The organism is Thalassotalea sp. SU-HH00458 (assembly GCF_040362795.1).
GTDB classification, from domain to species: Bacteria; Pseudomonadota; Gammaproteobacteria; order Enterobacterales; family Alteromonadaceae; genus Thalassotalea_H; species Thalassotalea_H castellviae.
The window spans coordinates 115,343-173,013 of record NZ_BAABWW010000008.1; the positions used below are offsets into that span (position 1 = coordinate 115,343).

General features: G+C 37.7%; 50 protein-coding genes (2 of these 50 running past the window's edge). 15 read left to right on the forward strand and 35 right to left on the reverse strand.

The window, feature by feature from the left end; genetic code table 11:
• From ABXH06_RS13400 to seqA, 6 genes are all read right to left on the reverse strand, one after another.
• Positions 1–330, reverse strand: the beginning of a protein-coding gene (locus ABXH06_RS13400; protein ID WP_353518548.1) for an alpha-ketoacid dehydrogenase subunit beta. The gene continues 648 nt to the left of window position 1, outside the view; only the first 330 of its 978 coding nucleotides appear in the window; it begins with the start codon at positions 328–330; its stop codon lies off the left edge, out of view.
• Positions 330–1,514, reverse strand: coding sequence for a thiamine pyrophosphate-dependent dehydrogenase E1 component subunit alpha (locus tag ABXH06_RS13405; RefSeq protein WP_353518549.1), 1,185 nt, complete (start codon positions 1,512–1,514; stop codon positions 330–332). Before ABXH06_RS13405 ends, ABXH06_RS13400 begins: the two co-directional genes overlap by 1 nt.
• 279 nt (positions 1,515–1,793) lie before the next feature.
• Entirely contained in the window at positions 1,794–2,867 is a 1,074-nt protein-coding gene (astE, locus tag ABXH06_RS13410; protein WP_353518550.1) for a succinylglutamate desuccinylase, read from the reverse strand.
• A gap of 182 nt (positions 2,868–3,049) precedes the next feature.
• Complete coding sequence (locus ABXH06_RS13415; RefSeq protein WP_311582678.1) at positions 3,050–3,784, reverse strand: GGDEF domain-containing protein; 735 nt, start codon at positions 3,782–3,784, stop codon at positions 3,050–3,052.
• A gap of 88 nt (positions 3,785–3,872) precedes the next feature.
• Positions 3,873–5,519 carry a phosphoglucomutase (alpha-D-glucose-1,6-bisphosphate-dependent) gene (pgm, locus tag ABXH06_RS13420; protein ID WP_311582676.1) on the reverse strand — a complete coding sequence of 549 codons (1,647 nt, stop codon included), beginning with the start codon at positions 5,517–5,519 and terminating at the stop codon, positions 3,873–3,875.
• Between the two features lie 35 nt (positions 5,520–5,554).
• Positions 5,555–6,124, reverse strand: a complete 570-nt coding sequence (gene seqA, locus ABXH06_RS13425; RefSeq protein ID WP_353518551.1) for a replication initiation negative regulator SeqA — start codon at positions 6,122–6,124, stop codon at positions 5,555–5,557.
• A 145-nt stretch (positions 6,125–6,269) separates the two neighbouring features.
• Here seqA and ABXH06_RS13430 point away from each other — a divergent pair, with 145 nt between their 5' ends.
• From ABXH06_RS13430 to ABXH06_RS13460, 7 genes are all read left to right on the forward strand, one after another.
• Positions 6,270–7,040, forward strand: a complete 771-nt coding sequence (locus ABXH06_RS13430) for an alpha/beta fold hydrolase (protein WP_311582671.1) — start codon at positions 6,270–6,272, stop codon at positions 7,038–7,040.
• Between the two features lie 157 nt (positions 7,041–7,197).
• Positions 7,198–7,419, forward strand: a complete 222-nt coding sequence (locus tag ABXH06_RS13435) for a DUF2788 domain-containing protein (RefSeq protein ID WP_311582668.1) — start codon at positions 7,198–7,200, stop codon at positions 7,417–7,419.
• A 2-nt stretch (positions 7,420–7,421) separates the two neighbouring features.
• Positions 7,422–7,703, forward strand: a complete 282-nt coding sequence (gene ybfE / locus ABXH06_RS13440) for a LexA regulated protein (RefSeq protein WP_311582666.1) — start codon at positions 7,422–7,424, stop codon at positions 7,701–7,703.
• A 23-nt stretch (positions 7,704–7,726) separates the two neighbouring features.
• Complete coding sequence (gene fldA, locus ABXH06_RS13445; RefSeq protein ID WP_303451701.1) at positions 7,727–8,254, forward strand: flavodoxin FldA; 528 nt, start codon at positions 7,727–7,729, stop codon at positions 8,252–8,254.
• A 227-nt stretch (positions 8,255–8,481) separates the two neighbouring features.
• Positions 8,482–8,925, forward strand: a complete 444-nt coding sequence (fur, locus tag ABXH06_RS13450) for a ferric iron uptake transcriptional regulator (protein ID WP_303451699.1) — start codon at positions 8,482–8,484, stop codon at positions 8,923–8,925.
• A 483-nt stretch (positions 8,926–9,408) separates the two neighbouring features.
• A complete protein-coding gene (locus ABXH06_RS13455) occupies positions 9,409–12,522 on the forward strand; it encodes a glycosyl hydrolase family 18 protein (RefSeq protein WP_353518597.1) in 3,114 nt (1,037 codons plus the stop codon).
• Between the two features lie 89 nt (positions 12,523–12,611).
• A complete protein-coding gene (locus ABXH06_RS13460; protein ID WP_353518552.1) occupies positions 12,612–15,233 on the forward strand; it encodes a glycosyl hydrolase family 18 protein in 2,622 nt (873 codons plus the stop codon).
• A gap of 453 nt (positions 15,234–15,686) precedes the next feature.
• Here the strand turns inward: ABXH06_RS13460 and ABXH06_RS13465 are convergent, their stop codons facing one another.
• The 22 genes from ABXH06_RS13465 to rpsB form a co-directional block, all read right to left on the reverse strand.
• Positions 15,687–16,142, reverse strand: a complete 456-nt coding sequence (locus ABXH06_RS13465; protein ID WP_311582659.1) for a GNAT family N-acetyltransferase — start codon at positions 16,140–16,142, stop codon at positions 15,687–15,689.
• Between the two features lie 58 nt (positions 16,143–16,200).
• Positions 16,201–17,118 (reverse strand): DMT family transporter, encoded by a 918-nt coding sequence (locus ABXH06_RS13470; RefSeq protein ID WP_353518553.1) that lies wholly within the window; start codon positions 17,116–17,118, stop codon positions 16,201–16,203.
• 381 nt (positions 17,119–17,499) lie between these two features.
• Positions 17,500–18,069: a PhnA domain-containing protein gene (locus tag ABXH06_RS13475; protein WP_353518554.1), complete on the reverse strand. Its 570-nt coding sequence runs from the start codon at positions 18,067–18,069 to the stop codon at positions 17,500–17,502.
• Between the two features lie 177 nt (positions 18,070–18,246).
• Positions 18,247–19,431: a dicarboxylate/amino acid:cation symporter gene (locus ABXH06_RS13480; RefSeq protein WP_353518555.1), complete on the reverse strand. Its 1,185-nt coding sequence runs from the start codon at positions 19,429–19,431 to the stop codon at positions 18,247–18,249.
• 63 nt (positions 19,432–19,494) lie between these two features.
• Positions 19,495–20,871 (reverse strand): tRNA lysidine(34) synthetase TilS, encoded by a 1,377-nt coding sequence (gene tilS, locus ABXH06_RS13485; protein ID WP_311582649.1) that lies wholly within the window; start codon positions 20,869–20,871, stop codon positions 19,495–19,497.
• 72 nt (positions 20,872–20,943) lie between these two features.
• Positions 20,944–21,900, reverse strand: coding sequence for an acetyl-CoA carboxylase carboxyl transferase subunit alpha (accA, locus tag ABXH06_RS13490; RefSeq protein WP_353518556.1), 957 nt, complete (start codon positions 21,898–21,900; stop codon positions 20,944–20,946).
• A 75-nt stretch (positions 21,901–21,975) separates the two neighbouring features.
• Complete coding sequence (gene dnaE, locus ABXH06_RS13495) at positions 21,976–25,536, reverse strand: DNA polymerase III subunit alpha (protein WP_311582644.1); 3,561 nt, start codon at positions 25,534–25,536, stop codon at positions 21,976–21,978.
• Between the two features lie 27 nt (positions 25,537–25,563).
• A complete protein-coding gene (rnhB, locus tag ABXH06_RS13500; protein WP_353518557.1) occupies positions 25,564–26,196 on the reverse strand; it encodes a ribonuclease HII in 633 nt (210 codons plus the stop codon).
• Between the two features lie 7 nt (positions 26,197–26,203).
• Positions 26,204–27,409 carry a lipid-A-disaccharide synthase gene (gene lpxB / locus ABXH06_RS13505; protein ID WP_353518558.1) on the reverse strand — a complete coding sequence of 402 codons (1,206 nt, stop codon included), beginning with the start codon at positions 27,407–27,409 and terminating at the stop codon, positions 26,204–26,206.
• Positions 27,410–27,417: 8 nt separating this feature from the next.
• Entirely contained in the window at positions 27,418–28,188 is a 771-nt protein-coding gene (gene lpxA, locus ABXH06_RS13510; RefSeq protein WP_353518559.1) for an acyl-ACP--UDP-N-acetylglucosamine O-acyltransferase, read from the reverse strand.
• Between the two features lie 23 nt (positions 28,189–28,211).
• On the reverse strand, positions 28,212–28,664 hold the full coding sequence (gene fabZ, locus ABXH06_RS13515) for a 3-hydroxyacyl-ACP dehydratase FabZ (protein ID WP_311582632.1): 453 nt from the start codon (positions 28,662–28,664) through the stop codon (positions 28,212–28,214).
• Between the two features lie 54 nt (positions 28,665–28,718).
• Positions 28,719–29,756, reverse strand: coding sequence for a UDP-3-O-(3-hydroxymyristoyl)glucosamine N-acyltransferase (gene lpxD / locus ABXH06_RS13520; protein ID WP_353518560.1), 1,038 nt, complete (start codon positions 29,754–29,756; stop codon positions 28,719–28,721).
• 167 nt (positions 29,757–29,923) lie between these two features.
• Positions 29,924–30,442, reverse strand: coding sequence for an OmpH/Skp family outer membrane protein (locus ABXH06_RS13525; RefSeq protein WP_353518561.1), 519 nt, complete (start codon positions 30,440–30,442; stop codon positions 29,924–29,926).
• 64 nt (positions 30,443–30,506) lie between these two features.
• Positions 30,507–32,975, reverse strand: coding sequence for an outer membrane protein assembly factor BamA (gene bamA / locus ABXH06_RS13530; RefSeq protein WP_311582623.1), 2,469 nt, complete (start codon positions 32,973–32,975; stop codon positions 30,507–30,509).
• 29 nt (positions 32,976–33,004) lie between these two features.
• Positions 33,005–34,360: a sigma E protease regulator RseP gene (gene rseP / locus ABXH06_RS13535; RefSeq protein WP_353518562.1), complete on the reverse strand. Its 1,356-nt coding sequence runs from the start codon at positions 34,358–34,360 to the stop codon at positions 33,005–33,007.
• A 4-nt stretch (positions 34,361–34,364) separates the two neighbouring features.
• Complete coding sequence (gene ispC / locus ABXH06_RS13540; RefSeq protein ID WP_353518563.1) at positions 34,365–35,600, reverse strand: 1-deoxy-D-xylulose-5-phosphate reductoisomerase; 1,236 nt, start codon at positions 35,598–35,600, stop codon at positions 34,365–34,367.
• A gap of 12 nt (positions 35,601–35,612) precedes the next feature.
• Positions 35,613–36,479, reverse strand: coding sequence for a phosphatidate cytidylyltransferase (locus tag ABXH06_RS13545; RefSeq protein WP_353518564.1), 867 nt, complete (start codon positions 36,477–36,479; stop codon positions 35,613–35,615).
• A 42-nt stretch (positions 36,480–36,521) separates the two neighbouring features.
• Entirely contained in the window at positions 36,522–37,289 is a 768-nt protein-coding gene (uppS, locus tag ABXH06_RS13550) for an undecaprenyl pyrophosphate synthase (RefSeq protein ID WP_311582611.1), read from the reverse strand.
• Between the two features lie 75 nt (positions 37,290–37,364).
• Entirely contained in the window at positions 37,365–37,886 is a 522-nt protein-coding gene (gene frr, locus ABXH06_RS13555; protein ID WP_432280243.1) for a ribosome recycling factor, read from the reverse strand.
• A gap of 70 nt (positions 37,887–37,956) precedes the next feature.
• A complete protein-coding gene (gene pyrH / locus ABXH06_RS13560; RefSeq protein WP_303452880.1) occupies positions 37,957–38,697 on the reverse strand; it encodes a UMP kinase in 741 nt (246 codons plus the stop codon).
• 221 nt (positions 38,698–38,918) lie between these two features.
• The gene (gene tsf / locus ABXH06_RS13565; protein ID WP_353518565.1) at positions 38,919–39,755 is read right to left on the reverse strand and encodes a translation elongation factor Ts; all 837 of its coding nucleotides are present in this window, start codon (positions 39,753–39,755) and stop codon (positions 38,919–38,921) included.
• A 148-nt stretch (positions 39,756–39,903) separates the two neighbouring features.
• Entirely contained in the window at positions 39,904–40,632 is a 729-nt protein-coding gene (rpsB, locus tag ABXH06_RS13570; RefSeq protein WP_303452882.1) for a 30S ribosomal protein S2, read from the reverse strand.
• A gap of 346 nt (positions 40,633–40,978) precedes the next feature.
• Between rpsB and ABXH06_RS13575 the strand changes: the two genes are divergently transcribed.
• Complete coding sequence (locus ABXH06_RS13575; RefSeq protein WP_353518566.1) at positions 40,979–41,587, forward strand: hypothetical protein; 609 nt, start codon at positions 40,979–40,981, stop codon at positions 41,585–41,587.
• 59 nt (positions 41,588–41,646) lie between these two features.
• On the opposite strand, the gene clpB is transcribed toward ABXH06_RS13575, so the two are convergent.
• The 3 genes from clpB to rluD all read right to left on the reverse strand — a co-directional run bounded on the left by clpB (position 41,647) and on the right by rluD (position 46,145).
• Entirely contained in the window at positions 41,647–44,217 is a 2,571-nt protein-coding gene (gene clpB / locus ABXH06_RS13580; protein ID WP_353518567.1) for an ATP-dependent chaperone ClpB, read from the reverse strand.
• Between the two features lie 154 nt (positions 44,218–44,371).
• On the reverse strand, positions 44,372–45,190 hold the full coding sequence (gene pgeF / locus ABXH06_RS13585; RefSeq protein ID WP_353518568.1) for a peptidoglycan editing factor PgeF: 819 nt from the start codon (positions 45,188–45,190) through the stop codon (positions 44,372–44,374).
• Complete coding sequence (gene rluD / locus ABXH06_RS13590; RefSeq protein ID WP_353518569.1) at positions 45,171–46,145, reverse strand: 23S rRNA pseudouridine(1911/1915/1917) synthase RluD; 975 nt, start codon at positions 46,143–46,145, stop codon at positions 45,171–45,173. The genes pgeF and rluD overlap by 20 nt, the downstream gene beginning before the upstream one ends.
• Before the next feature lie 193 nt (positions 46,146–46,338).
• Between rluD and ABXH06_RS13595 the strand changes: the two genes are divergently transcribed.
• A complete protein-coding gene (locus ABXH06_RS13595; RefSeq protein WP_353518570.1) occupies positions 46,339–47,112 on the forward strand; it encodes an outer membrane protein assembly factor BamD in 774 nt (257 codons plus the stop codon).
• Between the two features lie 102 nt (positions 47,113–47,214).
• Here ABXH06_RS13595 and glnB read toward each other — a convergent pair whose 3' ends face one another.
• Entirely contained in the window at positions 47,215–47,553 is a 339-nt protein-coding gene (gene glnB / locus ABXH06_RS13600) for a nitrogen regulatory protein P-II (RefSeq protein ID WP_303452888.1), read from the reverse strand.
• A 168-nt stretch (positions 47,554–47,721) separates the two neighbouring features.
• Here glnB and nadE point away from each other — a divergent pair, with 168 nt between their 5' ends.
• The 3 genes from nadE to ABXH06_RS13615 all read left to right on the forward strand — a co-directional run bounded on the left by nadE (position 47,722) and on the right by ABXH06_RS13615 (position 49,939).
• Positions 47,722–48,567: an NAD(+) synthase gene (nadE, locus tag ABXH06_RS13605; RefSeq protein WP_353518571.1), complete on the forward strand. Its 846-nt coding sequence runs from the start codon at positions 47,722–47,724 to the stop codon at positions 48,565–48,567.
• Positions 48,568–48,656: 89 nt separating this feature from the next.
• Positions 48,657–49,229, forward strand: coding sequence for a GspH/FimT family pseudopilin (locus tag ABXH06_RS13610; RefSeq protein WP_353518572.1), 573 nt, complete (start codon positions 48,657–48,659; stop codon positions 49,227–49,229).
• 128 nt (positions 49,230–49,357) lie between these two features.
• Entirely contained in the window at positions 49,358–49,939 is a 582-nt protein-coding gene (locus tag ABXH06_RS13615; protein ID WP_353518573.1) for a GspH/FimT family pseudopilin, read from the forward strand.
• Positions 49,940–50,068: 129 nt separating this feature from the next.
• Here ABXH06_RS13615 and rimO read toward each other — a convergent pair whose 3' ends face one another.
• Positions 50,069–51,505 (reverse strand): 30S ribosomal protein S12 methylthiotransferase RimO, encoded by a 1,437-nt coding sequence (rimO, locus tag ABXH06_RS13620; protein WP_353518574.1) that lies wholly within the window; start codon positions 51,503–51,505, stop codon positions 50,069–50,071.
• A 316-nt stretch (positions 51,506–51,821) separates the two neighbouring features.
• Here rimO and ABXH06_RS13625 point away from each other — a divergent pair, with 316 nt between their 5' ends.
• A complete protein-coding gene (locus tag ABXH06_RS13625; protein ID WP_353518575.1) occupies positions 51,822–52,430 on the forward strand; it encodes a PEP-CTERM sorting domain-containing protein in 609 nt (202 codons plus the stop codon).
• Positions 52,431–52,626: 196 nt separating this feature from the next.
• Here ABXH06_RS13625 and ABXH06_RS13630 read toward each other — a convergent pair whose 3' ends face one another.
• Positions 52,627–54,027, reverse strand: coding sequence for a DUF92 domain-containing protein (locus ABXH06_RS13630; RefSeq protein WP_353518576.1), 1,401 nt, complete (start codon positions 54,025–54,027; stop codon positions 52,627–52,629).
• A gap of 613 nt (positions 54,028–54,640) precedes the next feature.
• Here ABXH06_RS13630 and ABXH06_RS13635 point away from each other — a divergent pair.
• Together ABXH06_RS13635 and ABXH06_RS13640 are read left to right on the forward strand one after the other, a co-directional pair.
• Positions 54,641–55,135 carry a PEP-CTERM sorting domain-containing protein gene (locus tag ABXH06_RS13635; RefSeq protein WP_353518577.1) on the forward strand — a complete coding sequence of 165 codons (495 nt, stop codon included), beginning with the start codon at positions 54,641–54,643 and terminating at the stop codon, positions 55,133–55,135.
• A 375-nt stretch (positions 55,136–55,510) separates the two neighbouring features.
• Positions 55,511–56,422, forward strand: coding sequence for a PEP-CTERM sorting domain-containing protein (locus tag ABXH06_RS13640; protein WP_353518578.1), 912 nt, complete (start codon positions 55,511–55,513; stop codon positions 56,420–56,422).
• Positions 56,423–56,673: 251 nt separating this feature from the next.
• Here the strand turns inward: ABXH06_RS13640 and ABXH06_RS13645 are convergent, their stop codons facing one another.
• Positions 56,674–57,671, reverse strand: the 3' end of a protein-coding gene (locus tag ABXH06_RS13645; RefSeq protein ID WP_353518579.1) for a response regulator. Its footprint extends 3,223 nt past the window's final position; 998 of the gene's 4,221 nt are visible here — the last part of the coding sequence; its start codon lies beyond the right edge, outside the window — the gene reads right to left on this strand; its stop codon occupies positions 56,674–56,676.

Consider the following 57,671-nt stretch of genomic DNA (forward strand, 5'->3'; position numbering starts at 1 on the left):
ATCAAACTCATTACCACTACGGTAGCGAAATTTTGCCGCTTCATTAACAATTTGATCGAAGGCAGGAAAAATATAATCAGCAAATTGGATCTCGGCAATCGGTGTACTACCTTGGGCTGCTAAGCCGTTGGCAAAACCGATAATACCTTGCTCAACTAATGGAGTATTAAAACAGCGAGATTTACCGTACTTTTCTTGTAAACCACTGGTTGCACGAAAAACACCACCAAAGTGACCAACATCTTCACCAAAACATAAAGCGCTGTCGTTTTCTGCCATGGCAATATCTAATGCATTATTAATCGCTTGTAATAAATTCATTTGCGCCATTACTTAATTCTCCCTGCAGTAAACGGGTATGACTCTGGATACTTTTTAATATGTTGTTTTAATTCATTTAATTGCTTGTTAAGGTGCTCAGGAACTTGATCATAAATATCAGTAACTAAGTCTTCTACTGGCGGTTTATCGATTTTTTCAGCCACTTTTACTGCCGCTAAAACCTCTTCACGCAAGCTTTCAAATAAAGCAGTTTCTTGTTCTTCATCCCACCATTTATTCGCTAGCATCCAATTTTTCATTCTTAAGATAGGATCGTGTGCTTGCCATTTTGCTTCTTCCTCACGTGTACGATAGCCAGAAGGATCGTCTGAGGTAGAATGTGCACCAAGGCGATAAGACATCGCTTCAATAATGACAGGTTTGTTCTCTGCTAAAGCATATTCACGCGCAAGTTGTGTTGCTTTTAAAACCGCTAGAATATCGTTGCCGTCAATGCGAATAGTTTTAATGCCATAGCCAACACCACGCGAGGCAATACCATTACCAACAAATTGCTCATCTGCCGGCGTAGAAATAGCATATCCATTATTGCGACAGAAAAAAATCACTGGCGCTTGATGAACTGCAGCCATATTAAGACCAGCATGAAAGTCTCCTTCAGATGCAGCACCTTCACCGAAATAACACATAGTGACCGCTTCTTTACCTTGCAGTTTTTGTCCGTAAGCATATCCAGCTGCTTGCGGGATTTGTGTGCCTAACGGAGAAGATATCGTCATATAATTTAACGCGTTACTACCATAATGAATCGGCATTTGACGACCTTTACCTAAGTCTTTCTCATTAGAAAACATTTGATTCATAAAGTCTTCAAGTGAGAAACCGCGGTACATTAGAGCACCTTGTTCGCGGTATTGCGCCATGATCATGTCTTGATCTTCAAGTCCTGCAGCACCACCAACACTTGCGGCTTCTTCGCCTAATGCCGCCATATAAAAACTAATACGACCTTGACGCTGAGCACCCACCATTCTTTCGTCTAAGACACGATGAAAAGCCAATGCTTTGTATATTCTGGTTGCTAATGCTTGGTCAATTTTTGGTAATTCTGCACCTTGATAAACATTACCGTCTTGTTGCAAAATTTTGAGGATAGGGATTTCTACAGAGTGACCATCAATAAAAGCAGGTTGATGGACAACCGGGCTTTCTTTATAAACTTCAGCGTTCATAGCATTCTCTTTATTATCAGCCTTGCGAGCAAGGGGGAACGAATAACCATCTTGAATCAAGTATAGGATCACTTTACTTGCCAAGCATTGATACCAAGTAGAATTATTAATTCTGTGTTTTGGTAATATTATTGTCTGGGTCTTTGCCCATAAGTTTAGTACGTTGTTGTAACAACGCACGCACTTTACCTTTACGTCAACTGAAAGGCAAGCCTTGTAATTTTATTACAAAATTGCCCACTAAAAATTGACTACTTTTGTTTACACAATCGAGTAAAATCAAGCCAAAGTTGTCGGCACAACCGTTAATAATGCTCGCTGTCCGATAGCAACTTGCGCATTAGGAAAAATGATTGCCTCACCCTGTTTTTTTACTTTTATTTCATTATCGCCATCTTGTGCGAGTACATAATCAATTGGGAAATCGGTGAAATTTTCAACATCGTCACTAAAGTTCAAACGAAAATTATCTGCTGTTCGGTTAATAATTTGAGAAATGACAAAGATATTAAAGTCGTTTTCATCGTATGCCGAATAATGCAGAGGTTGGCCACTGATAAACTTTTCTAACGTGCTTTTCACTTGAGCAAATTCACTCATATCATTTTCACCGAATGGCTTAACCTTTCCTAATTCTACAGTGAAGGCATCGGCGCCAAATTGATGAGCAGAATAATAACTGAAAGTGGTTGTCGGAGAATTTGACAGTAAGATAGTATTAACACCGCAAGCTTTCAAAAATTGTAATTGTTCTGTTTTTCTAGCTTTACCATGCGTATGCGGATAGACCGCAAATTTATCGTATTTCGCACCTCGAATGGCAGTGTGAAGATCATAATGAAATCGTTGTCTTGACGCGGATAATTTCGCGCCTTCAAGATAAAAGTTACTGACAGTATTTTCAAGCAATAATGCACGATGGCGCTCTTTATTGATCAACCCCGGACCTGCACCTTGATCAATTGAATGCCCACCAGAGAATAACCGGTTCATATTTTCTTCGACAAATCGCTCAGCAATATTCATCGCAGCAGGATTGCCAAAAATAAATAACACTCGTTCTGCTAATTCGAGTTTTCCTAAAATCAGTTGTTGAACAAGCTTTGCACATATTTCAATAGGGGCAGTTTCATTGCCATGTACACCACTGGATAAAATAATATCTTTGCTTGTTGAACGTTCTATAGGCTCAAAGGTTATCAATCCCGTATCTAAAACGGTTACTTTGCTTTTTGTTTGGCTGCTTTGATGTTTAACGGTAAATGAAAAACCATTGGGTAAAGACCACTCGTATTGACGAGTTAAAGATAAAAAGTCGCCAGTTTCTTGTAATTGCTGCTGAATGTTATCCACAAATATTTCTTAAAATGCTAAATACGTGGTTATATTGTACGTAAATTTATCGATGATTGTATTATTTAACGAAAAATAGTAATGGAAAAAAACTTAGTTTTTGTCAACTTGATAAAACATTTCATCGACACTTCCATTTAGTATCACTTGCAGTAATCACAAGAACCCGGACAAAATAGAATTTAAACCGCTTGAATAGTGCCTGCACCTTTATGTTTAGCTTGGATCAAAGCATCTTCAATATTATGTAATAAGTGGTCTACAGAATCTGTTTTTTGCCAAACAGCGTATGCAATACTACAAGTCAGCGATAAAGTAGCAGGCATGATTTTACCATTCACACACTCTTGTAATTGCAAGGCGAACTCATTGGGACTAATGATATCTTTTGAGGGAACTACGACTAAAAAATTATCATCAAGCCAACGGAATATTTGTGCAGAGTAAGGGATAACATTGTTCAGTCGTTGAGCAACATGTTGGATCACGGCATCACCGACAATTTGTCCATAACTGTCATTAATTTTTTTAAATTTATCTAAATCTACTTGATAAACCGTAAACAATTGATCTTTTTTTTGCGCCAATTCACACCACGTAATTAAACTAATTTGCCCAGCACGTCGGTTAGGCAATCCAGATAAGGGGTCAACTAACGACATTTTTTCTAACGTACTTGCGACTAAACCTAATTCTTTAATACGGCGATAAGCGAAAATCAAAAAGCTTACACTGACACTTAAAGCAAGCAATAACAAAGTGCCTACCGGCAAAGATTGATGTTCTTGGGAGAAAAAATATAAGTGTGCTAAAAAGTCCACTTGAGTATAGAGGATTAACAAAAAAAGATTTACCGCTGCAATAATCGATAAATCTTTTTTAACGGTTGGACGATGTATATATGTTCTATGAGGCATTCATTTAACTTCATGATAGTTGCTCTACACAAACTATTGCACAAATAAATAATTTCGCCATTATTTTGTCACATTAATCGAATTTACGTTATAAACCCGCTTGTGAAAAAGCGTTATTGACTAATTTTTGAGCATCGGTAAATATTTCGTTTAAATGCGCTTGACTAATAAAGCTTTCTGCATAAATTTTATAAATATCTTCTGTTCCCGAAGGACGTGCCGCAAACCAGCCATTTTCAGTGGTCACTTTGATACCGCCAATCGCAGCGTTATTTCCTGGTGCATGAGAAAGGACTTGAAGAATTTTTTCTCCCGCCAAAGTATCGCTGGTAATATTGTCAGCAGACAATGAAGTTAATACTTTTTTCTGTGCTGGCGATGCCACGGCTTCAATGCGTCCATAACACGGCTCGCCAAGCTCTTTTGCTAATTCTAGATAATATTGGTACGGGTCTTTACCCGTTACCGCTAAAATCTCCGCTGCTAATAATGCCATGACAAAACCGTCTTTGTCGGTTGTCCAACAACTGCCATCTTTTGCGATAAAGGAAGCGCCTGCACTTTCTTCCCCACCAAAGGCATATTCAGCACTATGAAGCCCATCGACAAACCATTTAAAGCCAACAGGTACCTCAGAAAGTGGTCGGTCGATAAGTTTAGCAACTCGATCTATCAACGAACTTGACACTAACGTTTTACCAATTTTACAGCTTTTCGGCCATTGACGATGTGTCATTAAATAATGAATTGAAACGGCAAGATAATGATTAGGGTTCATTAAACCGCCCGACTTCGTCACTATTCCGTGGCGATCAAAATCTGGATCATTAGCAACCGCCACATCATATTTATCTTTTAATGAAATTAACCCCGACATAGCATAAGGAGAAGAACAATCCATTCGAATTTTGCCATCTTTATCTAATGGCATAAAAGAAAAGCTCGCATCAACAACAGGATTAACCACGTCTAATTTCAATTGGTATTTGTTGGCAATTACCGACCAATAATCAATACCAGAGCCACCTAAAGGATCAGCGCCAATATGAACCCCTGCCTTAGCAATAGCCTCCATATCAATTACTTGACTCAACTCATCAACATAAAAAGCAATAAAATCTTGTTTTGTAAGTAACGTAGAATTAAGAACTTGCTGATTAGAGAATTGTTTTGCTTCTGACATCTCATTCGCAATAATATCGTTAGCCCGCTTTTCAATGAGCTTAGTAATTTCACCTTCTGCAGGACCACCATGAGGTGGGTTATATTTTATGCCACCATCACAAGGAGGATTATGTGATGGGGTTATGATCAAACCATCGGCTTGGTCATCATGGTTTTTATTATGGACAATGATTAAGCGTGAAATCACTGGCGTTGGAGTAAAACCCTCATCAGATTGAATTACCACAGGAACGTTATTTGCGATCAGGACAGAAAGTGCGGTTGCAAAAGCTGGCTCCGATAACGCATGGGTATCTTTCCCTAAAAATAACGGGCCTTGATATCCTTGTGCTGTTCGGTATTCTGCCACCGCTTGGCAAATCGCAATAATATGCTGCTCATTAAAACTAATTTTCTTCGCATTACCACGATGTCCAGACGTACCAAAACTAACACGCTGTGCCTCAATAGAAACATCCGGTTGCTTGATATAATAATCTGTCACTATTTGAGCAATATTCTCTCTATCTTCTGGTAAAGAGGTTTGCCCTGCACGCGGATGAATTGACATATTAGTTCCTTTTATTTTGTGATTTTAAAAAGTGTTTACAATAAATCTCGTATTTTTTCAATTTCAACTGATTGATAACCCAGCGCTTTTGCGACTTCAGTGATCATCATTTTTTTACGAGTCGTATTTGAATTGGTCATGACCCAAAATGAACTATCAGGGATTTGACGCGGTTTAGTACTGCTGCCACTTTCAGCTAATTCTTGCTCACTACGCGCAAAATATAATCTGTCGCGACCACGTATTTCGATCACAGCAGAAAACTGCTCACCATGGACACGATGCAATGCTGAAAGAATAAGTAGAAAGCGACCGACAACGCCTCGTTGAGTGGCTAACTCTTCTTTATTTATATAATTAAAGACGCTCTCTGCAGTACGCGGTAAAGTAGCAACCGTTTTTTGATGAATCAACGGAGTATTGTCAGACGACGATGATTGCACAAGAACCGATTCTATTTTTTTGGGTGTTGCTGTTTTTTGCTCAGATAAATCAGCAGGTAAAGATAATAAACGACGAAGAATTGAAGAAGCGCTTTCCCCGATATATTGTGTCTTGGAAGCTAAATATTGATAAAGTTCTTCATCTATTTCTATATGTTTCATTGAAAACCTAAGGGACGTTAATAGAATAATTAATACAAGATGATTATACTGAGCTTGCTGCTAAGTCTCTATAGGCAAAATACAATATTCCAAATTATTTTCATCCATTCAATCGCTTAATTTTAAAAAACGGTAAAATATTTCAATGGCATTACTTAATTATCAACAATCAGGAGAAGGTGAAAACCTCGTTTTGATACATGGGCTTTTTGGCAGTTTAGAAAACCTTAACATGGTGGCGAAAACGCTAAATCAAGATTTCTGTGTCACTAACCTTGATGTGCGAAATCATGGTTTATCATTTCATGAAAATAATATGGAATACCCTACTTTAGCACTGGACATTATCGATACTTTAGATCATTTAAATATTGAATCAACGCATTTATTAGGTCACTCAATGGGTGGAAAAATAGCGATGCAAGTAGCGTTAGATTTTCCTGAACGAGTGAATAAACTGATTGTTGCTGATATTTCGCCAGTTCAATATCCACAGCACCATGATCATATTATTACGGGTCTTCAATCGATTGATTTAAGTAAAATAACCAATAGAAAACAAGCGGATGAACAGCTTGCTCAATACGTTGATGATAAAGGCGTAAGACAGTTTTTGTTGAGGAATTTACATAAAGTGGCAGATAAGTTGGCATTTAAATGTAACCTGTCGTTCATTGCTCAATGTTATCCGCAAATTATTAAAGGCTATCAAGGGAGTCATGTTTTTCAAAAGCCTACCTTATTTATTAAAGGTGGCGATTCTGATTATATCACCGAACAACATCGGCCCATCATCCGTCAGTTATTCCCTCACAGTAAAGCGAAAATTATTCAAGGTACGGGACATTGGCTTCATGCTGAAAAAACGGCGGCTTTTAATAACTCGGTTAAAAGCTTTCTATCACAGGAAGCTTGACAAACAATCATCCATTTTTATGAAAATATAGCTATTTTAACTTTTCATGATCTAAATTAACTATTTCTGCTGCAGATCCAGTATAAACACAGGTAAAAATAATGTGTTTAGTCATCGCATTATGCTATAGTCCTGCGTGAAATTTTTAGGGTGGAATATGCTTGCAGAACACTTTGTACTAATTGAAACGATTGGACTAAACTTATTTTTTGCTTTTATCTTTATTTTCATAGGGTTATCAATTCACGATATTATGAAAAAAAATGATGTACCTAAAATGGGCCGTTATACGGTTTATTTTGTATTATTCCTAGGTTGTGCAGGATTTATTGCAAAAGGTATTATTCAGTTTATCTGGGAAAGCCAAGGCGTAGGTTAACAATGGCAAAAGAAGCAACAGATTTAACAACAATCGATTTATTTAGTGACGATAAAAGGCCTGGGCGTCCTAAAACAAACCCGCACTCTCGGAGTGTTCAGGTAAGAATTAATAAAAGAAATCAAGTAAAACGCGATAAAACGAATGGTTTGAAACGCGTTGAATTTAAAATTCATGAAAACTTGATAAACCAATTGGATCAATTAGCGAAAAATACGGGCAGTAACCGTAGTGAGTTAATTGAATCACTGCTAGTAAAAGCACTAGCGTTAGATGAAAATTAAAGATTTAAAAAGGTTATAACTCAATGGCAATTGTAGGTTTATTTTTCGGTAGTGATACTGGCAACACCGAAGCTGTAAGTAAAATGATCCAAAAGAAATTGGGCAAGAAATTAGTTGATGTAAAAGATATCGCTAAAAGTACAAAAGAAGAGATCGCTGAATTTGATCTGATAATTTTAGGTATCCCAACTTGGTATTATGGTGAAAACCAATGTGATTGGGATGATTTTTTACCTGAGCTTGAAGAAATTGATTTTACTGATAAATTAGTCGCTATTTTTGGTTTAGGTGATCAAGAAGATTATGCCGAATATTTTTGTGATGCGATGGAGCCATTACGTGATATTTGTGAATCAAAAGGCGCTATTATGGTGGGTAGTTGGCCTAATGAAGGTTATGAATTTGAAGCATCAAAAGCCTTAATTGATGAAAATACTTTCATTGGTCTGTGTGTGGATGAAGACAGACAACCCGAATTAACCGAGCAACGCGTTGATAAATGGGTAAATCAAATTCATGATGAAATGTGTTTAGCAGAATTAGCTGATTAATCCTCATCAAGTGTTTCGATGCATAGAAAAAGCCCGCGTAAACGTGGGCTTTTTCTCATTCAAAGTTCGTTAATCCTTATGAATTTTAAGGATATTTAGAATGAATTTTCGCAGTTAACAATCAATAATAATTGGTAAAAAACATCAATTTTCACAATTAAGTCTTTTAACCCACTTCAATACCTCCTATAATTTTATCCATATTTATAAAGTTGAGAATGAACTGCATGCCAGATCAAAATGAAGAGCTAAAAAGAGCAGGATTAAAAATTACACTGCCGAGAATAAAAATTTTAGCCATTTTGCAAGATCCTCAAAACCAGCATATTAGTGCTGAAGATGTTTACAAAATTTTACTCGATCATAACGAAGAAATTGGTTTAGCGACTGTGTATCGCGTTCTTAACCAATTTGATGATGCAGGTATAGTTTCGCGTCACCACTTTGAAGGTGGGAAATCAGTATTCGAATTAAGTCATAAAAAACATCATGACCATTTAGTGTGTTTAAAATGCGGTAAAGTGGTAGAATTTGAAGATGACGTTATTGAACAACGTCAAATTGATATTGCAAAACACCATAAAATAAAACTCACCAATCATAGTTTATATTTATACGGTGAGTGTGAAGACGAACAAGCTTGTGAAGCTTATCGACAAGCGAACAACTAACCTTTGTTCACTTGATAAAAGCACTCTTTAGAGTGCTTTTTTTTCTCTATTTATAAGCCCCTTAAATCAGTTTTTCATAGCCTTTGTTAAAATTTTTAAACTTAGTCTCTCCCTTATAAAGCATCAACCAACAACACAAAAACAGTTATAACATATAACCAAAAAGAATATAAGTTTTTTTTCATACCCTTTTTTTACCCAACTCTTATCGACAAGTGACAGCAATTTCATTGCTTGTATTTTCCAAGCTGGCAGCTATTTACATTGAATAATGCAGTTCTACTTTGCACGGTATTCCTATTTAATGAAATAAAAAATGTAAAGGCTTACATTATTACAAAATTGTTACATTTTAAGTTTTGATGAAAAAAACATCATTGAAATCTTGGGAATTTGTATGCTAGTTTAATTTTTGAACAACTAAAAATAACAACACAACCCACGAAGGGGGTTCAAGTGAAAACAAGTCAAATAAAACCTCAAATGACTGCTATCAGCACGTTATTCTTTCTATTAGTTTCACCTACATTACTGGCTGCTGACTGTACCGGCATAGCGACATGGCAGACAGGTCAAACGCATAACGGTGGCAGCCAAGTCGTTGCCGATAATGCTCTATATGAAGCCAATTGGTGGACACAAACTAACCCTGTGGAGAATTCTGGTCAATGGCAAGATTGGTCTCTTTTGGGCGACTGTGACAGCGCTGTCAGCAATCAAGCGCCCCAAGTTACTCATTTAATTCCGAATTCTGGATTTACTGCGACCGAAAATGACAGCGTTGTCATCTCTGCAAATGCAACCGATGATCAATCAGTCGCACAGGTTGCATTTTATATTGATGGTCAACTATTGATAACAGACACTAGCGAACCTTATGAAACACAGTGGCAAGCAATGGTTGGCGATCATGTTATTTCCGCCATAGCGACCGATAATCAAGGAGTGGAATCATCAAGTGTTTCGTCCAACGTGGTCATTTCATCATCAACCACTCCTAGTAATCAATCTCCAGTAGCTAATATCACCGCTGCACATTCAGATCCTTTGCAGCCGGGGGATTCAATTCAATTCACATTAACAGCTACAGATGAAGACGGTACTATTAACGAACTAAAATTTGTACAAGCGCAACATTCTCTTATTACGGTAAACGCCGCTCAAGCCACTTATAGCTGGCAAGCTACAGCTGTGGGGACATATTCATTTACTTTACAGGCAACCGATAACGAGGGAGCAAGTCATTCGGTTAACTATTCGGTGACGGTTACAGCAACCAGCACTAGCGAAGATCCAGACGAATGCCGCCCTGCAGGCTTATATCAAACACCAAATGTTAATACTCCGTATTGTACTGTCTATGACGTTAATGGCCGGGAGATCATGGGGGCAGATCATCCTCGTCGCATTATTGGGTATTTCACCAGTTGGCGTAATGGCGCTAACGGTCAACCAAGTTATTTAGTTAATGATATTCCTTGGGATAAAATCACACATATTAATTATGCTTTTGCTCATGTAGATGATAATAACAAGGTATCAATTGGCGATCCGCTGGCTGAAAATAATCCCGCGACTAATATGGAATGGCCCGGTGTTGTGGGTGCAGAAATGGATCCTGAGTTTTCTTACAAAGGCCATTTTAATCTTCTAAACAAATACAAAAAACAATACCCAGATGTTAAAACTTTAGTCTCAGTTGGCGGTTGGGCTGAAACTGGCGGCTACTTTGGAGAAAACGGACGTGTCGCCAGCGGCGGTTTTTATACCATGACCACCAATGCTGATGGCAGTGTAAACTATCAAGGCATTCAAGATTTTAGTGACAGTGTCGTAAACTTTATTGAAACCTATGGTTTTGATGGTGTCGACATTGACTACGAATACCCATCATCTATGAATGATGCTGGTCATCCGGATGATTTTGATATTTCAAATGCAAGACGTGCCGGATTAAATGCTTCATACCAAGTATTAATGAAAACCCTTCGAGAAACCTTAGATATTGCAGGTCAATCTGCAGGGAAACATTATTTACTCACTATCGCCTCCCCTTCTTCGGGTTATTTATTACGTGGCATGGAAACATTCCAAGCGGCACAATATTTAGATTACGTAAATATCATGTCTTATGATCTACACGGTGCTTGGAATGCACATGTCGGTCATAATGCTTCATTATTTGACACGGGTAAAGACTCTGAATTAGCAACCTGGGGGGTATATGAAACCGCAGAATTTGAAGGTATAGGTTATCTAAATACCGACTGGGCGGTGCGATACTTTAGAGGGGCACTGAGTGCGGGTCGTATTAATATCGGTATTCCTTATTATACACGAGGTTTTAAAGATGTATCCGGCGGAGAGAATGGTTTATGGGGACAAGCGCCGTTACCAGATCAAAACGAATGTCCAAAAGGTACCGGTAGTGGTGATAAAAACCAATGTGGAAATGGTGCGATTGGAATCGATAATTTATGGCACGATGTTGAAAATGACCGTGAAATCCCGGCAGGAAGTAATCCATTATGGCATGTAAAAAACCTCCAAAATGGCGTAATACCTAGTTACCTTAATATTTATGGACTTGATCCTCAAAATGATCCACAAGATCAGCTAGTTGGAACTTACCAACGATTTTATGACGAAATAGCCGTTGCACCTTGGTTATGGAATGAACAGAAGAAAGTGTTTATTTCCATCGAAGATGAAGAGTCTATGACCACAAAAGTAGAATATGTCATTAATAATGGTCTAGGTGGCATCATGTTCTGGGAGTTGGCGGGTGATTTTGATTATGACGCTGACCAAGATGAATACTTTATGGGCTCGTCGTTAACTCGCTTGGCTTATAATCAATTTCAACAAAGTGGTGTTCAATATGACATCCATACCGGCAATCCAAACTTTGTCGTGCCAAGTAAGGCCGTCGATATTGAATTTACCGTAAAAGACTTTCCAATCGGTGATAACAATTACCCAATTAGCCCAACCTTTAGTTTTACCAACCGTTCTGAACTTGATTTAAGCGGAGCCAAAGTTAGCTTTGATGTACCTGTAGCAACATCGGCAATATTTAAGTCCAACTGGGATGCACAAGAGAAACTTGGTATGGCTGTAGAAGTGAATGCCTCAAACGCGGCCGGTAATAACATTGGTGGCTTTGAAAACGAATTTCATCGTTTTTCAATCACTTTTATTAATGAGTGGGGAGGAGAAGCAAAATCATTTACTCCAAATGAAACCATAGATGCTCAAGTCATGTACTACATGCCAATCACAGGTCCGGTTAATTTTTCAATTGAAAAAGACGGTCAAGTTTATGCGTTCAGTGCTCAATATCCAACCTTGCCTATTGCTGAAGTAAATGATCCATCGGATCCAAGCGATCCTGTTGATCCGAATGGAGAGTGCGAAGGCACTGCAATTAGCGATATTCCGATTTATCCAGATTGGCCACAAACCGATTGGGCTGGTAATCCAAGTCACGCTACTGGTGGTGACTTAATGTCGCACAATAATGCCATTTTCAAAGCGAAATGGTGGACAAACACTGAACCAGGGACCACAGCAGATTGGCAGCAAGTCTGTAATTAATAATGCCCAACCACAACTTAAATAGTTTGTGGTTGCATTACAAAGCGTTAAATAAATTTCAATACAAATAATAACTAAAAGGTGAAGTCATGAATAAACGATTATTAACTATGATGGCGATTAGCACTGCCGTAATGTCTTGGCAGTCCATTGCTGCTCCATCCACACCAAGTATAAATTGGGAACCTCAAGAATACTCCTTTGTAGAAGTGGACCTTGAAGGAAATGGCTCCTATAAAGATATTGTTACCGTACACGATGAAGTTAACATTAACATCGAATGGAATGCATGGAGTGGCGATGGTGGCGATAACTATAAAGTGTATTTTGACCAGCAATTAGTTAACTCAGGCACTTTACCAACAGGCACTAAAAGTGGCGTCATTAATTTTCCTTATCAACAGTCTGGTCGCCACACTTTATATGTTGAGTTATGTGAAGGTACATCCTGTGCCCGAAGTGATGGAAAACCAATTGTTATTGCCGATACCGATGGTGGACATTTAGCGCCGTTACCCATGGATTATGATCCTAATAACGGCGATTATGGAACAAAACAAGATTTGGTAACTGGAGCATATTTTGTCGAGTGGGGCATTTATGGTCGCGACTTTGACGTAACCAATATTCCAGCCCATAACCTAAGCCATATTCTTTACGGCTTTATTCCAATTTGTGGCCCAAATGAATCACTAAAGGAAATTGAAAATGGTGGCAGTCACAATGCTTTAGTGAAAGCTTGTGGAGGCTCAAACGATTTTGAAGTAGTCATTCATGACCCATGGGCAGCCATTCAAAAAACGTTACCGGGTGTAGATTCTAGCGATCCTATTCGTGGTACTTATGCACAGATGATGGCTTTAAAGCAACGTTATCCAGATTTGAAAATATTACCTTCAATTGGTGGTTGGACGTTATCAGACCCTTTTTTCTATTTCACTGACAAAGCTAATCGCGATACTTTTGTCGCTTCCGTTAAAACCTTTTTAACGACTTGGAAGTTTTACGACGGGGTTGATATTGATTGGGAATATCCTGGGGGCGATGGCGCAAGTACTACCTTAGGTGATCCAGCCCAGGATGGAGCCGCCTATGTAGCTTTAATGGCTGAATTAAGAGCCATGTTAGATGAACTTGAATCGGATACTGGCCGTGAATATCAACTGACTTCCGCTATAGGTGTCGGTTATGACAAGATTGAAGATGTTGACTATGGTAATGCGGCACAACACATGGATTATATCTTTGCCATGTCATATGATTTTTATGGGGCTTGGAACAATGTTACTGGTCATCAAACAGGTATTTATTGTGGTTCCCATTTATCAGCTGATGAATGTAATGGTACTGGCTTAGATGATGAAGGCGAACCTCGCAAAGGACCGTCGTATACCATAGACAATGCGTTAAATTTGTTATTAGCGCAAGGCGTTCCGTCGAAACAAATCGTCGTTGGCACCGCTATGTATGGTCGTGGCTGGGAAGGTGTCTTAGATAGCAACGCTGACATTTCTGGTAATCCGATGACCGCGCCCGGTAATGGTAAATTGACCGGTACTTCTGCAGAAGGTGTATGGGAAGCTGGTGTAATAGATTACAAAGGGATCAAAGCCAATATGATTGGCACGGCGGAAACTGGTATCAATGGCTTTGAAATTGGTTATGACGAAGCTGCAGAGGCTGCGTATGTTTGGAATCGTGCAAATGGTAAATTAATCACTTATGATAGTCCTCGTTCTGTTATCGCTAAAGGTCAGTATGTTAAAACACATGATTTGGGCGGATTATTTGCTTGGGAAATTGACGCTGATAATGGTGATATCTTAAATGCCATGCACCAAGGTTTAGATGACGGTACGCCACCGACGAATAAAAAACCGGTCGTGTCTGTCACCAATTTAGTCTCGGTAAATTCGGGTGAATCGACATCTATTACAGCAACGGCAACCGATGCCGATAATGACCCCTTAAGTTATAGTTGGACAGCTGATAGTGCATTAACACTTTCAGGCAGTAATACTGAAACCGTAAGCATTACCGCACCAAATGTCAGTCAAGATACCGACTACACTGCAATCATTAACGTCAGTGATGGTACCGACACGGTCAGTAAAAGTGTTGTGGTACGTGTTATCGCGCCATCGTCGAGTAATAACGCCCCCGTAGTTGACCCTATTGACGACCTAACGGTTGATGAAGGCGTATCGGTTAATATTACCGTAACGGCTTCCGATGCAGATAATGATCCACTTAGCTATCAGTGGACGGTTCCTGCAGGAATAACATTAACAGGATCTGGTGAAAGCATCACATTACAAGCCGGTGAAGTTTCAACTACCACCACATATATAATTACCGTTTCGGTGAGTGATGGTACAGAACAATCAAGCACCAGTTTTAATCTCACGGTAAATGATACTAATGTAACAAACCCGAGCGATACATGGGATCCATCCGCTGTGTATACCGCCGACGATATCGTGATTTATCAAGGTATTGAATATCGAGCTAAATGGTGGACTCAAGGTGATCAACCAGACTTAGGTGGACCGTGGGAAGCGGTTAATCCTGACACCTCAACAGGTGATTGGAACCCCAACGCTATTTATCATGGTGGAGATCAAGTCATCCATAATGGCGATACCTACACAGCACAGTGGTGGACTCAAGGAGAAGAACCTGGTGTCAGTGCGGTATGGGTAAAACAATAATCTTAAAAGTATTATTGAATACTAAATAAAACCAGTCATTTAAATTAATGCCGATCACATAAGTTGATCGGCATTTTTCTTTGTAGTGATTGCGTTAAATACTATTTAGCCCTTAACAAAATCTAAATGAGCAACACACTAGGACGTTCTTGATAAATTAAAGTTAATAAACGCCAACATAAATTAATATGAATATAAAAGAATTGATATTTTGTTACCGTTAACCATTGGAAGATAAACAAAAGATAAAGATATCAGACTTTCATAAATCAGTGAGGCGATTAAATTATCTAAGACCACTGAGTAGTGTAACAGCAAATACTTTTATAAATATTTTAATCAATCCAATCAATTAACTATCTTAAGTTTTATATTGAAAAATCGTCCATCGGATCACTAAAATATTTTTATATTTGTTCACCTATATTCGATTTTGTGCTTTTTAAAAAGGGCTCAGTAGCTTTTGTCTGCGCTAGGCTGCCAGCGCATTTGATACTCTAACTGCGTCTCGTTTTCTATTATAAACCCTTGTCTCTTATACAGTTTTAACGCAGGATTCGCCAATAGCACATTTAAAGTAATCGCCAAATTTCTCTCTTGCGCTTTTTTCTTTAATAACGATAAAACCCGCGTACCAATACCGCAATTATGAAACGCGGGTAGAATCTGAAATTGCCGAATATGTAACCTATCTTCTAACAAGGCAAATTTTACTAATCCTATTTGCTCGTTATCTTTACAGATGATATGTGAATCAGTAAAAAATTCATCAATACGTTGAAAGTGCTGTTGATCATTCATAACCAGACCAGCTTTTTCCAAGTGTGCTGTCATTGATGTTTTTCTTAGAACAAGCAAAAACGGTTTATCAAGTTGACTCGCTTTTTTAAAACTAATGGTTGATTTCATAACAACTATTTTTCAAAAAGTGAAAGAAAATTTAATCCTGATTATAACGAGCTTTAAACTAAAAACGAGTTTTCGTGTGCGAATTTCTAAGCCGTTTTTTCATCGATGCACTGACCTTAGTGCTCCATTGAAAACACGTTAAACCTGTCACGACAAAAACAGCACCGATCATTAAATTGAAAGACACATGTTCGTTGTTTAATAACGCACCTAACGACAACGCCAACACTGGGGTGATCATGGTAATTAGCGCAACCGTGCTCGCCGTTAACTTTTGTAACACGTAAAAATACGCAATAAAACCGATCAAAGAGCCAAATACCCCTAAATAAACAATGGCCAGAATTGAGCGTAGTTGCCATTGTTGATAATTTAATGAACCATCAAAAATTAACCAAACGAGTAAAAATAAAGGAGTACATAATAATAACGCCCCTATAGTCGTTGATAATGGATGAATTGTAATGGTTATACTTTTAACTAATACGCCGCTTAAGCTAAAAAATAATACAGCAAATAGTACCAATATTATCCCTATATAGCCGTTTTGCGATAGCAACAAATTATCTAAGCAAACAATGAATAACCCTATTAACGCGACCACTAGCGCTATTTTTTTTGTTAACGTAAATTTGGGCTCATGGATCAGTTTTTGTGCAATCACCCCTGATAAAATTGGCGCTAAACCAAAAATAAGTGAGATCAAGCCTGAAGAAATATACTGGGCAGCATAATACGAAAGTAACATGCCACCAAAAATACCTAATGCCGAAAATAAATAAAGCTTAACTGCATCACGATGCCATGGAAGCGAGATACGATTAACTTTGATTAATAACAGTCCTAATATTAACGCGATTAACATACGCAAAAGTACCGCTAAAGTAGGATGTACAGATTCACTACTCCATACAATACCTAGCGGCGTTGTAGACCAAATAAGGACCACAGCAATATAGGCTGTAGAAACATTCATTGCATTTCTCCTTGTTCTCATTCCTGAGTTAACGTAATTCCAAGGTTAAATCCTTGGTAAAAGTGCAATTGACACTGAAGTATTCGGCTAAAAAACAAAAAACCGCAGTGGACAAACTGCGGTTTTTAAAATGTTAAAGGTTTGTTTTACATTTTAATCCACAGTAGATTCCCACCAGCGCACGACGATATTCGTCATACTCTTCTGGTGACAATTGACTAAAAGGAGGATTAAAAGGTATTTCATTAAAATAAATTCTATTTAATTGTTTTATAGTGATATTGAGCAATTAAGTTATGCCAATATGCGGTAAATTGATAATGACTGCCACCAACTTTTATGTCAATCATTTATAAAGTCCGTTTTCACATTTTATGTAATTTAAGCTTTTTTCAAATAAGAAGCGACTAGTACGATACGGGTACCATTCACTTTACCTTCAATATGCTCAGGATTGTTAGTTAAGGTAATACCACGCACTAAGGTGCCTTGTTTTGCAGTAAAATTCGCCCCTTTAACTTTCAAATCTTTAATCAGAGTTACATCATCACCGTCATTAAGCTCAGCGCCATTACTATCGCGTGTTGGTCCTTCACGCTCTGCGGCTGCAATACCCTGCTCTGCCCAAGTTTTAACGTCATCTTCCATATAAATCATAGCTAAAGCATCTTGTGCCCAACTTTCAGTGGAAAGTTTATGTAACATACGATATGACATAACTTGTACCGCAGGCTCTTGATTCCACATACTATCGTTTAAACAACGCCAATGGTTAATATCTACTTCGCTTTTGCCATCAAGCTGACTAATACAGGTTTCACAAAGATATACACTTTGTTGAGCGCTTAAATCACTCGTTGGGGGTACAGGATACACAGCTAAGTTATTTGTTGATGTACAAAACTCACAACTATTATTACTACGATTTTTTAATGCTTGCTCAGTAGGCATATTAAGGCTCCTATAAAATTTGCCGCTATTATGCCTCTTATCAGGATTTTCTGCGATCACTTTATTGCGTATATGGTAATTAAATATGCAAAATGCAAAATGCAATTATCTTTAAATTGAAAGTAATAAAAAGGCCGCAATTAGCGACCTTTAAATATAATAAATAGAGCAATGAATTTAGTTGTTTATTTCATTCGCTTGTTCTTTGACATCAAGTCCTTCTTCACCTGCAAATTTATCAACCCATAATGCAATCGCACCATCGCCGGTGACATTACACGCAGTACCAAAGCTATCTTGTGCTAAATAAAGTGCAATCATTAACGCTAATGCCGCATCAGTGAAACCTAACATACTCGCCAATAGCCCTAATGCTGCCATTACTGCGCCACCTGGTGCGCCGGGCGCTGCTATCATAGTTACGCCAAGCATTAAAATAAAGCCCATCATAGTAGCAATACTAGGCACAGATAATTCAGGAGTCATTAACATCACAGCGGTGGCACAGGTGATAATAGTGATAGTTGAACCACTTAAATGAATAGAGGCACATAAAGGTACAGTGAAATTAGCGACACCATCACTCACATTATTTGATTTATTCGCTTTTAAAGAAACAGGAATAGTTGCGGCACTCGACATAGTTCCTAGAGCAGTAAAGTACGCCGGCATCATATTTTTTAACAATTTAGCAGGAGACTTTCCTGTCGCTGTGCCAGTAACCACATATAAAACAGTGATCCAAACCCAATGCATAATGAGCGCTAAGACTAGTACAACACCAAACGTTTTAAGTGTACTGAACACAGTACCATCTACCGTCATTTCAGCAAAAACACCGGCAATGTAAAACGGTAATGCAGGGATAATAACTTTGCTTAATAGCATTTCGATAATATCTTTTGCTTCATTTAAAGTCGTACGCAACGAGTTTGCATTGGTTGCACTAATACCGATACCAAAAATAAAGGCGATGGCAAGTGCTGTCATAACATCAAATAAAGGAGTAATTGAAATATCAATAAAACCTTTAAGTTTTTCACCTTCTACAGCTTCTACAAGATGACCAGCAGTTAAGCCAGGTAATACATTACTCGCCACAATAAAGGCGAGTAAGCCCGCAATAATAGTAGAACCATAAGCAAGACCGACAGTTTTTCCTAACAAGGATCCGGAGCCTTGTGGTAATGAGGCAATACCGCTTGCGATATAGAATAAGATGATCAAAGGAATGGTAAATTTAATTAATTGACCAATTAGGTTTTGAATCGTAAAAGTCAATTGAACGAGCACATCTGGCGCGTATAAACCAATTAACATGCCAGCAACAATACCAGCAATTAACTTTAAAACTAAATTCATAAAATCTCCGATTATTATAATAATTGTACGGTTATAGAGCAGGAACACTCTGATAGTTTTATTCTAACCTGACTCTTTCTGCCAGTGAACCATAATTTTCTGTTGATGTTTATTTTCACTAAATGGCTGGCAAACGAAATAACCAATAACGGCAGCTAATTCATCATTTATAAATAACAAAGGAAGACGCTTGCGTTGCCATGGTGGGATTGATAACTCTTGTAACACTTTTTTCAATGGTCGACTTTGTTGTCGATACTCAGGTAAGCACTTTGGATTATCATGTGCAAAGACAATTGACATAGACTGAAGCGAATCAGGCAAAGAGAGTGTGAATGACTTTTCATGGACATTTAATTCATCATAAGTCACAGTGACATCCCCCAAACCGTCTGGCAATTCTATTGAATATTCGCCATGCGTTTGGGCGAGATCGTAATCATACCGCCAATTTATAACAGATTGATAATCTTCAGTTAAATAAAGTTTATCTTGGAAACGTCTTAACCAAATCTCGCCCAACTTCACGGCTGGGTTTTTATCTTTTCCTGCTTCAGTTAATTGTTGATAAAGTTGTTGTAATTGTTGCTGACTCGGCATTAAGCCTTGATGTTGTTCAATAAAATATCGAATGACAAGATTAAACCTTGCTTGCGATAACAACAATAATGGCGCAATAGATAATACGCGTTGTGCTTGGATACACTGAGCTAAATCTTGGGCGGCAACTTCATCTAAAATACTTTGCGCTTCTTGGCAATGTTGAGTACTTCGCATCACAGTATCGTTAAAGTTAAGCCAACGAGCTTTTAACTGCGGTAAAATCTCTTTACGTAAAAAATTGCGATCGAATCGAATATCATCATTTGATTCATCTTCTAGCCACGTTAACTGATTTTCTTGAGCGTAACAGACAATATTTTCTCGTGAAATTTGTAATAGAGGCCTAAGTAATTTTTGCTTTGCGTTGGCAAATGATGAAACCATGGCCATCGCTGATAATCCTTTTAACCCAGAGCCACGTTTTAAAGATAAAAAAAATGTTTCCACTTGATCATCCTGATGGTGTCCAGTCAAAATCACCGCATTGCTTGGGCTCAAATCGGCTAATGCTTGATATCGTGCATCTCGTGCTTGAGCTTCTAAACTTGTCCGAGGTTTATCAATCACATTGACGTTAATGGTTTTGAAATCAATGTTTAATAATTGACATTGTTGTTTTGCAAATTGTTGCCATTGACCTGCCGATTGGCTTAAGCCATGGTTAACATGAATCGCCATCACCGCTTGGTTAACCATATTATTTTTTTTTAATTGAGCAATAGCGTGCAGTAATACTTGCGAGTCGACACCACCACTATAGGCGATAACTATAGGAGCATGAGGATAATGATTAAGAAAGTTTGTAAGTGTTGGTAAAATCATAATAGTGTAGGTCAAAGAGCTATTCGACAAGATTTGAATAATCGAATGTCTACTTGACCTACATTTAAACGGTTAATGGTAAAAATATTAACAATAACCAAAAGACATTAAACGTTCATAACGTTTTTCAATCAATTCGTCTTTTGATAAACCTTCAAGCTCTGAAAGATCTTTTTTGATCGCTTGCTTTAAAAAGGCTGCCATTTCATCCATATCACGATGAGCGCCACCTAATGGCTCCTCAACAATGCTATTTATCAGATCTAGTTCTTTAATACGTGTTGCCGTAATTCCCATCGCTTCAGCAGCTGTCGAGGCTTTTTCTGCGGTTTTCCATAAAATGGATGCGCAACCTTCTGGAGAAATAACCGAATACGTGGAATATTGTAACATGTTAACGCGATCACCCACGCCAATGGCTAGCGCACCACCAGAGCCACCTTCACCAATAACCGTACAAATAATAGGAACATTCAAACGCGCCATCACTTTTAAGTTAGTCGCGATAGCCTCACTTTGTCCACGCTCTTCGGCACCAATACCTGGATATGCGCCTGGGGTATCAATAAAAGTAATAATAGGCATATTAAAACGTTCTGCCATTTCCATTAAACGAAGCGCTTTACGATAGCCTTCAGGGCGAGGCATACCAAAATTACGTTTTACTTTTTCAGCGGTAGAGCGTCCTTTTTGATGACCTATAACCATCACAGGTTTGCCATCTAATCGCGCTGTACCACCAATAATAGCATTATCATTTGCATAAGCTCGATCACCACATAGTTCGTCAAAATCAGTAAAAATTCGTGGTAAATAATCCAGCGTATAAGGACGCTGAGGATGGCGAGCGACACGTGCAGTTTGCCAAGGGTCTAAACCCGCAAAGATTTTTTGTGTTTGAATTTTATTTTTTTCACGTAATTGCGTAATTTGTTCTTCAAGATCAAGGTTTAACTCCTGACCATTGTTCACTAATTGCAATTCTTCAATTTTGGCTTCAAGTTCCGCGATTGGTTGCTCAAAGTCTAAAAAATTTAATGACATATGTTTTACTTACCTATGTTCTGTTGTACTTATATTTTACGCTAACAATGCTTAGTGTTTAACACTTAGCACTATCTATTTAAATTTTAAGGCAATGTTATCTTCACCCAACAAAATATTTAATTGATGCAATAATGCATCTGCTGGAGTAACTCGCCATTGTACGCCCAATTCTAGCATAGCTTGTGCTTCATCTCTTTGATAAAAAACACGTATCGGACAAGTGCCATCTTTATACGGTGTCAGCACTTGCGTTAATTCTTCAATAAAGGTCTGTGAAATAGCATTTCGATCCACCTGTAAATCCAACGAGGTTACATAATTTTCACGGGCATCAGCAATTGTCATGATATCTCGGCCGGTCATTGTAAGGCCTCCGGAGTAATCATCAAAGCTGACCTGTCCACTACAGACTAAAATTGCGTCGGTAACCAGTAAATCGGCAAAGGTATCATAGTCATCAGGAAATAACCTTACATCCATTCTGGCACTTTTATCATCTAGGGTTACCAATGCCCAGCGACGACCTCGTTTGTTTACTAATACTCGAACGCCAAGTACTAATCCTACGGCAGTAGCGGTTCTATCTTTGCCCGTGGGTTGCATACCAACCAATCTGGCTGAAGCATATTTTTTAATCTCAGATAAATAACGATTGATCGGATGCCCTGTGAGATATAAACCTAAGGTTTCTTTTTCGCCATCAAGCCACACTTCTTCTTGCCACATAGGCACATCTTTAAAGGCTTGACGAGTATCTTCTGGCTCTTCATTGATCAAACCAAACAAATCGTCTTGCCCTAACGATTGTGCTTTAGCGTGCTGTTCTGCTGCTTTAATAGCGTCAGGTAATGTTTCGAATAACGCCGCACGATGCGGACCTTCTTTACCATTAGGATTGACTTTAGGACCAAGCGCATCCATCGCACCTGATTTTATCAACCTTTCTAAGACACGTTTATTGGTTTTCTTTAAATCAAGTCGCGCACAAAAATCAAATAAATCGACAAAGTCACCGCCTTCTTCTCTAGCAGCAATTATGGCTTCAATAGGCCCCTCTCCAACACCTTTAACGGCACCAATACCATAAACGATTTGATTGTCATCATTAACGGTAAATTTGTACTGACCGCTATTGACATCAGGCGGCAGTAAATCAATGCCCATGTTTTTACATTCATCAACTAAGGTGACGATTTTATCCGTGTTATCCATATCAGCAGACATCACGGCAGCCATAAATGGTGCTGGATAATGCGCTTTCATCCATAATGTTTGATATGACACTAACGCATATGCGGCGGAGTGAGACTTGTTAAAACCATAACCCGCGAACTTTTCTACTAAATCGAAAATTTTCATCGCAAGTTCGCCATCAACACCACGATTGATCGCACCTTGTTCAAAACCTGCACGTTGTTTGGCCATTTCTTCAGGCTTTTTCTTACCCATAGCACGACGTAGCATATCAGCACCGCCGAGTGTATAACCGGCAAGTACTTGAGCAATTTGCATGACTTGCTCTTGATATAAAATAATACCGTAAGTCGGTTCTAATATTGGTTTCAGATCTTCGTGCTGCCAAGTAGCGTCAGGATAGCTAACCTCTTCTCGACCGTGTTTACGTTCAATAAAGTTATCTACCATCCCTGATTGTAAAGGGCCGGGTCTAAACAGTGCTACTAAGGCGATAATATCTTCAAAACAGTCAGGCTTTAGTTTATCGATAAGTGACTTCATGCCACTTGATTCAAGCTGGAAGACCGCTGTAGTTTCCGATTTCAATAACAATGAAAACGACTTTTTATCATCGAGTGGAATTGAAGCAATATCAATGGGTTCTTTACCCGCTTTTAACAGTTTGCTATCAGCCATTTCTATGGCCCATTGCAAAATAGTTAAGGTTCTTAAACCTAAGAAATCGAATTTTACTAAGCCAGCATCTTCAACGTCATTTTTATCAAATTGGGTAACCGGATTTTTACCTTCATCATCACAATATAATGGTGCGAAATCAGTTATGGTAGTGGGTGAAATCACCACACCACCTGCATGTTTACCTGCATTTCTTGTTGTGCCTTCCAGTATACGGCACATATCAATTAAATCTTTTACTTCGTTATCTTGAGCATATGCTTCAGGCAGTTTTGGCTCGGCTTCAAAAGCTTTAGCCAAAGTCATGCCCGGATCAGGCGGCACCAATTTTGAAATACGATCAACAAAACCGTATGGATGGCCTAATACACGGCCTACATCACGAATAACCGCTTTTGCCGCCATCGTTCCAAAAGTGATGATTTGCGATACCGCATCTCGGCCATAAAGCTCTGCGGTATGATCGATGACTTCATCTCGCCGGTCCATACAAAAATCCACATCGAAATCAGGCATAGATACCCGTTCAGGGTTCAAGAAACGCTCGAATAGTAAATCATATTCAAGTGGATCTAAGTCGGTGATTTTTTGTGCATATGCCACCAACGAACCCGCCCCCGAACCACGACCTGGACCTACAGGGATATTGTTATCTTTACTCCACTGGATAAACTCCATAACGATCAAGAAATACCCCGGAAACCCCATATTATTAATAACATCGAGTTCGGTTTTTAAGCGTTCATCATATGGTTTTCTTTTCTCGGCAAAGTCGGGGGCGTCTTTATCAAATAAAAATTCAAGACGCTCTTGTAAACCGTCTTCAGAAACTTTCACGAGGTAATCTTCTATCGATAACCCTTCGGTTGGAAAGTCTGGTAATACATATTCACCAAGTGTGACAGTAACATTACAACGCTTGGCAATTTCTATCGTATTTTCAATGGCTTCTGGAATGTCTTGAAATTGCTCAATCATTTCCTCTTCTGTGCGAAGGTATTGTTCTGGACTATATTTTTTAGGTCGACGTTTATCATCTAAAGTAAAGCCATCGTGGATGGCGACTCGGATCTCATGAGCATCGAATAAATCAGCAGAGAGAAACACCACTTCATTGGTGGCCACCACTGGCAAATGTGTATTCCGAGCGAGTTCAACCGCTAAGTGCAGGTAGTTTTCTTCATTTTCACGACCCGTTCTAATTAATTCTAAATAAAAATGATCTGGAAAATATTGTTGATAAAACGCGACCATCCCATTAACGAGATCATGATTACCTTTAACGAGTGCGAGACCAATATCCCCTTCTCTACCGCCAGATAATAAAATTAATCCTTCGGCATATTCAATTAACCAGTTTTTGTCGATTACCGCTTTACCTTGAATGTGACCTCGTAAATACGCTTTCGACATTATTTCTGTTAAATTTTTATAGCCTTTGTTATTTTTAGCGAGGATCACTAAACGAGATAATTCATCGCCAAGTTCGTCACTTTTTACCCAAAAGTCACTACCGATGATTGGTTTTAAACCTGCGCCATGCGCCGCGTGATAAAACTTAACCAGACCACACATATTCGTTTGGTCTGTTAACGCTATGGCAGGCATTTTATGCTCTGCCGCTTTAGCAACAATGGGTTTGACTTTATTTAGGCCATCACACATCGAAAAATCACTATGCACACGAAGATGAACAAACTTAGGCGCTTGTTCGTTGGTGGTTTCTTCGGACTCTACAGACTGATGTTCTAATTCGGACATTTTTGATTCTACAACGCTATATTTTTATTAGATATGATTAGCGATAACAGCAGCTACGGGTTTAAAACTTTTTCGATAACAGTCTAACACACCGTATTCAATTATCTTCTCTAAATGTGCTTTTGTTGGATAACCTTTGTGTTGTGCAAAACCATACTGGGGATAACATTTATCTAACGCTATCATTTCGTCATCTCGAGCGACTTTGGCGATAATTGATGCAGCACTTATCTCTGCCACTCTCGCATCCCCTTTGACGACAGACTGACTCGTAATTTGGCCACTTTCATGATGAAAACTCGGTGAACGGTTGCCATCCACTAGCACATAATCAGGTTCAATCGTTAACCCTTGTACGGCACGTTGCATCGCTAACATGGTGGCATGTAAAATATTTAAGGTATCAATTTCTTCAGGTGTCGCACGGCCAATCGACCACGCCAGCGCTTTTTCTTTAATTTCTTCGGATAACGTTTGGCGTTTTTTCTCCGATAACTTTTTAGAATCCATTAAACCCTCAATAGGATTATCGGGATCTAAAATCACGGCAGCGGTAACCACATCTCCAACTAACGGTCCTCTGCCAACTTCGTCGACACCAGCAATACAATAAGCAATGGGATATTCAAAAGGCGCCATTTCAGCTTTCACTTTAGTCATGTACGTTTTACTCGTTAACGGTTGAAATAACGTGAGAAAAATTATCTGGCAATAAATTTATGACCGCTTCGGCAGATTTTTCACTAGCATTTTGCTGTAAGCTTTGATGAATAGTCATATATGCTTGATTGAGCTCAGATTGATCTTTGTATAACCTTTCCTTCACTAACGGTAATATGTTTTCAACACATACATCTTGTTGTAATAATTCAGGCACTAAGGTTTTATTCGCTAATAAATTTGGTAATGAAAACCACTGTAGCTTAACCATTAATTTCGCAATGATAAAAGTAACAAAGTTAAATTTATAACAAATAATCATCGGACGTTTTATCAAGGCGGCTTCAAGGGTAACCGTACCTGATGCGGTTAAAAGGCAATCACTTGCGGCCATCACTTGTTGAGTGTTATTGATAATCACTTGTACCGGCAAATCAGGCGCAATGTCATTTTTAAGTTGGTTAAACTGCGCAGCTCTTTTTTCACTGATCATAGGGGCCACAAAAATCAACGAATCGTCTTGAGTTAATAACTGCTGTGCTGTTTGTAAAAAAGGTGCCACTAAACGTGATAATTCACCGCCACGACTTCCCGGCATCAATGCGAGTATTTTACTTTTCTCGGGAAGTGACAGTTCACTTCTTGCTAAAGCTTTATCGGACGTTAATGGAATATCATCGGCTAAAGGGTGCCCAACAAAAGTACAAGGCACATTGTGTTGATCATAAAAGGTTTTTTCAAACGGTAATAAAGACAACACCATATTCGTGGCTTTAGCTATCTTAAAAATACGTTTTTGTCGCCAAGCCCAAACGCTGGGGCTGACATAATGAACCGTTTTGATCCCTTGCTCTTTTAATTGTTGTTCTAAACGTAAATTAAAATCGGGTGCATCAATGCCAATAAAGACATCGGGGTGATTAGCAGAAAAATATTCTACAAGATTATCTTTGACATGAAATAGACGTTTCAACCGTCCTAATACTTCGAAGATCCCCATCACGGAAAGCTCTTCCATATCAAACAAACTTTCAAAACCAAGCGCCAACATTTTGGGGCCACCAATGCCAATAAACTTGGCATTCGGGAATCGTTTTAAAAGCGCGGTCATAAGACCTGCGCCTAAGGTATCACCCGAGTGTTCGCCTACAACGATGGCAAACACAGGAGATTGAGCAGCTGGTGTTTTAATGTCAGTATCTGAATTCATCATTCAGACGTTTAACGGATAATTCCGCGTTGTGAAGATTCAATAAAATCAGTAAATAGTTGTAGTTCTCGACTATTTTCACTGCCTTCTTTTATCTCTTTCATTGCCACTTCAACCGTCAAACCTTGACGATAAACTTTACGATAAGCTTGTTTGATACTGCGAATGGTTTCAGCCGTAAAGCCTCTTCGTTTTAAACCTTCTGCATTTAAGCCATAAGGTTTCGCTGCATTACCTGAAGCCATCACATAAGGAGGAATATCTTTTAGTACTAATGAAGTAGCAGCGACAAAACTATGCGCACCAATATGACAAAATTGATGTACACCAGACATACCGCCTAATATAGCATGATCACCAACATGAACATGCCCGGCAATTGACGCATTATTCGCTAAAATACAGTTATTACCCACCATACAATCATGAGCAACATGTGTGTATGCCATAAATAAATTATTATTGCCTATCTGCGTGATGCCTTGATCTTGGATCGTGCCACGGTGAATCGTACATGATTCACGAAAAACATTATTATCACCAATAATTAATTCCGTTGGTTCTCCAGCATATTTCAAGTCTTGACAATCTTCACCAATAGAAGCGAATTGAAAGATACGGTTACCTTTACCCATTCGAGTCGGGCCGTTAATCACCACATTAGCACTAATGTGACAATCATCCCCTATCACGACATTTTTACTGATATATGTCCAAGGTCCGATAGTGACATTGTTGCCAATGACCGCACCTTCTTCAATGATTGCTTGTTCATGAATCAAATGAATTTGCTCCTATTAAGCGATTACAACTTACGACGTGCACACATTAAATCGGCAGAGCAGACAACTTTGCCATCAACTTTTGCTTCGCCGTAAAATTTCCACATGCCTCGACGTTCTTTGACAAATTCCACATGTAAATGCATGGTATCCCCTGGGACTACTGGCTTTTTAAACTTGGCATTATCAATTGATGCGAATAAATACATTTCATCATCTTCACGCCCTTGTGTAGTTTTAAAACCTAGTACGCCGGTTGCTTGTGCTAACGCTTCAAGAATGAGTACGCCTGGAAAAATAGCTAACTCAGGAAAATGCCCTGTAAAAACAGGCTCATTAAAGGTGACATTTTTAATAGCGTGTAACCATTTACCTGCTTCGTAATCTAACACACGATCGACAAGTAACATCGGGTAACGATGTGGGATTAATGTTTGAATTTCTTGAACATCAATAACGTTTTTTTGCGATTCCAAATCACTGTCCTTCTTATTGACTGAGTAGCAGCGAAAGTTAAATGCGTAATAAATTTACGACGAACTTTCGCCTTTTAATAAAGATATTTCTTTTTCTAATGCTTTTATTTTTTTATTGGTCGACTCAAGTTTACGTATTCTTGCATTGGTTTTCTGCCATTCTTTATTCGATTGAACAGGTAAACCAGATGAGTATACCCCACTTTCTGTGATGTTTTTAGTCACCATTGCAAAGCCTGTAAAGACACAACCATCAGCAACAGTAATATGCCCATTGATGCCAACCATTCCTGCAATTGTACAATTTTTACCTATCACTGTACTGCCAGCAATCACACTACATGCCGCCATGGCAGTATTTTCGCCAATAACCACGTTATGCGCAATTTGTATTTGATTATCTAAGATCACACCATCATGAATAATCGTATCGTCTAACGCCCCGCGATCAATGGTAGTGCTTGCACCTATTTCAACATTATTACCAACAATCACTGAGCCTAATTGAGGTATTTTAAGCCAATTTCCCTGATGATTTGCATAACCAAAGCCATCAGAGCCGATAACCGTATTCGCCTGAATTAAACAGTTCTCGCCAATCTCAACCCGATGATAAATAGATACATTGGCCCAAAGGGAGGTTTGTTTACCTATTTTAGCCTGCTTGCCAATAAAGCAACCGGCACCAATCGATACCCCCTCAGCTAATTCAACACCGGACTCAATAACGGCATTTGCACCGATGGAAACATTCGCCCCAATAATTGCACTTGCATCGACTACTGCAGACGGATGAACGGTATTTGCAGTTCTTGGCGTTGTATCTAATAGTTGAGCAAGTAGTGCATATCCCATATAAGGATTAGCCATCACTAATGCATTGGTATGACAATCAGCGAGGCAATCTTCAGTGATAATAACGGCACTTGCTTTGGTTTCACTTAATTGCTGACGATATTTCACATTCGACAAAAAAGCAATTTGACCAGCTTTTGCATTTAATAAAGTGGCAATACTATTAATTAAACAAGTGTCATCTCCGTGAACACTCGCGCCTATTTTATCGGCAAGTTCTTTAAGTGTATAACTCATCTATCGCGTTTTCTTCATTAAAGGGATTTAAGTGTTCAATAACTAGTTTAAGCTATTAATTATTGAAAAAGAAATAAAAAGATACGTTACTTTGACAAAGTAACGTATCTTTAAAAGTTTAGCTTTTTAATTAAAATAAATAACCTGACATTAAGTAGGTGAGTTTATTATTTAATTTTGCTCACTTGCTCAACGACTTGATCAGTAATACTAGTTTCTGGTTTAGCAAATACTACCGCTTTTTGTTCTAGCACTAAGTCATAATTACCTTTTGCCGCAATACCATCAATCGCTTGACGAACTAAAGCAACAATTTTATTTGTTTCTTCATTTTGGCGAGCACCAGCTTTTTGCTGTAAGTCTTTACCTTTAAGTTGGTAGTCTTGGTAAAAAGTCGCAATTTTCGTATCTAGTTCTTCAATTTCTTTTTTACTCATTAAAGAAGAGTCACGTTGTTTCTTTTCTTGGTAATACTTAATATCTTTTTCAAGTTGAGTAAGTTCTGCTTTAGCGTCTTTAAATTCAGCTTCTAAGCTTTGCATAACAGCAGCAGTTTGTGGAATTTTACCCATAACTTCTTGGAAATTAACCACGGCAATTTTTTGCTCAGCAGCCATTGCTGCACTTGATAATAACGCCCCTGATGCAACTGTTGCTAGCGCAATTGATTTAAATAGTTTTTTCAATTTCTTCTCCTAACTTAAAGATATTCTTTACACATTTTTAATTATATTGGGATCGATTAGCCGTTTAAAAGGTTTGACCGATATTAAAGTTGAAGAATTTGGTGTCATCACCCTCTTCTTCTTTTAGCGTCTTAGCAAAACTAAAGATCATTGGCCCCATTGGCGACAACCACTGAACAGACAAACCTGCTGAAGCACGATATCTTCCGACATCAGAATAGTCATCAATTTTAGCAAATTCTTTTGGTGCTAGATCTCGATAATCATTCATATCAAATTCTGTATCCCAAACATTACCAGCATCAACGAAGAAACTTGTCCGCACACTATTCGTAAAACCTTCGTCTAAGAATGGTGTTGGTACAATCAATTCTATACCTGCCAATGCAATAGCATTACCACCGACGGAACGTTGAGAACCATTCACAACATCGTGATCTGGTCCTAAACAACAACCGCCACCGCCAAGGGCATCAGGTGTGCCGGGGATAGATGTTGGGTAACGGAAGATAGCACGAGGACCGACAATATTGGTTTCAAAACCACGTAAGGTATCCGAACCACCACCTGCTCTAAAGTTTTCCCAAAATGGTAATACTTGGTCATTACCATTGATACTATCATACCCATTACCATAACCTAATTGTAAGCTTGTTTTAAAGCTCCAACCTCTGGCAATAGGGAAATACCATTTAGTATCTAAATTGATCTTAAAGTAATTGGTATCTGAATTTGGTGTCGTCATTTTATAAGATAAACTTTGCTGCGAACCTGCGGTTGGGAAAGTACCACGGTTTAAAGTACTACGTGAGATAGCAGCGGTTATATCAAAGTTATCAAATTTTAAACCTGCGTCAGGATCATTTGGATCTGAATATAATTCATAAAAGCTTTGAATTTGTTCATAAGTTTGTAAACGAGTAATACCATTACTCTTGTAGCCAACACCAAAATTCAAACGTACATATTCGTTGATTGGAAAACCAAAATTTAAACCAACGCCATATGTTTTATTATTATATTCAACTAAGTTTGCACTACCCGCATCAAACTCATTGTAGAAAATAGAACCACCTAACGAAATCGCATCAACCGTAAAGTATGGGTCAGTGTAGGACATATTAATACTGCGTGAATAACTAACGGTATTAATATTGACCGCTAAACGATTACCAGTTCCTAAAAAGTTATTTTGTTGGATACCCGCGTTCAAACTTAATTTAGTGGTTGAACCATAACCAATACCCGCAGTAAAAGAGCCGGATGGTTGTTCTTTAACGGTATATTCTATATCAACAAGATCATCTTCTTCTGGTAGTTGAATAGTTTCAAATTCAACTTCTTCCATATAAGGTAAACGTTGTAACCAGGCTTTAGAGCCTTCAACTAAACTATTGGATAACCACGCACCTTCCATTTGACGCATCTCACGACGAAGTACGCGATCTGCGGTAACATGATTACCTTTGAAATTAATACGATTAACATAAATTCGCTTACCAGGATCGACTGAGATACTTAGTTTGACGGTTTTATCTTCTTCATTGATTTCAGGAATGGTCGTTACTTTAGGATACGCATAGCCAAAACGACCTAAAAATTTACTGATCGTTTCTTCGGTATAAGTTACTTCAGCGCCGTTATATAATTTATCAGCACGCAACGGATTGATCGCTCGAATGGTGCCTTCAAAGCCTGCCATATCACCAACAAAATCAACTTCACTCACGGTATATTGTTCACCTTCAGTTACGTTGAGCGTAATATACACCGCTTTTTTATCAGGAGTCATGGAGACTTGTGTTGAATCAACTTTATACTGTAGGTAACCGCGATCTAAGTAGTAACTTTCTATGGTTTCCATATCGCCTTGCAGGGTTTGCTTTTGATAGCGATCTTGCGCCATAAAATCCCACCAAGGAGAGTCAAAGGTTAGCTCTGCCTTATCTAACAATGTTTCATCAGAAAATATTTCGTTACCAACAATATTTATTTGTTGGATAGAAGCAGCATCACCTTCAGTAAAAACAAACTTCAAATTCACACGGTTACGAGGCAAATGAGTTATTTCAGCTTTAACATCAGCATTGTATTTACCCACACTGTGATAAAAATCTTCTAAACCAACTTCTAGACCCGTAATAACAGTTTTATCTAACGTTTCACCAACGCGAATATCCGAGCCATCAAGACTTTCAATTAACTGCTCATCTTTAAGATCACTGTTACCTTCAAAGGTGATTTCACTGATAGTTTCACGTTCTCTCACTTTAAAAATAACGCGTTGACCATCTCTAAAAACAGCAATATCGTTAAAGTGACCTGATTTATATAAGGCTTTAATTGATTGTGAAATGCGGAAATCATTGAGTGTATCACCGACATTAAAAGGTATATGAGTTAACGCTGCACCTAATGCAACACGCTGTAGACCTTTAACTTGAATATCTTCTACTTGAAATTCTTCTGCAGCTTGAGCTGTTGTACCTAAAGTACCTAACAGAACCGCTAGGGCAATTTTTTTAATCATCATAAAATATAAACTTAACTACTTCTTCTTATTTATAATCGCGATAAATCGTTAAACAATGCGATACTCATTAACCCTAATAACGCTAGTGTACCAAATTTAAATCCAATTTCTTGAATTTTTTCTGGCACTGGTCTACCGGTAAAAAGCTCTATAACGTAATAAACTAAATGCCCGCCATCAAGTACTGGCACAGGTAAAAGGTTTATTATCCCTAAATTAATACTTATTAAGGCTAAAAAGCCTAAAAAATATACCAATCCATAACCCGCATGATCACCAGCACCTTGTGCGATTGAAATCGGGCCACTTAAATTTTTAACTGAAACATCGCCAGTGATTAATTTACCAATCATCTTAAAACTCAAGACAATCAGCTGCCATGTTTTATCTAAACTCTGACTGATGGCATCAATAGGCCCATAAGATAATTCAAATTGATATTCTTTTGGGTATGGATCAGACTTTGACGCTAAGCCTAAATAACCTATCAACTGCTCATTTCTTTCAATGCTATCTGGAATCGCAGTCAATTGTTCAATACGACCTTCACGTTCAACTTCAATCACAATTTCTTGATTAGGGAATTGTTTAATTTGTTCAGAAAAAATTTGCCATTGGTTATTTACCGCAATTCCATTAACCGATATTGGCTGATCACCGATTTTTAATCCCGCCCGTTCTGCTGGACTATCTTTAGCAATAACCACAATTTCATTATGAACTTTTGGTCTAAATGGCATTAAACCAATACTTTCAATGGCGGAAGTTTTTTCTGGTGAAAACTGCCAATCACGGGTATCTAGTTGGTGACTTACCGCTGATGCGCTGTCTTTGTTTACCGTTTTAATCACTAAACGAGGTTCGCCAATATTCGCTACTAAGGCTAAATTCACATCTTGCCAATCTCGTGTGGCTTGTCCTGCTATCTCGACAATTTCACTTTGACTCGTGATTTGTCCTTTCGCAGCGATCGATTGTGGTGTCACTTCTCCAACAATGGGCTTTACGCTAGGCATACCTAATAGAAACATTAAGTAAAAAGCAAAAATTGCAAAAACAAAGTTTGCTAAAGGGCCCGCAGCCACTATCGCAATACGCTGATAAACTGTTTTACTGTTAAAAGTTTTATCTTTATCTTGGGGAGCAACTTCATCAACTCGCTCATCAAGCATTTTAACGTAGCCACCTAAGGGAATCAGCGCTACCACATATTCTGTCCCTTGTTTATCTGTTTTGCGCCAAATAGCTTTACCAAAACCGATAGAGAAACGTTCAACTTTAACTTTATTTCTTCTAGCCACCCAAAAATGGCCGTACTCATGCACGGTTATTAAAATACCTAATGCAATAACAAATGAAGATAAATTCCAAATAAAATCAATCACTAAACTATATTACCTTATCTTCATTCAAACGATTTTTACCCGTTAATTGTTTGACAATTTCTTGAGCATATTCTCTGGCTGACATATCTAAAGAAAGTACTTCATCAATATTTACTATCCTTTCTGAGACAAATTTTTTCACAGAAGTTTCATTTATTTTATAAATATCAGTAAATTTTATCTGATTGTTCAAAAAGGCATCAACGGCTATTTCATTTGCAGCATTTAAAGCCGTACAAGCACCTTGTCCTTGCTTACACGCTTCTATAGCAAGTTTTAAATTAGGGTAGCGTTCAAAATCAGGTTGTTCAAAATCAAAGGAAGGTGTATTAAAAAAGTCTAATGGCTCAACTCCTGCTTCAATACGCTCAGGAAATGCTAATGCATGCGCTATGGGTGTTCGCATATCAGGATTGCCCATTTGTGCGATAACCGAACCATCTTTATATTGAACCATTGAATGGATAGTACTTTGGGGATGAAGCACAACTTGAATATCGTCAGCTTCAACATTAAAAAGCCATTTGGCTTCAATAAACTCCAACCCTTTATTCATCATGGTGGCTGAATCTACCGAAATTTTTCTACCCATTTCCCAATTGGGATGCGCACAAGCTTGATCAGGCGTAACGGCTGTTAACTCATCAATAGCTTTCGTTCTAAAAGGTCCACCTGAGCCGGTCAGTAAAATTTTACTGACGCCATTTTCACTTAATTGACAAGTCCCGACATTTTGCTGCGCCATACTTGGCAAACTTTGAAAAATTGCATTGTGTTCACTGTCGATAGGTAATAACTCGGCGCCAGAGACTTTAACGGCATCAATAAATATTTGCCCAGATGTCACTAAAGCTTCTTTATTAGCCAATAAAACCCGTTTACCTTTTTTCACAGCGGCTAATGTTGGCATTAATCCCGAAGCTCCAACAATAGCGGCCATGACCGTATCTATCTGATCTGATTGAGCAATCGAAGTTAAAGCATCGATACCTGAGAGTACTTGAATTTTGTCGAGCCCTAAGGCGGATAACTTTTGAGTAAGTAGTTTTGCGGATTCTTGACAAACCATCACCACAACGCTTGGACTAAATTCACGGCATTGAGCTAATAACTGCTCAACATTTTTATTGGCGGACAAAGAATAAATGGAAAATTTTTCAGGGTGAAGCCTGACAACTTCTAAGGTATTAACACCAATAGAGCCCGTTGAGCCTAATATGCAGAGTTTACGCTTTGTCATGAATAAAATAACCTACCAACCAAGGTATGCATAACATAACGCATAAATAGGAGCGGTAGCGGTTAAACTGTCAATTCGGTCTAATATCCCACCATGACCGGGTAAGATGGTACCACTGTCTTTTATACCCGCTTGACGTTTAAACATACTTTCATTTAAATCCCCTAAAACAGAAATAGTAGTGATGATAACCGTGACGCCAAGTACTAAAATAAATTGTTGCTGTGTCCAACCCAAATTAGCGCCAGCAATGGCTACTAAAATACACGCAAAGATTACCCCGCCAATAAAACCTTCCATTGTTTTACCTGGACTAACATTAGGCATTAACTTATGTTTGCCAATAGATTTACCGACAAAATAAGCGCCAACATCAGCACTCCATACCATTAGGAATAAAAACATGATCAGTTGTGCGCCTTGATAAGGATCTACTTCATAATCATTCGCTCTTAAAACGACAAACGCTAACCAAGTTGGAACAAGCGTTAACCAACCAAAGACTCCGCGAATAGAACGATGACTTGACCAAAAAGCACTATAGCGAGGATATAAGAATGTTAAAGCCGCTGATAATAACCACCATGCGACGGCAACCCATAAAATTGCCTGAATAGTTGAATTTAGTTCCGCTTGCGCATCCCATAAACTCATTAAGGGGAAATAATACCAAATGGCTTTAATTAGAATAATCGTTGTAATCACAAAGGCGATACGACGACGTTTATTTTCAAAGCCCATTAAAGGACCCCATTCCCATGCACCAATAGCCATCACGGCGGCAATGAAAATAGAAAAGTATTCTAGCGACATATAAAATATAGCTGCAATAGCCAATGGCGCTAATAATAATGCTGTTATAATACGTTGTTTTAACAAACGAAACCCTTTTATAAATTTTAGTTTTTAGATTTTATTTTTTTATTCACTACGTTTAACTTGTTCGCCTGTTTGACCAAAACGTCTTTCTCGCTGATCAAAACACGCCATAGCGTTAAGTAACTCTTTTTCCTGGAAATCAGGCCATAATACTTCGGTAAAATAAAACTCTGCATAGGCAGCTTGCCAAAGTAAAAAGTTACTAATGCGATAATCGCCCCCAGTTCTGATCAATAAATCAAGTTCAGGTAAACCCGCTAAACTTGTTTGTTGATCAAATGATTGCTCAGTAATATCGTCAACGGACAACTCGCCATCGCTTACTTTTTGAGCGAGTTGCTTAGCCGCATGGGTAATATCCCAACGGCCGCCATAGTTAGCAGCGATAGACAGTACCATATCATTGTTGTTTTTTGTTAATTTTTCTGCTTCGTTGATTTTATTAATCAACTTATCTGAAAATCGACTAACATCGCCTATCACTTGAAATCGTATATTGTTTTTATGTAGTTTCTTAACTTCACGCGTTAAAACATACATAAAAAGATCCATTAATACACTGACTTCTTTTTCTGGTCTTTGCCAGTTTTCACTACTAAATGCAAAAAGAGTTAATGCTTTCACACCTTGCTTTCGTGCCGTAGATACCACAGCTCTAACCGACTCAACCCCGTTTTTATGTCCAACTACCCGTGTTTTGCCACGCTGTTGTGCCCAGCGCCCATTACCATCCATTATAATGGCAATATGTTTTGGAATAGCTGGATTATTTTCTGCTCGTTGTTGTTCGATCACACAAACTCCACTCATCAAACTTTTCTATCGCTAAATAAAAACGCCGTATTAATGTACATTAAATACGACGTTTTCAACTGATGTGATGAATTAAATTTCCATCAATTCAGCTTCTTTATCCGCTAAAATAGCATCAACTTGTTTAATATAAGTATCAGTAATTTTTTGTATTTCATCTTCCACTTGATGCATTTCATCATCACTGATTTCTTTTTCTTTGTTTAATGATTTTACATCTGAATTCGCATCACGGCGAATGTTACGGATGGCAATCTTACTGTTTTCACCTTCCCCTTTAACGACTTTAACTAAATCACGACGACGCTCTTCAGTTAACGGAGGTAACGGAATACGAATTAGTGTGCCTTGTGACATAGGGTTCAATCCTAAATCAGATGACATAATGGCTTTTTCTACCGCACTGATCATTGATTTATCAAACACTGTCACAGCAATAGTGCGTGCATCAGGAATAGAAATATTGCCCACTTGGTTCAACGGAGTATCAGAGCCGTAATATTCAATGGTAATATTATCAAGTAATGACGCATGCGCTCGACCCGTTCTTACTTTATTTAAATTGGTTTTAAACGCTTCAATACTTTTGCCCATTCTTTCTTGAGCATCTTGTTTTATTTCATTTAACACTTTGATAATCCTTAAAACTAATTACTTAAAAATACTAATCTAAATTTTTAGCGTGGTCGATGATTGTGCCTTCATCTTCGCCCATAATAACGGCTTTTAATGCACCAGGTTTATTCATATTAAATACACGGATCGGCATATTATGATCACGTGCTAGAGTAAAGGCAGCTAAGTCCATTACTTTTAATTCTTTTTCTAATACTTCTTGATAAGTTAAGTGACTGTATAATTCAGCGCTAGGGTCTTTAACAGGGTCTGCTGAATAAATACCGTCAACTTTCGTTGCTTTTAAAACAACGTCAGCTTCAATTTCTATGCCGCGTAAACATGCGGCTGAATCGGTTGTAAAAAACGGGTTACCCGTACCCGCACTGAAAATAACAACGCGACCTGATTTTAATAAACTTATCCCTTCAGCCCAATTATATCTATCACAAACACCGGCTAAATCAATGGCTGACATTAAACGAGCATTCACAAAAGCACGATGAAGTGCATCACGCATCGCTAAACCATTCATCACGGTAGCTAACATGCCCATTTGATCACCAACCACTCGGTTCATTCCTGCTTCAGCAAGCCCTGCACCTCTAAATAAATTACCACCGCCAATGACTAAACCAACTTGAATCCCCATTTCAATTAGCTCTTTAATTTCTTGAGCCATACGGTCTAAGATTTTCGGATCGATACCGAAACCTTCATCCCCCATCAGGGCTTCACCACTAAGTTTTAAAAGAATTCGACGATATGTAGGTTTTGGGTTGATGCTCATAGAGTATACATTCCTGATCTGAATTATAGATATAAAAAAGCCGCGGTCGAAATTAACCGCGGCTATTTTAATACGTTTATCGCACTATCGAAAGTCAAAAGTGCAAAAACTCACTTTTATTATGCTTTACCTACAAAAAACGCCTACTATGTAGACGTTTTTATATTCAAGATTAGCGATCCAATACCTTTGATATTACTCGCAAATCAAGTCAGAAGAACTTAAGCTTTAGCCGCTGCAATTTGCGCTTCAACTTCAGCCGCAAAATCTTCTTCTTTTTTCTCGATACCTTCACCAACTTCTAAACGAACGAAGCTAGAAACAGTTACGCCTTTCTCTTTTAATACATCACCAACAGTACGCTTAGGTTCCATAATGAAAGCTTGACCCGTTAAAGAAACTTCACCTGTAAATTTCTTCATACGACCAGTAACCATTTTTTCAGCGATTTCAGCAGGTTTCCCTTCATTCATCGCCATTTCAATTTGGATACGCTTTTCATTAGCAACTACATCAGCAGGAACGTCATCTGGTGTTAAGAATTCTGGCTTGCTTGCAGCAACGTGCATTGCAATGTGCTTAAGAGACTCAGCATCACCTTCACCAGCAACAACAACACCAATAGTAGCACCGTGCTTATATGAAGCTAAAGTAGTACCTTCAACATAAGCTACGCGACGAACATTGATGTTTTCACCAATTTTAGTCACTAAAGCAATACGCTCTTCTTCGAACTGTGCTTGAAGCTCTTCAATAGTCGCTTTAGACGCAGCTGCAGCATCAGCAACTTTGTTAGCAAATGCTAAGAAGTTGTCATCTTTTGCTACGAAGTCAGTTTGACAGTTAACTTCTACTAAAGCGCCATCTTTAATGATGATTTGACCTTCAGCAGCGATGTTACCTGCTTTTTTAGCTGCTTTTGCTTGACCAGACTTACGCATATTTTCAATCGCAAGTTCCATATCGCCGTCAGCTTCTTGTAATGCTTTTTTACAATCCATCATGCCCGCAGCTGTGCGTTCACGAAGTTCTTTAACCATTGCAGCAGTAATTGCCATGAGTTAATTCCTCAAATCTGTTACCCCTAACCTTTCATTTAAAAGTTTAGGCATAAGTATTAAATAAGTTGCCACGAAAGCAGAAAGCGAAAACGCCTGCTTAGGTGGCAAATGCAAAATAAAACGATGTTTTAAGTATTAACTGAAATTATTCAGCTTCTACAAAACCGTCTTTTTCAGCTTGTACAACGATGTCTTTTTCACGACCTTCAATAACAGCATTTGCTGCAGAGTCAGTGTATAAAGTAATTGCACGGATCGCATCATCATTACCAGGAACGATGTAATCAACACCATCTGGGTTTGAGTTTGTATCAACTACAGATATTACAGGAATACCTAAGTTGTTAGCTTCTTTGATAGAAATGTGCTCGTGATCAGCATCAATGATAAATAAAGCATCAGGTAAACCACCCATGTTTTTAATACCACCAAGACTTTTGTCAAGCTTTTCCATTTCACGTGTACGCATTAACGCTTCTTTTTTAGTAAGCGCTTCAAAAGTACCATCAGAGCTTTGAGCTTCTAGATCTTTTAAACGTTTGATTGATTGACGAACTGTTTTCCAGTTAGTCAACATACCACCTAACCAACGGTGATTAACGTAAAATTGATCACATTTGATTGCAGCATCTTTGATTGCGTCGCTAGCAGCACGTTTAGTACCTACGAATAAAACTTTACCTTTTTTAGATGAAACACCTGATAAAAAGGCTAAAGCATCATTAAACATTGGAACAGTTTGCTCTAAGTTAATGATATGAACTTTGTCACGAGCACCAAAAATGTAAGTTTTCATTTTTGGATTCCAGTAACGAGTTTTGTGACCGAAGTGAACACCGGCTTTTAGCATGTCGCGCATTGAAACGTTTGGCATAATATTTTCCTTTGGGGTTAAGCGTTCATACACCCAATATATTCGACCCATAGCACTGTTTTAAAACAGTAAACTTGAGCACCCCGATATATCTTCTATAGGTATATGTGAATTTATAGTACGTACCAATATATGGCACAGTTAGTCGTTCAACCTAAGTAGCCAAATAAATACTTCTTTAAAGTAAAAAATATAAATTTGTCTAACTTAAATTTAGCGGCGCACTTTATACCATAAAGCACAAGAATTAACCACAGTTTTTACTAAAAATTTCAAATATAAGGCTAGGTTTATTGTCTCAGAGAAGTTAAAATTCGCAGGTCTTTTATTTATACAGGTTAAAAATATGTCTAGCGAGCTTTTTTTCATTTACGATTCTCATTGTCCGTGGAGTTATGCCACTACAGCGCTTGTGAAAAATATCGCTGCAGCTTTTCCTGATATGCCCATCCATTTGATGCATTGTGCTTATTACGATGGTGAGAATAAAGTTGATTTATCTACTATAAAGGCAGTGAAAGACTTAAGTGATGTATCCTTTAGCCAAGCCTATTTAAATAGTTTAATTGAATATAAAGATTCGACTTTAGCGGCCAATTTATTAACTTGGGTTCAAAACAAATCAACTAAACATGCGTTAGATTTATTAATTTCTCTTCAGCATGCGCATTTTGAAGCCGGCAACCCATTAACAGATAAAGATGAAGTGCAGCCGTTTATTGACGCGTTAAAGCTATCCCCGCCTGCGAAAGCCTTAAAAATTGAAAAGTTGACCAAAGACGCAGAGTTTACATTTCACGATATTACTGAATTACAAGAAGTCATAGGCACCAATGCAATACCAGCTTTGCTATTAGCGCATAATGACACCCTCATTTTACTTAATCACAACTTGTATCTTGAAAATCCTGAAAAAATTGTTGAGGCCATTAATACTGAGCTAAAGTCACACTAAACGATTAGCATGACTTAAGCTCAGTCATTCACTTGCTGACGCTCTTTGAACCTAAGTACTTATTGAAACACTAATTCCCCGTTTTCAACTACCACGTTAATGGTTGTATTCGATGAAAACTCATTTGACAATATTTTATTGGCCAATGGGTTTTCAATGAGTTGCTGAATAGAACGTTTTAACGGTCTAGCGCCAAATAAGGGATCAAATCCAGCTTCAGAAATTAACGCAAGCGCCTCTTGTGAAACCTTTAACTCGAGACCTTTATCAGCAATCCGTTTAGCCAAAGATGAGATTTGAATACTTGCAATTTCTTGTATTTGCTCTGACAGTAATGGATGAAAGACCACCGATTCATCGATACGATTAATAAATTCAGGCTTAAAATTATTGCTCACTTCCATCATGACTTGAGCTTTCATCGCTTGATATTGACTATCATCGGAAAAGCTTTGAATAATTTCAGAGCCAATATTAGAGGTCATAATGACGAGGGTATTTCTAAAATCAACCGTACGACCTTGGCCATCCGTTAATCGACCATCATCAAGTACTTGCAGTAAAATATTAAAAACATCGCTGTGTGCTTTTTCAATTTCATCTAATAAAATAACTGAATAGGGTTTACGACGAACCGCTTCGGTTAGATAGCCACCTTCTTCATAGCCAACATAACCGGGAGGTGCTCCCACTAAGCGAGCAACCGAATGTTTTTCCATAAACTCAGACATATCCACTCGAATTAAGGCGTCTTCACTATCAAACATAAAATGAGCTAACGCTTTAGTTAATTCGGTTTTACCAACCCCTGTTGGCCCTAAAAATAAAAACGAGCCTATCGGCTGATTTGGATCAGAAAGGCCGGCACGTGAACGTCTTATCGCATTTGAAATAGATACCACGGCTTCAGATTGGCCGATAACACGCTTGTGTAAATCTTCTTCCATTCTCAGTAATTTATCCCGTTCACCTTCCAGCATTTTTGAAACAGGAATACCTGTAGAGCGACTTAACACATCAGCGATTTCAACATCAGTAACTTTATTTCTCAATAAACTCATCTCATGCATTTCAGCTTGAGTGGCTAAATCAAGTTGCTTTTCTAATTCAGGAATACGGCTGTACTGCAATTCCGCCATTCGGTTGAGATCTCCACTTCTGCGCGCAGCATCAAGCTCTATGCGTGCATGTTCAAGATCGGTTTTAATCGCCTGCGTACCATGAATGGCGGCTTTTTCTGACGTCCAAACTTCATCTAACTCATGGTACTCTTTTTCTAAGTCAGTTAATTGCTGAGTGATCAAAGCTGAACGCTTCAATGATGAATCATCGGCGTCATCTTCTAACGATTTTTGCTCTAGCTTTAACTGAATGATTTTACGATCAAGCTTATCTAATACTTCTGGTTTAGAGTCCATTTGCAAACGAATACTTGAAGCAGACTCATCAATTAAATCAATCGCTTTATCTGGAAGTTGTCGATCACTAATATAACGATGTGACAAAGTTGCCGCGGCAACAATCGCAGGATCGGTAATTTCTACTTTATGGTGCAGCTCATAACGCTCTTTTAAACCGCGTAAAATAGCAATGGTATCTTCAACACTTGGCTCATCGACCATTACTTTTTGGAAACGGCGTTCAAGGGCGGCATCTTTTTCAATGTATTGACGATATTCGTCTAAAGTGGTGGCACCGACACAATGTAAATCACCTCGGGCTAATGCAGGTTTTAACATGTTTCCTGCATCCATGGCGCCATCGGTTTTTCCGGCCCCAACCATAGTATGTAATTCATCAATAAATAAGATGACTTGCCCTTCTTCTTTTGCAAGTTCATTGAGTACAGCTTTTAAACGCTCTTCAAACTCACCTCGGTATTTTGCCCCCGCAACCAATGCCCCCATATCGAGAGACAATACCCGTTTATTTTTTAAACCTTCCGGTACTTCATGATCAACAATACGTTGCGCCAGCCCTTCGGCAATTGCCGTTTTACCGACACCGGGTTGACCAATTAAAACGGGATTGTTTTTTGTCCGGCGTTGCAAAACTTGAATAGTGCGGCGAATTTCATCGTCTCGGCCAATCACAGGATCTAATTTACCCTGCTCTGCCCGATCGGTTAAATCAACCGTGAATTTATCAAGTGCTTGTCGAACATCTTCAGCATTTTGATCGTCAACCTTTTGACCTCCACGGACATGTTCTATCGCATCTTTAATTCGTTGTTCAGTTGCGCCAAGTGTTTTTAAAATTTGACCTAACTTGCCTTTATCTTCAAGAGCAGCGAGTAAAAACATCTCTGAAGAGATATACTTATCACCTGACTTTTGCGCATATTTATCACATAAATTCAGTAAGTTCCCCATGGCAGAAGACAATTGCACTTCGCCACCTGCACCAGAAACTTGGGCTAAATCATTAATCACTTTTTCAACTTGGCTTCTTAATGAAAAAACATCAACACCCGCACTTTTTAATAACGGGAGTGTACTGCCATTGTTTTGATTTAATAACGCCAACATTAAATGTACTGGCTCAATAAATTGATGGTCTTTACCTAATGCAATGGATTGTGCATCTGAAATTGCCACTTGAAAAGATTGAGTAAAACGGTCTAAACGCATAAATATTCCTTACAGCCATATCACTGGACTTACGATTAATCTTAATTAAAATTTATGGGCGATTAATAATAATTCAAGCACTTTAAGAAGTTTTAAATTGCCATTTTGATTTAAATCAAGTTATCTCGACAATATATTACAAGGGAGTGTTGCATTATTTTATACAAATAATTGAAGCCATTCTGCCCGTCTTTTGCTCTCTTCGGTAAGAGTAATAACGGTCATTTTCAGCATAAGTGCAATGGGAATTAACCGAAAAATGATTCACTCCTAACTCAGTTAATTGTAATCGAGCTAGCTTTTGTAGATCAGCGAGCCACTTATTGGCTTGCTGGTTTTGTCGATGTTCAATAAATGCAGAAGAAAAATTAGCATTTACTTGTTCAAATTGCTGCTTAACGTCGACACCTACTTCGAAATTTTCTTGGCGAATACAAGGGCCTAACCAAGCAACAACCTCATTGTTATCGCTATACATATTACCTAACGTTTCCTTGATTATTTCACCGGCTAATGAACGCCAACCAGCATGTATGGCGGCAATTTCCGTGCCTTGCTTGTTTGCTAATAAAATGGGTAAACAATCCGCTGTCATAATCGCTAACGCTAATTTCGGCGTACGAGTGATAACCGCATCGGCTTGAATAGAAGTACTGACATTTTTAACGGTAACTACATGATTACCATGTACTTGTTCTAACCATTGTATCGCGGTGTTTTGCGGTAAATAGTTGAGTAATTCCTGTCTGTTTTCTAATACCTTTTGGGCATCATCAGCAACATGTAAACCTAAGTTAAAGTATTCAAAAGACTTTGGACAAGCGTTTTTTGTACATGAAGATGAAAATGAATGTTGTTCTATAAAGGGATGTAAACGTGTAGTTTGAAATGCCTGAATGTGGTCAACAGGCATTTCAACTGTATCAAAAGCGATATTATTTTTAGGGTTTAGATTAAAAATCTGGTGTTTCATTCAACTTAGAATCTTCACGAAGAATATTAGTTAATGCCACCATATCTTGCGGAATTTCAGCATGCCAAGTCATTTGTTCGCCAGTAATAGGATGAAACAACGATAACATAGCGGCATGTAAAGCTTGGCGTTTAAACCCTTTCAATACTTCTCTTAATTCAGCAGTCGCATTTTTAGGAGGACGAGGACGACCTCCATATACCGGATCTCCAACCAAAGGATGAGTGATATGCGCCATATGAACACGAATTTGGTGAGTACGTCCAGTTTCTAGACGTAAACGTAAACGGGTATGTAAACGAAATTTCTCCATAACCCGATAGTGTGTTACGGAAGGACGTCCTGAAATAGTCACCGCCATATGAGTGCGTTTAGTTGAATGTCGCCCAATAGGTTCATCAACAATGCCTCCGGCGGTCATAATACCACTAGCAATAGCTTCATACTCACGAGTGATTTCACGCGCTTGGAGTGATTCTACTAAATTGGTTTGCGCTGCAATAGTCTTAGCGACCACCATTAAGCCTGTTGTATCTTTATCAAGGCGATGCACAATACCAGCTCTAGGAACTACATCTACCTGAGGACAATGATGTAATAAGGCATTTAAAACTGTGCCGTCAGGATTACCCGCGCCGGGGTGAACAACTAAACCAGCGGGTTTATTGATCACTAAAATATTATCATCTTCATAAACAATATTTAATGGGATGTTTTGTGATTTAAAACGCTCTTCAGCCTCAACCTGAGTTTCAATACTGATCGTTTCACCACCGTACATTTTTTCTCGCGCTTTGGTTAATACTTCACCATTGACTTGAACGTGACCGGCTAAGATCCATTCTTTTAATCGTGAACGCGAATATTCAGGGAACATTTCCGCAATGGTTTGGTCGAATCGCTTACCTAAACATGATTCAGGAACGATATCTTTGTGTTGAATTTTTTCAGCCATTAAAATCTCTATTAATTAGCACTGTGCAAGGTTTGATTGCTAGGTTAGAATGCCAGTGCTTATTTTACCTGTTTGATAAATCAATTACACCAAATAATTACGTTGGGTAACTGAAACAAGTAAACATTTTATTTTAACGAACATACCAACCAGTAAGTAAGGTTAGTATTATAACGTAGTGATACCAAGGTCTATGGACAAACTGATAATTAAAACAATTTTTTTAGTACTCATATTAACTTTAATGGGTTGTTCTTCATCTGAAGAAACTGAATTAGATAAAGTGCCAGATAAATCTGCACAAGCCTTATTTACCGATGCGAGAGAAGCTTTAGATAACGGCTTATATAAAAAAGCGATACAAATACTGTCAGCCATTGATTCGCGTTTTCCATATGGACCAATTTCTCATCAAGTACAATTAGATTTGATTTACGGATATTATAAAAGTGGTGACTCAGCGCAAGGTATCGCACTGGCAGAACGCTTTCTTAGGCTAAACCCAAACCATGCTAATGTTGATTATGTCTATTATATGCGCGCATTAATTAACCTTTCTACCGAAGAAAATTTATTTCAAGACTTGGCAGGTATTGACCGTTCAGACCGAGATCCTACCGCAGCTAGAGAAGCGTTTAATGATTTTAAAACCATTTTAACTGACTTTCCGCAAAGCAAATACGCGACAGATGCAAGAAAACGCATGATAGCGATTAAATCTCGCTTAGCAAAATATGAACTTTCAGTGGCTCGCTTTTACTTAAAACGTGAGGCTTACGCATCGGCAGCCAATCGAGGCCGCTTTATCGTGGAGCATTATTCAACGAGCCCAGAAGTTGAGCAAGCTTTAGAAATTATGATTGAATGTTATCAAGCGATGGGATTAAGTGATTTAGAAAGTAATGCGAAACAAGTATTAGCAGCAAATTATCCGAATAACCAAAACACGGATGATTCGATTGACTAACACCAGGTTTTGATTGGATAACAAAATGGCGACTATTTAGTCGCCATTTTTTATGGTTCAATCACATTATCTTTTAATAGATAATTTTAAGTAAGCTTGCAATTAAATCGCTTCGCCATCTTCCTCGCCTGTTCTGATTCGGATCACCCGTTCAACATCAGTAACAAAAATTTTACCGTCACCAATTTTACCCGTTTGAGCAGAATCCATAATCGCTTTAATGCATCGCTCAACAGAGTCATCTTGAACAACAATATCAACTTTTGCTTTAGGCAAAAAATCAACCATATATTCTGCACCTCGATAAAGTTCAGTGTGGCCTTTTTGACGACCAAAACCTTTAACTTCAGAAACTGTCATCCCTGTAACGCCAATTTCACCTAAAGCTTCGCGTACATCATCTAATTTAAATGGTTTAATAATCGCTTCAATTTTTTTCATAAAATAACTCGTTGATAATAAATAAACAGCAGATATAACTATTGTACACAATTGATTATAGAAATAAATTCTAAGTTCGAACAATAAAAATTCATCACTTCTATTTTAGAGTTTGATACACTAAGTATTAAGCACTTATTGATTCTACTCTCGCACATAGGAAAACAGATGAACCCGCAAGATATCATTGAAGAAATGAAGGTTTTACCCTCAATTGATGTAGATTTTGAAATTAAACGCCGTATTCAGTTTATTAAGTCACAATTACTCAACTCAGGCTTAACCAATTTAGTTTTAGGTATTAGTGGCGGCGTAGATTCTTCAACCTGTGGAAAACTAGCACAACTTGCTATCGACGAGTTAAATCAAGAAACCTCAAAAAATACAGATGTTCAATATCAATTTATTGCTGTTCGTTTACCTTTTGACGTACAGGCCGATGAAGTGGATGCACAATTAGCTATTGATTTTATAAAGCCCTCTCATTGCTTAACCACTAATGTACTTGCAGGTGTAGAAGGTATACATAACGAAGCCGTTCAAGCATTAAAAAATAATAATCTACTTACCATGGCAGACGCTCAAATTGACTTCTCAAAAGGCAATGTAAAAGCCAGAGCACGAATGGCAATGCAATACCATATTGCGGGAATGTTAGGGGGGCTTGTTATAGGTACAGATCATTCTGCCGAAAATATCACCGGCTTTTTTACAAAATGGGGGGACGGTGCCTGTGATTTAGCACCGTTGTTCGGATTATCGAAGCGTCAAGTCAGACAATTAGCTAAAACCTTAGGCGCACCAAATGTGTTAATTGACAAAGCACCGACAGCAGATTTAGAAGAATTGTCACCAAGTAAAAAAGATGAAGATGCCTTAGGTATGAGTTACGACCAACTTGATGACTTTTTGGAAGGCAAGCAAGTCGATAGCCAAACGTTAGCATCTATTCTTGCTATTTATCAACGTACCCAACATAAACGTTCCGCCATTCCAACAATATATGACGTTTGATGATTAAAAAATCGACAAATTAACTGGCAAATAATTCAATTACCTTCTATACCTATTTCACGTTTAATTCTTCATGGATGATGAATAAAATGAATAGGTATATTGGTTTTACGTTAATAGAAGTATTAGTTGCACTTGCGGTTTTAATTTCACTTGTCGCAATAGGTGTTCCAAGCCTTATGGAATATACCGTCAAGTTGAAAGTAGATAATGAAATATCCCATCTTTATCGTTTATTGCTCTCTGCTAGAAATGCAGCAATCAATACAGGAAAATTCACCACAGTTTGTCCATTAAATGATAACAATCATTGTACGAATGATTGGGCTCAGCCTATCTATGTGTTTACAGACAGCAACGATAATAAACGTTTTGAGCCAAATAATGATGAACACATTATTGTAATGAAAAGCGCCATTGATGAACAAGATAAGCTGCAATACGGAAAAAATAGAATTGGCGTAACTTACGCATCTACCGGTTATTTATCAGGGTGGGGACAAAATGGCACCTTTAAGTACTGCCCTAAAAACCATGCAAACAGCTCTAGAGCTATCATTGTAGCAACATCAGGTAGACTATATAAATCTTATCAAAGTCAGACAGGTAAACATCAAGGTAAAGACAAAAATAGAAGCGGAAAAATAATTCTATGCGATTAAATCCCTTTTATAATAAAGATTAAATCCTCAGAACGCTGGAAAAACATACTGAGGAATTTACATTGGCTGAGTAAGTCATAAAATGATATAACTTACTCAGACGGTTTAAAATTTAAGTTGTTTTTATTATGAAAAGTCGCAAAAAAATTAAAAAACTAGCTTTGGTACATCAAGGTTTTACATTAATAGAACTCTTGGTTAGTGTTTCTATTATTGGTGTACTTATGATGATAGCTATCCCCAATTTAAATAGTTATTTAGTTGAATCGCGCGTTGATAATGAAATTTCTGAATTACATCGCCTTATTTTAACCGCCCGTAATACAGCGATAAATAGCGGAAAAAATGTAACCTTGTGCCCATTGTCAACCTCTAACGTTTGCGGTACTGACTGGAAAAAAGAACTCACCGTTTTTAATAATACCGCTGATAACACAAAGTTTGATTCAACGAATGAACAAGTTATTAAAGTCAAAGCAGCAATAAAAACCAATGATTCATTAACCCTTAACCAAACATCCTTAGTGTACTCTCCTACCGGTCGGTTAATTAGTGGCAACAACAGTGTTTTTATTTATTGTCCAAAAGATTATCCTGAACTAGCCAGAGGGATCAATATTTCTTTATCAGGCAGGGTTTACGCCAGTCAAGACACAGATAATGATGATAAAGATGAAGATAGAAGCGGTAATGAATTAACTTGTAGTTAAATTCTTAAGAACTGATTTATTGTTAACTAAACTCTTAATGGTTAACGGTTTTGCTATTAATTAAATTCATAGCATTTAAAAAAGTCGTCATAATCGATTATTCATGATGACGACTTAATATAAAATTAATTAATCTTCGACTAAAACGCCCCAAACGTCATGTTCATCAGCATGGATAATTTGCACCCAAACTTGATCACCCGGTTCAACATCATACTCATCAGATAAATACACTTTGCCATCTATTTCTGGCGCGTCCATGTATGAACGCCCTACTGCGCCAAGCTCTGTAATCTCATCAATTAAAATTAAATACTCTTGTCCAATGCGAGCTTGTAATTTATCCGCACTTATTTTCGCTTGAACGGCCATAAAACGTTGTAAACGATCTTCCATAACGTCCTCTGGAACATGATCGGGTAACTCGTTTGCAGTGGCGCCTTCAACGGGGGAATATTTAAAACAGCCAACACGATCTAATTGTGCTTCTGCTAAAAAGTCTAATAGCTCTTGAAATTCTTCTTCGGTTTCCCCTGGGAATCCTACAATAAAGGTCGAACGGATCACCAGTTCAGGACAAATTTCACGCCATTTTTTAATACGTTCTAACACACGGTCTGAACTACCTGGACGCTTCATCAATTTTAAAATACGCTTATTAGCGTGCTGAAATGGAATATCTAAGTAAGGCAGAATTTTACCTTCTGCCATTAATGGAATGATTTTATCCACATGCGGATAAGGATAAACGTAATGTAAACGCACCCAAACACCTTGCTTAGCCAATTCTTCACAAAGCTGCTGCATATGTGTTTTAACCGGCATACCTTCGTAAAAATCAAGCTTATGTTTTACATCTACCCCGTAAGCAGAGGTGTCTTGTGAAATAACCAATAATTCTTTTACGCCAGCATTGACTAAGCGTTTAGCTTCACCAATAACATCACCAATAGGACGTGAGTCTAAGTCTCCCCGCATTGAAGGAATAATGCAGAAAGTACAACGATGATTACAGCCTTCTGATATTTTCAAATAGGCATAATGTTTAGGTGTTAGTTTAACGCCATGATCAGGCACTAAATCAATTAACGGATTATGCATTGGTTTTTCAACATGTTCGTGAACTTGTGCTAATACTTCATCGTAAGCATGAGGGCCCGTAACACCAAGCACGTTAGGATGAAGCTCAACAATCTCATCTTTTTTTGCACCTAAGCACCCTGTTACTAGCACTTTTCCATTTTCCTTAAGTGCTTCCCCAATAGTATCGAGGGACTCTTGTACGGCAGAGTCAATAAATCCACAGGTATTGACTATCACCATTTCAGCATCATCGTAGGAATTTACCACGTCATAACCTTCGGTGCGAAGCTGAGTCAAAATCCGCTCAGAATCAACAAGATTTTTAGGACAACCAAGGCTGACAAAACCTACACGGGCAGCACGTTCTGAGTCTGTTTTAGAGTTTGATACATTGGCATAAAGCTCCTTTGACTGTTGGTCTAACACTTTACTTGGTGTTTCTAATGTCGTGGTTTGTTTTGGGTCGAATTGTTCAACTGCCATAATGTGCCTTTATGATTCGAAGTCATTTTACAGGGTGAATTTTAGTGAGCGGATTATACAGGTAAAAGCTACTAACTTCACTATTTCATCGGGGTATTAAGCATCTAACCCATCAGTCTTAAATAAACAATTTGTGCTACAGATAAACATTAAATGGCATGATTTAACTGTCGGAAAACTTTACATCTTTAATGGCTACCCCGAACCAAACAAGCTCAAGCTATTGATTGTTAACGGGTTCTTTATCTGGCATTTATATTGCTTAGACATTAGTAAAATTAATAAAATTTAAAAAATGCCCAATAAAGGAAGTCCCGTGAATATAAAAATGTTTAAAACGTTACTAATCAGTTCACTATTCGCTATCAGTAGCTTTGCCAATGCAGGATTAATTACGCTTAATTCAGGTGATTATTATGGAGCCCTTGGCGGTGTTGGTGAATCTCGAGGAATTTCATTTGAAGCACTAAGCACTTTTAGTATTTCATCAGTAGGTATTGAAGCGGCACTAAACGCTCAAGATTTTGAAATAGTTATCTGGAGTAGCACAAATGGGCATCAATTGAATAATCTTCTTGCCTCTAGCGCGCAAACTTTTGGTACAACAAGCTTAGGTTGGAACGATATTGCAATTGATTTTACCTTTACTATCGGTAATTTTTATGCATTTGAATGGCGCCCTGTTTCAGTAAATAAAACGTGGGCTAGTACTCTAACTTATTATAATGATAGCTCACTACCAGCAAGCATTGATGGCAAGTTTAAATTAATCGATGGTTATGAAGCTGAATTTGGTTTTAGTAACTTTTTACACCCAAATTTAAGAGTGAATACCGTTACCAGAGATGTACCAGAGCCCTCAACTCTTGCTATTTTTGCATTAGGTATTATAGGGTTAACATCAAGAAAATTAAAGAAACAGTAAGCTATCTGATTTAACTAAATAAACTGTTTAAACTAAACAAACTATAAAGCACCATTGTCTTGTAAAGTAATGGTGCTTATTTTTGTTTGAAATTTACCACACATGAATTTATTCGGTTGAAATAGCACTTAAAATATCTTTGTCTATGCCTTTAAAAGCAATACCAATTAAGCAGTTGCTGAATTCGTGACCAAGCTTAACTGTTTAAATTTTCTGTTTTCACCTCAAAATTTTGAATTGCTTTCATCGGTTCAATATTAATAATTTTGGAACGGTTTATCGTTATTTTAAAACGCTGTATATATTCTTCATTTTTCTTATTACTTTGCACTAAAACCAAAGTCATTTGATATCGGCGCTCAACCCCTTGATTCGAAATTTTACTGCCGTCAAGTGAATATAGTCGTCCTTCACCTTTTTTAAGATACCGTACAAATGGGGTCAAATTAAATAATATTTGATTCTGTATTTCGTCGTAGCCAGGCAAAAACTCTTTTGATAAAACTTTTGACACGCAACGAAAATGCAACAGTTGGGCAGATTGTTTATTTTGCTGACGTCGTTTTTGTAACTGTTGTAAAACCTTTTTAGGTAAATGCTTTTTACTAATATATTCAAGCCATATTGTTTGCGAGCACACTTTGCTTTGGCTAACGCTATTACTGAATATATGCTGCCATTTTGCTCGCCCTTGTTGTATTTTACGCCAAATAATACGAGTTATGTCCTCTTTAAAGGTTTCCCTTAATCCGTAAATAAACCCCAGTAAAGCAATTAACACAACCGACACCTCAGTAAATGCCGAACGAGCATTCAAAATAATAGTCATAACAAATGCCATAATTATTGCAGTAACCGTTCCGCGAACAACACGTTTTAAATTAGTGTTGAGGTGATAAGTTTTCTTCTGAAAAACAACGCCATACTCGCTTAAACGTTGTAATAAACGCATTTTATTGGTAATCCGATTTGGATCGTCCATCGTGACTTGTGAATTATATTCATGCTCAATCCGGTATGCGTTTTCTTGTCGACATAATTCAAATAAGCTTTCACGCTCTTTAGATTTCTCACTGCTTTTGGGGCCATTTGCCAATAAATTTAAAAATGACTGCTCAACATACCAACTTAAATAATTATCAACATTGTCAAAATACGAACTAAGTTTCGGATCAGCAGGTGTATACCTTCGTAGCTTCTTCAATAACGATTGAGTTTGCTCTGCTAATTCTATGGCGCTTTGATAGAAGTCTTCAGTTGATTTATTTTGTAAGGTCTGTTTTAGATCTGTATCTAATGCCATCCTTAATTGATATGAAAATAAATTTAAATTACTGCGATAATCACTTTGCTCACCTTTTTGTTTACTGATAAAGCGGCTGCGTACTAAAGGCAAATGAATTTGATCTGAGTAATAAGCACTGTGCGCTTTAATACTACTATAAAAGTAACTTTCTTCTGTTAATGTGCTGGCGCTAATCCCCATTTCATCGGGTATTGAAAAGTAAAGATCTAAACATTGATGTTCTTGAGGTAACAGCTGATAGCTTAATTTAAATGATAAGTTTTCATCTTGTAATAATGATGTTTTTTTCAACGTGGTTATATACTCCTTTAGGTTTTAGTTACTCTTTTTCATTAATGCTTCATCATATACTAAAAATAGTGAATCTAATTCAGCATGTTATAAGTATAACAATGCCTAAGAAATTACCTTTAGTGTAAGTTAAGTATCTGTCATTTTTAGCTATTTTGCTAATTTATATAGATTTTTCTGCAAATATTATTAAGTTAATATTTTTCAAATATTGATTGAATTAAAACGATGAATAACATTTACTTCTTTAAGTGTTTTCCCTAAGAGTAAACCGCTAATACAATAGTAGTTTACCCGAATTTTTCAATCTAATTAAAAAGAGAGTTTAAAATATAATTCCGTACTCATCGTATAAAAATTCCTTGTCTAAAAACACCGTATAGCAGATTAGTGGTGGTAAATAAGATTAAGCTATCATGCAACCAATCTTGGTTTACTTGCATTTATTTTGTCACGTTTTTTTACACTTTTTTGCGAAAATATACTTACACCTTTCACACAACAAAATAAAACTCACTATTATCAACAAGTTAACAAAAAGGTTCGATTATTGCTTAATAGAAGTATAAACTTATAATCATTATGTTGATGATTGTTTTATCGAGGAAAAACGATGAATGTTAAATTATTAAAAGCTGCTTTAGTAGCTGTAGTTTTAATGCTTAGTAACACGGCAATGGCTGGGATTATTTATATTGGTTCATATAATCTCTATGACGGTCCTGCTTGGACGACAAACCCAGAGGTTTATAGTGCTATAGAAGCCGCTGAAGAAATTTTTGGCAGCCCGGTTAATGGAAACTATCTTATTTCAATCAATGGCACAGACATAAATAACATCAGTCAATCAGCTTGGTATGATGTTGTTGGTAATGGTGTGAGTGATTTTATTCAAAGTTATCGCTTAGATTCAAATGATGATGGATATGGCGCTTCTGGTTGGAGATCTGGCGATGACGCTTCAGCATATGTTAGAGACAATGGTGGTTCAGGAAATTTTATTAACTATGTTTTTCTTCAAGACAATACTCAAGTGCCAGAGCCGTCAACACTCGCTATCTTTGCATTAGGTATCATTGGTTTAGCTTCTAGAAAAATCAAAAAATAATTGAAATTTTAATAAAATAATCAATTAATAAGAGCATCAATGACTTTCAAAATCATTGATGTTTTTTTTGTTTGTTTTTTAAACGCGAGCTGTTTTTACTAGCCTTAACTAGTTTTAAACAGTGATAAACAAAACATCATCTGCCTATTATAATAGTTTGATTCTCAACGAATCGTTCATTTTCGACCTTTAACTTTTATTATATTTTCCAACAACTAGTTAAAGAATTGAGTGATAATATTTGTCAAATTTTTTTACAGCATCAATACATCATCAATAAAAACCACTGATTTTCAATAACTTAATTAATGGCCTTGATTTTGCTTTAACGATATTGCTCTATTGTGCAATTTTAAACAAGATAAAGGAATGATTATGAAGAAGGGTTTAAAACAATTAATGGCAGTGCTTATGTGCTCTGCTGCATTTATCTCAACTAATGCCTCAGCAACATTAGTGTCAGCTGGCGAGTGTACAACAGACAGCGTTACACTAGATCATGTTTCTGTAGTTGGGGATAATACTAATACCAATTTATTATCTAGTGGGCATGATGCTACTAGCTGTATTGGTACGTATTGGGGTCAAGATATTATTGGTGGTGGTGCCTATACTGACAATAATATTGGTGAATTAGGTGATGGTTTTTTAAACGGCCAGTGGGGTGTTTTAACGGGTAATGAATTTCTCGATGGACCAGAAGATTTACAAGATTTAGACGGTGACGGTAACGCAACAGATCCAGGTTGGATTCATTTAGGTGATACTTGGAAAAAATGGAGCACTGGTTTTACAACCAGCTATGACGAAGTTGGTACTCATGAAGAAATTACCTTTCAAGTAAATGAATTGTTAACTCTATCATTTGGTTGTAAAGAGTATTTTGCTAGTTTTGTCTCCGGATATAACTGTGCCGATAATTCAGGGTATTGGAAACTAACCACCGAACTAGGCATTATCGATGACGTGCAAAGTTTATTAGGAAAGGCGACCTTTGATCATCTTGCTTTTTCAATCAATTCATTAACTCGTTTTGCTGTTTATGATTTTAATTTTAAAGATATCTTTGCTGCAGAGAATAATGCTGATTTAAACTTTAATACGCCTTATATGTTAAGCGGTAGCTTTAATATGAATGATTTCCCAACCTTTGGTAACGATGCACAGCCATTACATATCAATGTTTGGGCTAGAGATCCGGCTCAAGTTCCTGAACCTTCAACTATTTTACTTGCTGGCCTAGGTTTATTTGGCTTGATGTTAAACAGAAGAAAAGTGAATCATTAATCAAAGAATGAATGATATTTCAATGAGCTAGGCTTTTGCCTAGCTTTTTTCGCCTTTCTACAGCAATAATGTCTAGTTTTTTATAATGAAGTATCAAAGCCTATCGATTTTTTCATTATTCTGTTACTTGTAAATGACACAAATAATCAACGCTAGAATGAACCAATCTTGCTGATTAATAAGACATAAGAAGTGAGCTTTTACTAAAGATCAGCTCAACTTTAACTTGAACGATAAAACGCTAAAATAAATTATTTTTTGTTGATCCAATAACTTAATTTTTCATGAACATTTTTAGGCTCTATAGGTTTGGTAAGATAATCATCCATACCCGCATCTAAGCATTTTTGTTTATCACCTTCCATAGCATTAGCGGTCATGGCAATAATTGGCAACGAAATATTTCTAATACCAGCTTCACCTGCCCTTAATCTTCGTGTTGTTTCATAACCATCCATTTCCGGCATCTGACAATCCATAATGATAATAGTATATGGCTTTTCATCCGTAGCTGCCTGAATTCGCTGTAATGCCTCGATACCGTTTATTGCTACATCGGCAGTTAAGCCAATATTTTTAATAACACTTAACGCCACCATTTGATTGATTCGATTATCTTCAACTAGCAATATATTGGTTTCTGGTGGCCAGTTTTCACTCGGATTAATATTTTCATCTGAAAAAGATAAGTCACCCGCTAAACTATTTTCACTTGAAGATTCAAGTGAAGGTACAATTTTTTCGGTGTTTTCTGTTTCAACTAACGGCTTTTCCTCATTTATTAAAACATTTAAAGCCTTCAATAACTCATGTGTGGTGATTGGTTTAGGAAAATAAGCACTAATGCCTAATTCATCATAGTGATCAGAATCAATTTGTTGATTCATCGAAGTCATCATTACTAACTTCATGGTTTGGTAATGTTTCGTTTCCCTGATTCGTTGCGCTAATACTTCTCCATTGACATTAGGCATATGCAAATCAAGCAATGCTAAATCAAAGTTTTTCACGCTAGAAGTTGACCATCGACTCTCGCATAAACTCAAAGCTTCTTCAGCCGAGTTCGCGACACTAACCTTAACTCCCCAACATTGAAGTTGTCGCTTTAAGACATCTCGTATCGTTGAGTTATCGTCGACAATCAAAACATCAATCATTGACGTTTCAAGCTTTGGCGCAACTAATTGAGACGTTTTGCTTTTTTCCACTATACAAGATATTTCAAAACAACTTCCTCTACCTACCTCGC

Bases quoted from the DNA above. Each gene is read 5' to 3' on its own strand.
- tsf (WP_353518565.1), bottom strand. From the start codon at position 39,755: ATGGCAATTACTGCTGCAATGGTTAAAGAACTTCGTGAACGCACAGCT.
- ABXH06_RS13635 (WP_353518577.1), top strand. From the start codon at position 54,641: ATGAATGTTAAATTATTAAAAGCTGCTTTAGTAGCTGTAGTTTTAATG.
- ybfE (WP_311582666.1), top strand. From the start codon at position 7,422: ATGGCAAAAGAAGCAACAGATTTAACAACAATCGATTTATTTAGTGAC.
- glnB (WP_303452888.1), bottom strand. From the start codon at position 47,553: ATGAAAAAAATTGAAGCGATTATTAAACCATTTAAATTAGATGATGTA.
- ABXH06_RS13430 (WP_311582671.1), top strand. From the start codon at position 6,270: ATGGCATTACTTAATTATCAACAATCAGGAGAAGGTGAAAACCTCGTT.
- nadE (WP_353518571.1), top strand. From the start codon at position 47,722: ATGAACCCGCAAGATATCATTGAAGAAATGAAGGTTTTACCCTCAATT.
- rimO (WP_353518574.1), bottom strand. From the start codon at position 51,505: ATGGCAGTTGAACAATTCGACCCAAAACAAACCACGACATTAGAAACA.
- ABXH06_RS13480 (WP_353518555.1), bottom strand. From the start codon at position 19,431: ATGAATTTAGTTTTAAAGTTAATTGCTGGTATTGTTGCTGGCATGTTA.
- rnhB (WP_353518557.1), bottom strand. From the start codon at position 26,196: ATGACTAAAGTGAAAGCTGAAATGGCGCCTTTTGAATATCCCATTGCT.
- clpB (WP_353518567.1), bottom strand. From the start codon at position 44,217: ATGCGTTTAGACCGTTTTACTCAATCTTTTCAAGTGGCAATTTCAGAT.
- ABXH06_RS13610 (WP_353518572.1), top strand. From the start codon at position 48,657: ATGAATAGGTATATTGGTTTTACGTTAATAGAAGTATTAGTTGCACTT.
- ABXH06_RS13415 (WP_311582678.1), bottom strand. From the start codon at position 3,784: ATGCCTCATAGAACATATATACATCGTCCAACCGTTAAAAAAGATTTA.
- ABXH06_RS13405 (WP_353518549.1), bottom strand. From the start codon at position 1,514: ATGAACGCTGAAGTTTATAAAGAAAGCCCGGTTGTCCATCAACCTGCT.
- frr (WP_432280243.1), bottom strand. From the start codon at position 37,886: ATGGGCAAAAGTATTGAAGCGTTTAAAACCAATTTAAATAAAGTAAGA.
- pgeF (WP_353518568.1), bottom strand. From the start codon at position 45,190: ATGAAACACCAGATTTTTAATCTAAACCCTAAAAATAATATCGCTTTT.
- ABXH06_RS13595 (WP_353518570.1), top strand. From the start codon at position 46,339: ATGGACAAACTGATAATTAAAACAATTTTTTTAGTACTCATATTAACT.
- ABXH06_RS13575 (WP_353518566.1), top strand. From the start codon at position 40,979: ATGTCTAGCGAGCTTTTTTTCATTTACGATTCTCATTGTCCGTGGAGT.
- fur (WP_303451699.1), top strand. From the start codon at position 8,482: ATGCCAGATCAAAATGAAGAGCTAAAAAGAGCAGGATTAAAAATTACA.
- ABXH06_RS13640 (WP_353518578.1), top strand. From the start codon at position 55,511: ATGAAGAAGGGTTTAAAACAATTAATGGCAGTGCTTATGTGCTCTGCT.
- seqA (WP_353518551.1), bottom strand. From the start codon at position 6,124: ATGAAACATATAGAAATAGATGAAGAACTTTATCAATATTTAGCTTCC.
- lpxB (WP_353518558.1), bottom strand. From the start codon at position 27,409: ATGATGAATTCAGATACTGACATTAAAACACCAGCTGCTCAATCTCCT.
- ABXH06_RS13455 (WP_353518597.1), top strand. From the start codon at position 9,409: ATGACTGCTATCAGCACGTTATTCTTTCTATTAGTTTCACCTACATTA.
- ABXH06_RS13435 (WP_311582668.1), top strand. From the start codon at position 7,198: ATGCTTGCAGAACACTTTGTACTAATTGAAACGATTGGACTAAACTTA.
- lpxD (WP_353518560.1), bottom strand. From the start codon at position 29,756: ATGAGTTATACACTTAAAGAACTTGCCGATAAAATAGGCGCGAGTGTT.
- ABXH06_RS13470 (WP_353518553.1), bottom strand. From the start codon at position 17,118: ATGAATGTTTCTACAGCCTATATTGCTGTGGTCCTTATTTGGTCTACA.
- dnaE (WP_311582644.1), bottom strand. From the start codon at position 25,536: ATGTCCGAATTAGAACATCAGTCTGTAGAGTCCGAAGAAACCACCAAC.
- pyrH (WP_303452880.1), bottom strand. From the start codon at position 38,697: ATGAGCATCAACCCAAAACCTACATATCGTCGAATTCTTTTAAAACTT.
- ABXH06_RS13475 (WP_353518554.1), bottom strand. From the start codon at position 18,069: ATGCCTACTGAGCAAGCATTAAAAAATCGTAGTAATAATAGTTGTGAG.
- ispC (WP_353518563.1), bottom strand. From the start codon at position 35,600: ATGACAAAGCGTAAACTCTGCATATTAGGCTCAACGGGCTCTATTGGT.
- bamA (WP_311582623.1), bottom strand. From the start codon at position 32,975: ATGATGATTAAAAAAATTGCCCTAGCGGTTCTGTTAGGTACTTTAGGT.
- ABXH06_RS13460 (WP_353518552.1), top strand. From the start codon at position 12,612: ATGAATAAACGATTATTAACTATGATGGCGATTAGCACTGCCGTAATG.
- ABXH06_RS13465 (WP_311582659.1), bottom strand. From the start codon at position 16,142: ATGAAATCAACCATTAGTTTTAAAAAAGCGAGTCAACTTGATAAACCG.
- fldA (WP_303451701.1), top strand. From the start codon at position 7,727: ATGGCAATTGTAGGTTTATTTTTCGGTAGTGATACTGGCAACACCGAA.
- rpsB (WP_303452882.1), bottom strand. From the start codon at position 40,632: ATGCCAAACGTTTCAATGCGCGACATGCTAAAAGCCGGTGTTCACTTC.
- rluD (WP_353518569.1), bottom strand. From the start codon at position 46,145: ATGGCTGAAAAAATTCAACACAAAGATATCGTTCCTGAATCATGTTTA.
- accA (WP_353518556.1), bottom strand. From the start codon at position 21,900: ATGTCATTAAATTTTTTAGACTTTGAGCAACCAATCGCGGAACTTGAA.
- ABXH06_RS13615 (WP_353518573.1), top strand. From the start codon at position 49,358: ATGAAAAGTCGCAAAAAAATTAAAAAACTAGCTTTGGTACATCAAGGT.
- pgm (WP_311582676.1), bottom strand. From the start codon at position 5,519: ATGTCAATTCATCCGCGTGCAGGGCAAACCTCTTTACCAGAAGATAGA.
- uppS (WP_311582611.1), bottom strand. From the start codon at position 37,289: ATGAGTGGAGTTTGTGTGATCGAACAACAACGAGCAGAAAATAATCCA.